We start from the raw sequence: 57,671 nt of genomic DNA, 5'->3' as shown, positions 1-57,671 counted from the left end.
TTCGGGATCTCAAAATTCACATATTGTGCATCGATCTTTTCCGCCTCAAACTTCTGGTTGAAATAAGTTTTGGAAAACGAGTGCCCGAGTGGATATCCCAATAAACCATATTTCTGCATAACCTTTTCTAGTATTTGTTTATTCTTTAGTTCCTGTGTATAACGAGCAAATTCCAAAGGTGAAGGTACGAACCCGTGCCTCGGAAAATCCCAGGCGGGTGAGTAGTCCGGTCATAACCTTTCCTTGCGGAACCACCTTGATAGAAGCCGGCAGGTAACTGTAAGCTGTTTTTTCTTTCGATAGCAGCCGGCCGATAAATGGAATAACTGTCTTTGAATAGATGGAGTAGAGTTGTTTCATCGGGAAATGTTCCGGTGTGGAGAACTCCAGGATCATTACATGTCCGCCGGGTTTCAGCACCCTGTACATCTCTGAGATACCCTGTTCTATATTTTCAAAGTTGCGTACTCCGAATGCAGCAGTTACGGCGTCGAACGAATTGTCGGGGTAGGTGAGCGCCGTACAGTCTTGTTGTTCGAATGATATATATTCCGAGTAACCGGCCCGGGCCACTTTTTCGCGTCCCACCTGCATCATGCCTTCGGAGATATCGGCTCCGATAATCTGCCGGGCTTTCAGCTTGCGGTGCATGGAAATGGCGAGGTCGCCTGTTCCGGTCGCGATATCCAGTATGGATTGTGGAGAAAAAGGACGCAGGGAAGCAATCGCCTTCCTGCGCCATATTTTATCAATTCCGAACGAGAGCGTATGGTTCAGCAGATCATACGTGCCTGCAATCGAGTCGAACATACGTCTGACTTGTGTGCTCTTCTGTTCTTCTCCGTTGTAAGGTAATATCTGTTCTGAACCGTATTTCATCTTCTCTTATTTATTTTTCAAATATTCTGTTACGTTCTTTTCGATGCGGGCCAACAGGTTGTCTGTATCGCCTTTCTCGAATTTCTCACCGGTGATGTGCTCGAACAGCTCGATGTAACGTTCGCTGATACCTTCCACGATAGCCGGAGTCATTTCCGGAACCACCTGTCCTGCTTTACCCTGGAAACCGTTTTCCATCAACCATTCGCGAACGAACTCTTTTGAAAGTTGTTTCTGCGGTTCACCTTTGGCGAAACGTTCTTCGTAACCTTCAGAATAGAAATAACGGGAAGAGTCGGGGGTATGGATTTCGTCGATCAGGTAGATCTTACCGTCACGGTGTCCGAATTCGTATTTGGTATCGACCAGGATCAGGCCGCGTTTTGCTGCGATTTCAGTTCCGCGCATGAACAGATCCATTGTATATTTTTCCAGAACGGCGTAGTCTGCTTCAGAAACGAGTCCTTGTTTCAGGATTTCTTCTTTAGAGATATCTTCGTCGTGTGCACCGATAGCCGCTTTTGTTGTCGGAGTGATGATCGGTTCCGGGAAACGCTGGTTTTCGCGCATTCCTTCCGGCAGTTTCACACCGCAGATCTCACGAACACCGCTCTTATAAGCACGCCATGCGCTACCGCAAAGGTAACCGCGTACGATCATTTCAACAGGGAAACCTTCGCACTGTACACCAACGGTAACCATTGGGTCGGGTGAAGCCATTTTCCAGTTCGGGCAGATATCGGTGGTTGCGTCAAGGAATTTGGCGGCAATCTGGTTCAACATCTGGCCTTTGTAAGGAATACCTTCCGGCAGAACAACGTCGAAAGCGGAGATACGGTCGGTTGCAACCATAACCAATACTTCATCGTTGATATTATACACGTCGCGTACTTTTCCATGATAAACACTCTTCTGTCCCGGGAAATTGAAATCTGTTCTAACTAACGCCTTCTTCATGACCAATTTATTTTTAATTGTTTTCTGATAGTTTATTGTTCTTTTCTATTGTTTTAGGCGAGTGGGCCTTAGTCTCACTGCGTCGTTTTTCGTCGAATTTGTCATACGCTTCAACGATGCGCTGCACCAGTTTGTGGCGGACAATATCTTTTTTATCGAATTCGATTTTGCCGATCCCTTTCACTCCTTTCAATATCTGCATCGCCTGTATCAGTCCGGAGGTGGCAGTAGGAGGAAGGTCGATCTGGGTGACGTCACCTGTGATGATCATCTTGGCGTTCATGCCCAGGCGGGTCAGGAACATTTTGATCTGGTGGGTCGTTGTATTCTGTGCTTCGTCGAGGATAATAACGGCATCATTCAATGTACGGCCGCGCATAAAGGCGAGCGGTGCAATCTGGATCACGTTATTTTCCATATACTCTTTGAGTTTCGCTCCCGGTATCATATCCTGCAAGGCATCGTATAATGGTTGCAGATACGGGTCGAGCTTGTCTTTCATCTCTCCCGGCAGGAATCCCAGCTTTTCTCCGGCTTCAACGGCGGGACGACTCAGGATGATCTTTCTGATCTCTTTGTTCTTCAGAGCCTTGACAGCAAGGGCGATGGCGACGAATGTCTTACCTGTTCCGGCGGGGCCGGTGGCGAATACGAGGTCGTTTTCCTCGAATGCTTTTACAAGTAATTGCTGGTTTTCGGTGCGGGCAACGATCGCTTTGCCGTTCATTCCATGAATGATCAGGTTTTCCTGTTTAACGACCGTCGGAGCTTTACCTTTGATAATATCGAGGATCACATCTTCTGTCAGGGAATTGAACTCCTCGCAGTACTTTTCAACTTCTCGGATCTTTTTCAGGAATAGTTCGGATTCATCCTCGTCTCCGATTACTTTCATCACATTTCCGCGGGCCACAATGCGAAGTTTCGGGAACAACGTTTTAATCAGTTGCATATTCGCATTATTCACACCGTAAAAAATAACCGGGTCTACACTTTCAAGAATATATATTCGTTCTATCATCCGTTCTTTTCCTTTTTCCTTATAATTTTTATGTTTTATCCTACCTTTTTATTCAGGTACGCAAAATTAGTAATATTCTTAATCCGTTGGTACGTACTTACGTTTTTTATTTACTATTGTAGGAATACATTTGAATAATTGTCCTATTTTTGTATTCATAATATAGTAAAAAGATGATGAAAAAAATACTTGGTTTAGCGTTGATCCTGTTTGCAGCCCTATCAGTAACAGCGCTTCCTTCCTGTAAAGAAAAACGTGGTGAGTTGAAAACCATTTGGTATAACGGTAGTTATAATCGCGATTTTAATGATCTGAACGATGTGCAGCTGGCGGTTGCGCAAAAAATAGGTATCGAACCGATCAGTAACCGGGAAGAAGCGGAACACGCATCTAAAAAGATGGAAGAGATCAAGACCTGCGACTACTATGAGGTAGAAGAGTTAAAACATTCCATCCCGTACCTTATCCCCGAAGCAGCTACTTTGCTGGAAGATATCGGACGCAACTTCCAGGATTCTTTATATAATCTGAATGCTTCTATCTATAAACTGAAAGTAACAAGCGTTACCCGCACCGTGGATGATGTAAAGAAACTGGGGAAACGTAATTATAATGCCTCCATGAACTCGGCTCACCGCTATGGGACTACTTTCGATATTTCATGGGTGCGTTATACGAAGATCGATGAAAAAGATACGCTGAATATCGATAACGACCGTCTGAAAATGGTACTTGCGTCGGTGCTTCGTGATCAGAGAAAAGCTGACCGTTGTTATATAAAGCACGAACGCAAGCAGGGATGTTTTCACATTACTGTACGGAAATAAGGTTGTCGATCACCTTTTTAAGCTCATGTTTGGGAAGAGTACCCAGCATGAGTTCTTTTGTTCCGTCCATTTTACATAGAAGAAGCGTCGGGATCGTACGTATGTTGAATGCCGTTTCCAGTTCTTCTTCGTTATCCACATTTACTTTGTAGATGTATAACTGTCCTTCATAAGTTTGTGCAAACTCTTCCAGTATCGGGTCGAGCCGTTTGCAGTAACCGCACCAGGGAGCCTGGAAATCTACGATACAAGGTTTGTCTTCTATATATTTCCAGTCTTTCGGATCCGCTTCAAAGTTACCTACTTTCTGAATAAAATCTGCTTTTGTCAATTCAATGGGTTTCATATACTCCTTGTTTTAATTTGATGATGCAAAGTTACATCAGACAGGCGGGTAATGAGATAGCAATATCACTTATATTATTGTCTATTTTCCCCGAGTAATTCTTATTGCATTATTTTGTCGTTCATGGCCGCTTCCGACAGAAAAGACAATACTGTTTGTTTATGCGGGCTATCCAGTAATATATAGATCAGTTCGGCAAACTTGATCGGTATCATTTCATCCTTCACCTCTTTTTTCAGTTTGTGATATATTTGAATGGAATCGAAAAAGTTGTGGAAGATATTTTCCTTAGGAATGATATGTATTTCCTTACAGGAGGTTAACTTGCATTGCTCGTTTAGAATATCGGTTATCCCCGGCAATCTGAGAATGCACTGTGCCGTCCACTGGTTAAAAAAGAGGGCGAACATGGAATACTTATTGTTGCAGGTCAACTCTGAAGAGAAATAGACTCCGGGGGAGAAGAGGCATAATTCACCTTCCCTTATGAGTAACTCGGAGTCATTATCCATCAGATAAATCGAACCTGATGCTACGTATACAATAGAATGATGTGTCAGGAAAGTACGGATGTTTTCCTGATCAGATGCCGTTGAGTGTTGTAATACTTTAAAATTTTCTACTTCTCCGTTGAAAATACGCATGTCTTGATTATACTAAATGAATAGTCAGAAAACGGATATTCATAATCAATAAAATCCTATTAGAACAGGAGTAAAGATAATTCTTTTCCTTCTAAAACGATAATAATGTGAGTGTTAGAATCTCTCTTTTTTTGATTATTAAGTATGTTTATTACAATTAGAATAGCTGGATAAGAAGTAAACCAAGCATTACAGAAACGCCGGTTGCGATCAGTCCGGGGATCATAAATGAGTGATTTAATATATATTTTCCGATATGCGTAGTTCCCGTACGGTCAAAATTGATAGCGGCAACTACGGTCGGATAGTTCGGTATGAAAAAGTAACCGTTCACGGCCGGGAAAAGGGCAATCAGCATATAAGGAGATATCCCTAGCGCTAAGCCTAAAGGCAGTAAAGCACGTACGGTTGCGGCCTGACTGAACAACAGGATAGACATCAGGAACAGGGCGATACCGAACAACCAGGGCATAGCCGTCACGATCTGTTCGATGGAACCTTTCAGTTCCGCCATATTTCCTCCGATAAAAGTATCACCCATCCAGGCAATACCGAAGATCGCCACGACAGCCTGCATGCCGGCAGAGAAAACGGAACCCTGTACGGCTTTGATACCGTCGGTTCTGGTAGCCAGCAGAATGATTGCCGCAGCCGACAACATCAATATTTCGATAATATAGGCCATCGACAAAGAGGTACCGTTGAATACCGGACGAATGCTTTCGATAGAACCGAACAGGATAATACCGATCGTTGCCAATATAAAGATAGCTACCGACCAACCGGCCGCTTTCTGGTTCTTTACGTCTTTCAGTACATATTTCTGGGTAGTAAATTCGCCTTCCGCAATACGTCTTTTAAATTCGGGATCATCTTCCAGTTCCTTTCCGACACGCAACGAGTAGAAAGCCCCGGCTAATACACCGGCCAACGTACAGGGTACGGAAATCATCAGGATATCGAATAAGGAGATATTGAACCCCTGTCCGGTCAGCATACTGAGTAATGCTACCGTGGCAGCGGAGATCGGACTGGCGGTGATAGCCTGCTGTGAAGCGATCACGGCAATACCCAGCGGACGTTCGGGACGTATTTTTGTTTCGGTCGCCACTTCGGCGATAACAGGTAATACGGAATAAGCCACGTGCCCTGTCCCCGCAATGAATGTAAAAATATAGGTGACCAGCGGGCTTAATATTGTAATTTTCGAAGGATTCTTCCGGAGGAGTTTCTCAGCCCATTTAACCATCAGATCAAGCCCCCCTGCAGCTTGCATACAGCTGGCGGCCGCGATGACAGCAACGATCATCAGCATCACATCGATAGGCGGGGAAGTCGGCTCGAGCCCGAAAACGAAAGTCAGCACAGCTAACCCAAGGCCTCCCAGCACACCGAGACCGATACCGCCCAAACGGGCACCAATAATAATAGCAATTAATACGAATGCAAGTTGAATCAACATACTCTATGACTTCTTAATGTAGATTTAGTTTGTAAAGGCCACAAATTTAGTTATTTTTGCTGCGCTAAGAACTACAAATACATTTAAAATGCGCATGAAAAGATTCAATTCCCTTATTTTAGTCGCGTTATTTGGACTGGTAACTAACTTATCCGCCCAGGTTCGCAGTGAATTCCTGTTAGAGAAAAACTGGAAGTTTACCCGCGAAGATAACCCCGACTTTATCAAACCCGCTTTCGACGACAGTAAGTGGCAATCGGTGACGGTTCCGCACGACTGGGCTATCTACGGCCCGTTCAGCTCCCAGAACGACAAGCAGGAAGTGGCTATTTCGCAAGACGGCCAAAAAGAGGCGTTGGAACATGCCGGTCGTACAGGCGGTCTGCCTTTTGTCGGCGTGGGATGGTACCGTACCCAGTTTGAAGTACCTCAGTTTGCTGAGGGAAAGAAGGCTACTATCCTGTTCGACGGGGCTATGAGCCATGCTAAAGTGTATATCAACGGACAGGAAGTAGGTTATTGGCCGTATGGATATAACTCCTTCCATTTCGATATTACAAAGTACCTGAAACCGGGACAGAAGAATACACTGGCTGTCCGCCTGGAAAACTTGCCCGAGTCTTCCCGTTGGTATCCCGGTGCCGGTTTGTACCGTAACGTACATGTGATCGTAACGGAAGATGCCCATATCCCGGTTTGGGGAACATTCGTGACAACTCCTACTGTCAGCAAGGAGTTTGCCAAGGTGAATGTAAATACGAAGGTCGATCTGCCGGAAGGTGCCGATCCCAAGCAATACGCTGTCAAGACCAGCCTGGTGAATCCGAACGGGGAAAAGCTGGTCGAGTCTACAATGCCGTTGACGGATATCAAGTATAATAACGGTACGGTCGACCAGGAATTTATTGTTCATACACCGACACTCTGGTCGCCGGATATGCCCGCCCTTTATGTGGCTGAAAGCCGTCTGTATAAGAACGGGACAGAACTGAAAGATACCTATTCGACTCCGTTCGGTATCCGTTCGATCGAGATCATTCCGGGTAAAGGCTTCTTCCTGAATGGTGAAAAGACCGTGTTCAAAGGCGTATGCAACCACCATGACCTGGGGCCGTTGGGCGCAGCTGTCAATGACGCAGCTATCCGCCGTCAGATCCGTATCCTGAAAGAAATGGGATGTAATGCGATCCGTACGTCGCACAACATGCCGGCTCCCGACCTGGTGAAAGCCTGCGACGAAATGGGTATGATGTTGATGGCCGAAAGCTTCGACGAATGGAACGTGGCTAAATGTAAGAACGGTTACAACCTGTTCTTCGACGAATGGGCTGAAAAAGATATGGTCAACCTGCTCCATAACTTCCGCAACAATCCGAGTATCGTAATGTGGTGTATCGGTAACGAAGTGCCGAACCAGTGGATCGAAGGCGATGCCAAGATCGCCCGCTTCCTGCAGGACATCTGCCATCGTGAAGACCCGACACGTCCGGTGACCCAGGGGATGGATGCTCCGGATGCAGTGGTAAACAACAATTTTGCCGCCGTGATGGAAGTGGCCGGATTCAACTACCGTCCGTTCAAATACCAGGTGAATTATAAGAAACTGCCGCAGGAGATCATCCTGGGAAGCGAAACGGCTTCGACGGTAAGTTCGCGCGGCGTGTATAAGTTCCCTGTTGAACGCAAGGCGATGGCCGTGTACGACGATCACCAGAGCTCTTCCTACGACGTGGAGCATTGCGGCTGGTCGAATCTGCCGGAAGACGATTTCATCCAGCATGAAGACCTGCCTTACTGTATCGGCGAATTTGTATGGACAGGTTTCGACTATCTGGGCGAACCGACTCCGTATTACACCAACTGGCCGAGCCATAGCTCCCTGTTCGGTATCATCGACCTGGCCGGTATTCCCAAGGATCGCTACTACCTGTACCGCAGCCATTGGAACAAGGCGGAAAAGACCTTGCATGTCCTGCCGCATTGGACGTGGCCGGGACGTGAAGGCGAAGTCACTCCGGTATTCGTTTACACCAACTATCCTTCTGCCGAGCTTTTCATCAACGGAAAGAGCCAGGGCAAACGTACGAAAGACCTGAGTATCGGTATCGACAGCAGCTATACCGAAGCCGCCCAGAAGAGCTTCGAGCGCCAGAAACGCTATCGTCTGATGTGGATGGATACCAAATACGAACCGGGTACCCTGAAAGTCGTAGCTTACGATAAAGACGGCAACGCCGTGGCCGAAGAAGAAGTGCATACAGCCGGTAAACCTCATCACATCGAACTGAGTGCCGACCGTACCAACCTGACAGCCGACGGCAAAGACCTTTCATTTATCAACGTACGGGTAGTGGATAAGAATGGCAACCTTTGTCCGGATGCCACCAACCAGATCAAGTTCAACGTGCGTGGAGCCGGAACATACAAGGCGGCAGCCAATGGTAACCCTGCCAGCCTCGAGTCTTTCCAGGCACCGCAGATGAAACTGTTCAGCGGACAGCTGACAGCGATCGTCCAGACTGAAGAAACTCCGGGAACGATTTATTTTGAAGCATCTTCTCCGGGAGTTAAGAGTGCACGGATCGAGTTGATAAGCAGATAAGCATTGTTGATTGATAAGAATAGGAATCCCCCTGGCATCTTCATTGTGAATGATGTGCCAGGGGGATTTTGTTATTTATTCATTGTACGATATTCCCAATCGCATCGAACGTAACATCCGTGCTTTGGCCATTGTGATCGACGGTGAAGGTGTAGAAAGTGCCGGCGGCTTCGATCTTTACGATGATCGACTGGATCGTATCGCTGGCATAGCCGGTAGACTGGAAGCTATTCATTATGATAGCCGGTACATCCTGTTCTGCAATCTGGTACGACGTGCTTTGCCATCTGTAATCCTTATTCAACTGCGCGATCTTATACACTTTCCCATCCAGCATATTCAGGACATACCCATCCGCATTCGCCTGTATATCCAGCAGGGTGCAGGTCGCGAAGGTCAGGTTCATCAGCATGTGTACGGCATCGGGAATGACGATCGGGGCGTCTTCGTTGCCTTTGTCGGGAACTGCTTTGATCAGGTTGCCGTACCTGGAATAATACAGATCCATATCACTGTCCGCTTTCTCGGCTTCTATTTTGTAGACAACCGCCATGCTGTCGCGGTGGATGGTATACGTATCGTCTACTTTCCAACCGGCGTAAAGACCGTTGTCGAAAGCTGTCGTCACGTCCTGGGGCAGCTGGTTGAAAGGCGTATCGGCCTTGTCCATCATCCACTTGCCCTGGTCGGTGAGCCATGCTTCGGTGGAGACGCCGTTGTTGGTGAATTCGGCTACGTAATAGTTGCCCTCGATGGTGAAGAGGGTGTTTGTTGCATCCGGGTATTTGTCGTTGAAGGCCTGCAGAACAGGCTCGGTCGGTTCGATGGCGTTCTTGTGGTCGTTGTCTGTCTTGTCACAGCCGGCCATTAACAAGGCGACTCCCGCAATCAGGGAGAATAAGATTGATCTTGTGTTCATACGTTTATTATTTAGCGATTAATACTGTCTGTCGATGTTGCATAATAACAACACTGCCCCGTGGAATGTTCTGCGTAAAACCGAACACACTGTCCGATATTGAACACTGTTTCCGTAGTGATAAATGCACATATTCAACCGATTAGCTTTTTGGCACGGAGTTTGCCCCTACCGGGACAGAACATAAAAACAATACTAAATATGGACAGAGAGATATCGAAAGCGGAACAAAGGAAAGAACAACGCAAGCAATTTATAAAGATCGGTGCCGGTGTGGGAATAGGCATCGCCCTGATCGCCGTTGTCTTATCCTTTCTGCAAACCAGCCTGAACCGTAAGGACTTGACTATATCGACCGTAGATAAGGGAGTGATAGAAGTATCCGTCAGCGCTTCCGGCAAGGTGATCCCGGCCTTTGAGGAAATAATCAACTCACCGATCAACTCCCGCATCGTCGAGATATACAAAAAAGGTGGCGACTCCGTCGATATAGGAACGCCTATCCTCAAACTGGATCTACAGAGCGCGGAAACAGACTATAACAAACTACTCGACGAAGAACAAATGAAACGCCTCGAACTCGAAAAGCTGCGTGTCACCAACCACAGCAAACTCTCCGAAATGGAAATGAAGCTGAAGGTCTCCCGCATGGAACTCGACCGTAAAGCCGTGGAACTCCGCAACGAACGCTACCTCGACAGCCTCGGCGCCGGCACCACCGACAAAGTACGCCAGGTGGAACTCGACTACAACGTCAGCCAGCTCAAACTGAAAGAGGATGAACAGAAATACATCAACGAACAAGCCCTCACCGATGCCGACCTGAAGGTAAAGGAGCTCGAACTCAATATCTTCCGCAAAGGCCTGGCCGAAACCAAGCGCACCCTCGACGATGCGCAGATCCGTTCCCCCCGTAAGGCCATCCTTACGTATGTGAACAACGAGATCGGCTCGCAGGTAGGGCAGGGCACGAAGGTTGCCATTGTCTCCGACCTCTCGCATTTCAAGATCGAGGGCGAGATAGCCGACACCTACGGCGACCGTATCGCGGCAGGCAGCAAAGCCGTCGTCAAGATCGGCAGCGATAAACTGGATGGAACCGTGAGCGACGTAACGCCGCTATCGAAAAACGGCGTGATCTCCTTCACCGTGCAACTGGAAGAAGACAGCCACCGCCGTCTACGCTCCGGCCTGAAGACAGACGTCTACGTGATGAACGCCGTAAAGGATGACGTATTGCGCATCGCCAACGCTTCCTATTATATAGGCAAGGGCGAATACGAGCTCTTCGTCGTTAACGGCGACCAACTGCTGAAACGCAAAGTGCAGCTCGGCGACAGCAACTACGAATACGTGGAAGTGATAAGCGGCCTCGAACCCGGCGACCAGGTAGTCGTCTCCGACATGGCCAGCTACAAAGACAAGAACAAACTCAAAGTAAAATAAGCCATGCTCAAACAATACCTCAAACAAGCCCTGAACATGCTGCGTGAGAACCCGCTCATCAGTGTGATTTCCATACTCGGTACGGCGCTGTCCATTGCCATGATCATGATCGTTATCCTGGTCTTCCAGGTGCAGCTGACCAGCTTTGTGCCCGAGGTGAACCGCGACCGGATGCTCTATGTGGAGCAAGGAACCGAGGTAAAGACTCGGAACAGCTGGAGCAGGGGTAACATGTCCGTCGAAGCCGTCCGCGAATGCTTCTATTCGTTAAAGACGCCCGAAGCCGTGTCCGCCTGGTTCACGATGTCATACCCCTTGTCGCTACCCGGCAAGCAGATGTTTAAGACATACCATATCTTCTACACCGACCCGGGATTCTGGAAAGTCTACGCCTTCTCTTTCCTGGAAGGCAAGCCGTTTACGGAAGCCGACTTCACTTCCGGCATTCCCCAGGCCGTTGTCTGTGAGAGTGTAGCGAGGGGACTGTATGGCACGACCCAGGTAGTTGGAAAGCCGGTCATCATCGACCGCCAGCCCTTTACGATCTGCGGGGTGGTGAAAGACGTCAGCCGCGCCGCCGACTCATCCTACGGACAAGTCTGGACACCTTATACGACCAATCCGATGGTACTTAATATGGCCTACCTCGAGAACATGTCGGGTGCTTTCAACACCTGCCTGCTGGCTCGTGACGCCGCCGACTTCGATGCCATCCGCCAGGAACTGAAAGGGCAGATCGCTCGTTATAACGCAACCAAGCAGGAAGCGGAGATCCATTTCTTCCACAACCCGATTACCCGTTTCGACAAGGCGATCGGTACGATCGGGCAGGTCAAAGTCGAGCTGAAGGACTACCTCGCGGAGGTGGGGGGCCTGCTGCTTTTCCTGCTGCTCGTCCCGGCACTCAACCTGATGGGCGTGACGCAATCCGCCGTGCAGAAACGCCGTGGAGAGATGGGCGTCCGCAAGGCATTCGGGGCCACCTCCGGTGTACTCGTCCGCCAGGTTCTTTATGAGAACAGCGTGACGACCCTGTTGGGCGGTGCGATCGGTTTGATCCTCTCGTTCCTGCTGCTGCCGGTCTGCCGCGACTTCCTGCTGGCCAATGCCGATACGACGTTGCAAGGCGATATGCTGTTCAAGCCCGGTATTTTCCTTGCCGCCCTGTTGTTTTGCCTGTTGCTCAACCTACTTTCCGCCGGGATACCCGCCCTGCGTATCGCCCGTGAACAGATAGCCGGATCGTTGAAAGGCGAAGGTCCGGCAGATAATTAACCCTATAAAAGACGAAACGAAGATGATAAAGCATATACTGAAGATTATCTGGAACCAGCGACGCAGCAACGGCTGGATCTTTGCCGAGCTCCTGGTCGTTGTCGGCATCCTATGGGTCATGATGGACTCGCTGCTGGTGGATAAGTACACTTACTACCAACCGCTGGGTTTCAACATCGACAACGTTTACAAGGTGCAGTTGGGAGTCATTATGCCGGGTACTCCGGGGCATGTGGAAGACTCGCTGGTCACCAGCCGGAAAGGGGAGGACGTACTACGGCTGGTCGGTAACATCCGCCAGGAAGAGAAGGTGGAAGAAGCCTCCCTGTCCCTCGTCGGCTGTGTCTATACGGAGAGTCGCGCCTGGTCGACACTCTACCGCGCCGATGCCGATACGTTCATCAAGGCCGGGTTCCGGCAGTCTACCGTCACTCCGGAGTATTTTACCGTACTGCGGATGAGGGACAAAGAGGGCAAGGAACTTGCCCCGCTCGTCGGGCAACAGGCCGGGTGTGTTATTTCCGCAGACCTGGAGCGTGAGTTCTACGGGGAGAAGGGGTCGGCCCGCGGGCAAGCAATCAAATTCCATCCCAAGAATACGGATGAGATGCCCGTCCTGGCGGTGTCCGGTTCCGTCCGCGAGTCGGAGTATAAGGAGAGGTTGCCTTTCTTTTATCTGATACCTACGCGGGACGAACTGTTCAGGGAGATTGAAGAGAACCAGCCACAGTCTGTCGATTGCCTGGTACGCATGAAACCCGGTTTCCGGGCGGAAGACATGGAAGCCTTCCTGCAAGGGATGGGCGACCGGCTGAGGGTGAACAACGTCTACGTCTCGAGCGTCGTCCCCCTCAGTGAGATGCGAAGCCAGATCCTCAAGAGCCGTGAGGACAATATGAAGAAGAAGACCGCCCTTGTCGGCTTCATGCTTATCAACGTATTCTTCGGCATCATCGGAACCTTCTGGTTGCGTACGCAAGCACGGCAGGGGGAGATGGGATTACGCATCGCCCTGGGATCGAACCGCAGCCAACTAAGCCGGCTGATGAACCTGGAAGGACTGGTCTTGCTCGGCCTCACCATCCCGTTCCTGCTGGTCTTCATCCTCAATATGCTTTACTTCGAACTGCCTGATACCGTCCGCCTGCCGTATACCTGGTGGCGTTTCGCAGCTACCTTCGGGGGAGCCTACCTGCTGATGGGCGGCATGATCTGCCTCGGTATCTGGTTCCCGATACGCAAGACACGGCAGATGGAACCGGCCGAAGCGTTGCATTATGAATAAGAATACGATAAAGAACGAATTAATCAATAACAAATTAAATATCAAACAGTATGATCAAGTTAACAAACCTCGAAAAGATCTATCGCACGAAGGAAATCGAAACAGTTGCCTTAGAGAACGTGAATCTGGAAGTACAGAAAGGAGAGTTCCTGAGCATCATGGGCCCTTCCGGTTGTGGAAAATCCACCCTGCTTAACATCATGGGATTGCTTGACGCCCCGACATCGGGCGACATCGAGATAGACGGTACCGACACCATCCGTATGAGCGACAAACAACTGGCTGCCTTCCGTAACCAGAAACTCGGTTTCGTCTTCCAGTCCTTCCACCTGATCAACTCTCTGAATGTATTGGATAACGTGGAACTCCCGTTGCTCTACCGCAAGGTATCCGCTTCGGAACGTCGCAAGGCAGCCGAAGCCGTTCTCGAGAAGGTAGGCCTCAGCCACCGTATGCGTCACTTCCCGACCCAGTTGTCAGGCGGTCAGTGCCAGCGTGTAGCCATCGCCCGCGCCATCGTGGGTAACCCCGATATTATTCTGGCGGATGAGCCGACCGGTAACCTGGACTCGAAGATGGGTATCGAGGTCATGGAGATCCTTCACAAACTGAACAAGGAGGACGGCCGCACCATCGTCATGGTAACCCACAACGAGGCACAGGCGCAGCAAACTTCTCGCACGATACGGTTCTTCGATGGACGCCAAGTTCAGTAGTTACTTTTCTCTTGATAGAAAAGTAACCAAAAGATCAAGGCTGCACCCGCTTCGCTACTCCGGTGAAAGACTACGCTGTCGCCTGCGAACTCGCTTCGCTCAAACAGCGCATGCTCCGGACGCTCCGTCTTTCACCTTCGCTTAACGCTCATCGGCTGAGGCCTTTCATAGAACGCCTTGCGTTCTGTGGGGATGGCCGATACCGTCTGTTTCAATGGATGGAGTAACTTTTCCCCTCTCGAGAGGGGGCAGGGGGTGTGTTACAGGCAGAGCAGACAGAGGCTGTGTACTAACCCGCTCCCCGTTTGCCGGGGCTACCGGTAGCCTAAGCCTTGGAGGTGCATCATATGGATGAGGTGGCATACCTCACCCCGATGAGGTAGTTGACATCATCCGGATGAGGTAGACTGCATCACCCTGGTGAGGTGAGTAGCATCATCCTGGTGAGGTAGTATCCAATACGGTAAAGGTGACAACCCCGACTCTAGGCTTCTTGTACAGATGGTAAGTAGGTGTGTACTGGCTATGCACTTCCGCCACCCACTTCCCCGGCGTCAGTGGCTCGGGGACTTGGAAAGCCAGATGCGCAGCTTCATTGATGAAGACGAACCGGGGTTCGATAAAGTAACGTTTGTCGCCTTCCTCTTCCTGGCGGATCACGATACCGACTTCCGGATGGTCGCCCATCACCTTCACGCGTCGTCCGTGGATGAAGAGCGGGAGGGTATAGTCGGGAGGGATACAGCAGAACTCGTAAGCCATCCCGTCGTTGTGGCGTTCGTTGTAGATGCTCACTTCGTTCGGGCTGGGGGCGTTCTCGTAGAAGTTGCTCACCTCTGCCGGAAACCAGTCGGTCAGTTGGTTTAGCCGCGGAGAGGGGCGGAAGTTGGCACGGATGGCATGGCGCTCGCGGTCGAACTTATCGTTAGGAGAGTTGAAACGTCCGGTCACGGTCAGTTCCGTGCGTCCCAGGCCGAAGTCGACGTTGAAGCCGTCTTCGATGGCGTTGTACATCTCGTCGATCATCGTGCGGAACACTTCGACGAACGTTCCGTGGCGGTAGGAGGAGCGGGCTTTGACAGCCCGGGTGGCGATATCTTCGATCGTAAGTGTCGGATGGTTGGGCAGGGTTCCTTTAAAGAACGGCTCCTGGCCGGGCAACTGGCTTTTGCTTAACTTGATGAACAGCTTGCCGGGCTTGACCAGCATCTGCGATTTAGGGAGTTCCTTATCCATGACTAGTGTGTTTAGTTATAACGAAACAAAGATAACAATCCGGTGAAACATTGCGTACATCTGGTGTCGGTATTTCATAAAGTTCGCGTAATAGCGAACTTTTACTGTTATCTCTTGCGATTATTCCGTACATTTGTTCCTGTCAATCAATAAACACAGTCAGTTATGGAAGCAAAAAATATACCCTACGGGTTGACAGACTTCGCCCGCATTCGTAAAGATAATTATTACTATGTGGATAAGACGCAGTATATCCCCCTGATAGAGCGGGCAGCGCCTTACTTCTTCCTGATCCGTCCGCGCCGTTTCGGGAAGTCGTTGCTGATTAATGTGCTTACCTGGTATTATGATATCAACCGGAAAGACCGTTTCGAAGAAGTATTCGGCGGATGCCGCATTGCGGATACCCCGACAGCTGAGCAGGGGAAATACCTGATCCTGAGTTTTAACTTCTCGGATGTGAACCCGATGCCTGATAAGGTGTTCGAATCGTTCGAGCAGCATTGTAGTTTCCGCTTTATGGAGTTTGCCGGCAACTACGAACGTTTCTTTGAACCTGGTTTTCGCGATGAACTGATGGCAAAACCTACGGCCGATGCCAAGTTTTCCTATCTGGTATCGAGGGCTACCCAGTGCGGACTTCCCATCTATCTTTTCATTGATGAATACGACAACTTTGCCAACTCCATCCTGGCACGTGAAGGACACGAACGTTACCATGCACTGACCCACAGCGAAGGCTTCTTCCGCTACTTCTTCAATAAGATCAAGGCGGGAGCGACGGGTGACGGGCCTATCAAACGTATGTTTATCACCGGCGTGTCTCCCGTCACGATGGATGATGTGACGAGCGGTTTCAATATCGGTGCCAATATGAGTGCCGACTCACGCTTCAACGGGCTGGTCGGTTTTAGCGAAGAGGAGTTGCGGGAGATGCTGACCTATTACGATTCGCAGGGTATGCTTGCCAATAGCGTGGATGATCTTATCGGGGTGATGAAGCCGTGGTATGATAACTATTGCTTCTCTAAGCGGTCGCTTAAAGAGCCGATGTACAATTCGGATATGGTGCTTTACTTCCTCAACAATTATCTCCCCCACCAGGAAGCACCCGACCAGATGATCGACAATAATATCCGTACCGACTATAACAAGTTGCGCCACTTGATCCGTGTTGATAAGACTTTTGGAGTGAATGCTTCAATTATTCAGGATGTGGTAGCCAATGGAAGTATCATGGCTGAGATAAACTCATCTTTTCCTGCCGAGGCAATTGTGTTACCGGAGAATTTCAAGAGTCTGCTTTACTATTTCGGTCTTCTCTCCATTCGGGAAGTATCTATGGGGCGTACTATCCTGGGAATCCCTAACCTGACTGTCCGTGAGCAACTCTATACCTATCTGATTGAAGCCTATCGCGAAGCTTATATCTTTAACCTCGATTTTCATGAACTGGAAGATCTGGTCTGGAAGATGGCTTACCAAGGCGAATGGGAATCTGTCTTCCGCTACTTTGCCGGCGAACTGGACCGACAGAGCCGGGTGCGCGAGTTTATCGAAGGGGAAGCGCATGTGAAAGGCTTCTTGCTGGCTTACCTCGGGATGGTGGGCGGTTATATCATTCAGCCGGAATATGAATCGGCCAAAGGGTATGCCGATTTCTATATGATGCCCGACCTGCTCCATCAGCCGGACATTGCTTACAGCTATATTGTGGAAGTGAAGTACGCCCACCGTGACGCTACGGAAGCCAATATAGAAGCACTGCGCCGTGAAGCTGCCGTACAACTGCAACGCTATGCCGCCGATCCGCTGGTGGCGCAAACCAAAGGGAATACCTGTCTGGGTCTTATCACCCTGGTCTTTAAAGGGTGGGAACTGGTGGTCTGCGAGAAAGACTAGCCGCTCCTTTCCTCTTACTGTCCGTTCTTTTCTCCCGATAGTGTTCGATACCGTGACGACTGTTCAGTATCGAACACTCTTGTTGTTGTGCTATCTATTTATTATCAGCATATTACGATTGTGGCACGCCATTTGCATATCCGAAAACAAAACTATAATCTACTTAGGAATGTACAAACAATACCTCACACAAGCCTGGAACCTGATGAAGCAGAACCGCTTCTACAGCGGCGTCTATATCATCGGAACGGGACTGGCTATCTCGATGGTGATGGTGATGGCCATCGCCTACCATATCCGTACGGCCAATATGGCACCGGAGGTGAACCGTGACCGCACGCTTTACCTCAACAGCCTGCAATACACAAGGGGGCAGGGCACCAGCGACTTCTTCTTCGGAACCCGCACCGTCCGCGAATGTCTTTACCCGCTGACTTCGGCTGAGGTCGTCGCCGTTGCCACCGACCCGACGATCGCTGCCATGCTGCTTGGCGACAACTATATCGATCTCCTGGGGGGAGGCAATCCTTTGAAGGTGTCGATGATGGCTACCAACGACGGTTTCTGGCAACTCTTCCGCTTCCGTTTCCTCGAGGGGAAGGGATACGATAAGGCCGATTTCACGTCGGGGATCAGCAAGGCGGTAATCTCCGTCACGACGGCCAAGAAGCTGTTCAGCGAAACGAATGTAACAGGCCGTTCCTTCCTGCTCAACGATACGGAATACACCGTGAGCGGCGTTGTGGACGATGTGTCGGGTATCACTCCTTCGGTCTGTGCCGATATCTGGATACCGTATACAACGTTCGCAGCCTTCAATGAGACGGGGAAGGACGAGCGGGATGTTTCCATCGGTTTCCTTTGCGCTTATATCCTGCCCCGCGATGGTGTCACCCAAAAAGAGGTGGCCGGTGAGCTGGATGAGAATATACGCCGCTATAACTCCACCCTGAGCGACGGGAAGATCGTGCTGACCGGCCCGCTCGACTCTCACGGCGAGCATATCGTTCGCCAGTTTGTCATGGGGGGCATCGGGACGAATGTGGACAGTGGAGGCGAGGTGCGCTTCATTTACACCGTACTCGGCCTGCTGATCTTCCTCTTCCTGCTTATCCCGGCCCTTAACCTGTCGGGGTTGAATGCCTCACACATGCACGACCGCATCCCCGAATTGGGTGTACGGCAGGCTTTCGGGGCACGCAAGGCGGGGCTTTTCCTGCAAGTCCTGGTAGAGAATATGGTGTTGATGCTGCCCGGTGGCGTGATGGGGCTCGTCTTCTCTTATATCCTGGTGATGCTTTTCCGGAAACTGCTGCTCGCCTCGGGGCTCGTCTCCCTCTTGATGGGTAACACAGATATGGTGTTGACACCGGGGGTGATGATCAACCTGCCGGTCTTCTTCTATGCCTTCCTGGTCTGCCTGGTACTGAATATCCTCTCGTCGATGATACCCGTCTGGCGTGCCGTTCGTGTGAATATAACAGATGCCCTGAACAGTTAATAAATGAATGCTATGCTGAAACATATCCTTAAACTTATCTGGACTCAACGCCGTAACAACGTGTGGGTCTTTATCGAACTGCTGCTCGTCTTCGTTCTCCTCTGGCGTTCGCTCGACAGCTTGCTGATGCAGGGCATCACGGCTTTCCAGCCTGAAGGCATCTCTGTGGAAAATGTCTATAAGGTAACACTGGCCTTGCGCCCTTCTACCAGCTCATCCTATATTACCTATGAGCAGGGAAGCAACGAGCCGGGTACCAACCTGATGCGTATAGTGGATCGCTTGCGCGAACATCCCGATGTCGAGTCGGTCGCCCTCAGCGATACCTATTCCTTACCTTTTACTCATTCGAACAACAACCGTTCGCTTTTCAACGATTCGATCGGTAAACAAGCGCTGATCTATACCATTACGCCCGATTACTTCCGGGTGTTCGATATCCATACCGCCGACGGGCAAAGCCCCGAACGCCTGGCGAAGCAGCTTCCCGAAGGCCTCATTATCACCCAAACACTGGCTACCAATATTTTTGGTGATGAAGAAGCCGTTGGCCGGAAGGTAACCTATGAGAAGGGCGACTCCACCTTCCGGTATGTCTCTGCCGTCACCGCTCCCCTGAAGAAGAAGGGAGTCGACCAACCAAAGAACGCAATGTTCGAGTACCTGAAAGAGTCGAGCATATACCGGTCGGACGAACAGAGGGTGATGTCCTTCGCGATCTGCTTCCGTACCCGCCCCGGCGTGGAAGGATCTGCGGACTATGCCGACCGCTTCAAGAAGCAGATGAAGCAGCCGCTCTCGGCAGGCAACTTCTGGCTGGCTGATGTGCAGTACTACAGCGACATCCGCACCGGCTTCCTCGACAACTCGATGGAGATGAACGGCCGGCGCCTGACGTTGGCGATCAACCTCTTCTTCCTTGTCAACGTCTTCCTGGCTGTGATCGGTACCTTCTGGTTCCGTATCAGTCGCCGCCGTGGAGAGCTGGGCTTGCGTATGGCCGTAGGCTCCACCCGCCGCGAACTGCACCGCCTGGTGATCGGCGAGGGATTGCTGATCCTTACCCTCGTCGTTTTCCCGGCCTTGCTGCTCTGCTTCAACCTGGCTTACCTCGACTTCCTGAGCACGGACGTGATGCCGGTAACGGTGCTCCGCCTTCTCGTTGTCAGCCTGCTGACCTGGGGCATCCTGGCGGCTACCATCATGCTCGCCGTCTGGTATCCCGCCCGCAAAGCAGCCCGTCTCGAACCGGCCGAAGCTCTCCATTATGAATAACCCATCCCCCCGTACGGGCGGTTCGCAAACCGCCCTTCCCGGATGGCCTGACAAATAGAATATCATCGAATATAAACAATGACAACGAATATGTATAAACAGTATCTCAAACAAGCCCTGGCCATGCTGAAGGAGAACAAGCTCCTAAGCCTGATCTCCATCCTTGGAACAGCCCTGGCCATCTGTATGATCATGGTAATGGTCATCACGTACCAGATGCGGGTGAAGAACTATTCCCCCGAGGACAACCGCGACCGCACGATGTATGTGCGTTGGGGCGGCCGTACCTTCAATGATAAAAATTACGGAAATGGTTACCTCTCGCTCCGTACCGTCAAGGAATGCCTGCTTCCGATGAAAACACCCGAGGCTGTCTCCTTCTTCTCTCCCTGCCGCAGCCAGCTGGCTTCTTTGCCGGGCGGAAAGGAGAAGAAAGACTGCCTGATGCTGTTTACCGACGACGTATTCTGGAAGGTCTTCAACTTCGACTTCATTTCCGGTAGCCCCTATACGCATGAGGAAGTGGCTTCGGGTATCAAAAAGGCAGTCATCACCGAGACGATGGCACGCCGCCTGTATGGTACGACCGATGCCGCAGGCAAGACCGTCATGATCAGCTATAAGCCCTATACCGTTAGCGGCGTAGTGAAAGACGTCTCTGTTATCGCCCGGACAGCCTATGCCGAGGCCTGGCTACCATACTCTTCCGTCGACGGGGATATGCTGGCAGATGATATCTGGGCGGAAAGTATCACCGGCTGGTTCCATGCCGTGATCCTGGCCCGTTCGCCTGCCGACTTCGATGCGATCCGTACGGAGATGAACAACCTGCTGGCGGGTTACAACAGCTCGTTGAAAGAGTATAAACTGTCTCTCTATAACCAACCCGATACCCAGCTGGAACTGGTGATAAAAGGAGTGGGTGCCATCGGCCCCGACAAGACGAAAACGATCTTGCAGTATGTGCTTGTGATCGTTATCCTGCTGCTGGTTCCTGCTATCAACCTATCCGGTATGACTCTCTCGCAGATGCGCAACCGTCTTTCCGAGATCGGTATCCGCAAAGCGTTCGGGGCGACGAAAGGAAGGCTGCTCGTGCAGATCCTCTCGGAGAATATGTTCCTAACCCTACTGGGGGGAGTGGGCGGACTGTTGCTGTCTTATGTCGCCATCTTCCTGATGCGCACCTGGCTGCTGAGTGGCAGCTTCGGGTCGATCTCTTCCGTGTTCGGGGGGACGCCGCAGCTATCGGTGTCTGAATTGCTGAACCCGGTGATCTTCCTCTATGCTTTCCTGTTCTGTCTGGTGCTCAACCTGCTGTCGGCAGGCATACCGGCTTACCGGATGTCGCGGAAGAATGTTATAGATGCGTTGAATGAATACTAACCCTTAAAACACGAAGAAGATGATTAAACATATACTTAAACTGATATGGAACCAGCGGAAAAGCAATAGCTGGTTGTTGGGGGAGTTGCTGTTGGTGTTTGTCTGCCTGTGGTATATCGTCGACTACTTCCTGGTCGTCCTCTACACCTTCAATGCCCCGGTAGGCTTCGAGCTCGATCATACCTACAATTTCCAGTTCAACGCCCGTGAAGAAGGAGCGGAGGGGTATCTCACAACAGCCGAACATCCGTCTTCCGTCGGGGAAGATTTGTGGGAGGCTATGGACAGGATCCGTCGTATGCCCGGGGTGGAGGCTGTCTCTTTCTCCCGGTTCGGCACTCCGTATAATACGATGGACAACTATATGGCTTTACGTTCCGATACCACCGGTTCCGAAGCGGTGTCCTGTCGCCTTTATTTCGTATCGCCCGACTATTTCGATGTATACCGCATCCTGCCTACAGCGGGAAGTAAAGCCGCTTTGAAAGAGGGGATTACCACCCGTACCGCCGTCATTACGGAAGATGTGGCCGAACGCCTGTTCCCCGGCCAGGATGCCGTCGGGAAGACCGTCTATACCGGCAACGATAACCAGACACTGACGATCGGAGCTGTGAGCCGGACAGGCCGTGGCTCGGAATTCAATAAGGTAAGGCCGCAGGTCTTTCTCTATCAGGGTGAAGCGAATGTGAAAGCTTTTGGTGCGAATATGTTACCGTGGGCGGAAGTCTCCGTCCGCGTAAAGCCGGATGCCGACAAGGACTTTGCGGAGACCTTCATGGCACAGAAAAGCGACCAGGTGGAACTGGGTAACCTGTATCTTCAGAATATAACCCCTTTGTCGAATATCAGGGAGGATGCCTTGCGGGAGGGTAAAAGCGATATGAAGACCCGCACGTTCATCCTGTTCTTTCTCCTGCTGAATATCTTCCTGGGGATAGTCGGTACCTTCTGGTTCCGTACCCGTCAGCGGCAGGGGGAGATGGGGCTGCGTATGGCTTTGGGGTCTACCCGCAGTCAGTTGCGCATGGCTGTATTGGGTGAAGGGGTGATGCTCCTGACCCTTGTGCTTATCCCGGCTTCGCTGATCTGCCTGAATATCGCGTTGACAGACCTGACAAGCACCGGACTTCTGGGAAATACGGCAGGACGTTTCATCGTCGGGATCCTTCTTTCCTATCTGCTGATTGTCGGGATGATCGTTGCCGGTATTTGGTATCCGGCCAACGAAGCGGCCAGCCTCGAACCGGCGGAAGCTTTACATTATGAATAGTGGTAGTTCACACATATAGATTTAAAAATAGTAAGACCCGGATCTGTAGTGATACACGTCCGGGTCGCCAGTTTTAATCCAGTCTATCTCCTGTCAGAAGTTCATCGAAGCATAAATACCGAAATGCTTGTCGCTGGCTACCGGGCTGATCGTCAGGTTATGCTTTTTAGCGAACGGACGGGTGAAGATATAAGCACTTCCGGCACCCAGTGCGGCTCCGGCAGCCACATCCCACCAGTCATGCTTCTTGGCATACGTGCGGCTCCATCCTACATAGGTGGCTACGGCATAGGCCGGTATACCCCATTTCCAACCATAACGGCGTTGTATAAAGGCTGCTCCGGTAAAGGAGACGGAGGTGTGCATGGAAGGGAACGAATGATTATCGCTGCCGTCGGGACGTTCTTTCTTGACGATATACTTCAACGCATAGGTCATACCCAGGGTCGTTACGCCCGCAAATACTCCCTGTTTCAATCCCTGCCAGTCCTGCAAGGCCAGTATGGTTGCCAGGCTGGCGGCCGGTGTTACAAAGGCCAGCACATCGCCGGAGGTACGTACCGCCTTGCGGCTTCCACTGATCTTTATTTCCTGTGCACCTGCGGTGAGGCAGGCGGCAAAGGCCAGAAAGACGATAAGAATGTGTCTGATAGGTTTCATGTCTCTTTTATTACTGATGTTGTTGATAGGAACGGCGTTTACCAGAACTTATTGTTCTCGGCGCTGTATTCAAATCCGGCAACAGACAGTTTATGGACAAGCATATCCTTGTCTACATCCATTTTACGGCAAAGTTCATCAAGGGATGCGTATTTGTCACGTAGTTTCATGTTGACTACGCTGAAAAGCATCATCGGGTCTTCGGGAAGTTTCATTGTTGTGAATAATTAATGATTAATAATGAATAATGAGTTATCGAAATAACTATGTTTGATCCTGTTTTGTTTAAAACGTTCCTAATATCAGAATAAAGCGGCTAGCTTGGGAAAGAAGATGATCCCGCCTACGATGGCGGCTGCGATCGCCATCAGCAGGACGGCTCCGGCGGCCAGGTCTTTGGTGCGTTTGATGGCTTCGCTGTATTCGGGCGACACGAAATCGGCCAGCGCCTCGAGTGCCGAGTTGACTGCTTCGGCTGCCAGCACGGCGCCGATCACGATCACTACGGCGATCCATTCCAGTTGCGAGATATCCAGCAGGAAGCCTGCTGCGATCACACAGACGGCGGCAAAGCAATGTATCCAAGCATTATGCTCTTTCGTGACCAGCAAGCGTATGCCGTTGAAAGCATACCGGAAACTACGCAGCCGTTTGCGGAAAGTAAAACCATCATTCTTCATATTCCAATCGGTTGAAGCCACAAAGATAGGTAAATTAATTAAAACCCGTTCATCGGAACCAGTACGGTCGGTATCAACAGCAGGAATCCGACGATCACCATCACCAGGATAAACTTCCAGGCCCAGCCGAACCATTTGTCGTAAGGGATGCGGCTGACTCCGAGTACTGCGATCAGTACGCCGGAGGTGGGTGTGATCAGGTTCGTGAAGCCGTCGCCGAACTGGAAAGCCATGACCGTTGCCTGCTTGGACAATCCGATCAGGTCGGAGAAAGGTGCCATGATGGGCATCGTAAGGGCGGCTTTGGCACTGCCCGAAGGGATCACCAGGTTGATCAGTGTCTGGATAACATACATCATGCCGACGGTAGCTACCTGCCCAAGCCCTTCCATTCCTTTAGCCAGGTTGAACAGGATGGTGTCGATCACCTTCCCGTCCTGCAGGATTACGATGATACCGCCTGCCAGTCCGACAACCAAGGCGGCACTCATAATGTCTTTGCATCCGTCGAGGAAGAGTTTTACCAGTTCGTTCGGCGTGCGGTTGTTGGCTATCCCTGCCGCTATTCCCAGTACGAAGAACAGGGTGGCTATCTCCATGATATACCAACCATAACCCATCACACCGGTGATCAGGTAGAAGATCGTAAAGAACAGCAGGTTCAGTATATACAGGTGAACCGTTTTCCTCAGGGCAACGACCGAGGTCAGGATGAAAGCAACGGTGAGGATCGGCATTAAGGGCAGTCCTTCGATCACGCTGTTCCCGATCCGTAACGTGTTAAGCGGATAGTAAACGGCAAAGATGACCTGTGCCACGGTCAGCAGGGCGAAACTTACCCAGGCAGCTTTCGGCGTATGGTAGGTAACGTCCAGTGACGTGTTGCTATGCAGGTCGCGCCAGTATTGGTCTTCCTCGTAAACGGGGGAGAGCTTCGGGTTCTTCTTCACTTTGGCAGCATAACGCAGTATCCAGGTGAAGCCGATGATATTGATCACGAACCAGCAGAAGATACGGTATTCTATCCCCGAGAAAAGCGGAATACCCGCCAACCCTTGTGCTATGCCGATCGTGAACGGGTTGAGTATCGCCCCGGCAAAGCCCAGTCCGGCGGCAACGAACACCATACAGACCCCGGTGATCGAGTCGTATCCCATCGAGATCGCCATCGGTACCAATACCAGGCAGAAGGCGATCGTCTCTTCACTCATGCCGAACACGGCACCGAATATACTGAACAGCAACATAATGGAGGTGAGCAGGAAATTCTCTACCCCGATCTTCCGTATCAGCGGGTTCGTTTCCATCTTCCGGGCTTTCCGCAGGAAGCTGACAGTGCCGATATCGAAAGCCTTGCTGTCGTTTACGATCCAGAATGCACCACCGATAATCAGGATGAAGACGATAATATCCGCTTTGTCCACAAAGCCTTTGTAGAATGCGGAGAACACTTGCCAGGTCTGCGGAACCCTGTCTACAGCTTCGTAGATCACGGTTTTCTGTCCCGCGTCGTTGATACTTTCAATATACTGTCCGCCGGGGATTACCCAGGTCAGGGCGGCACAAAAGAGGATGATGTAAAATATAATAACGTAAGTGTGGGGTATCTGTCTTTTCTTCATGATTATTCTGTATCTGTTTCTTCTTCAATATCTGTCAGGGGGCCTAGTTCGGGGATGATGGCGCGGGCTTCGCGGTCGCTCAGGGTGTCGACATCTTTCAGTTTCCGTTGGATGGCGCGGGTACGGGTACCCAGCACCTCTTCGATCTGGCCGCTGGCCGTTTGCAGGTTCTTCTGTGCTTTTTCCAGCATGCCGCCCACCTTCTCGAACTCCTTCTTTACGGCACCGAGTATCGTCCATACCTCACCCGAATGCTTTTGTATGGCCAGGGTACGGAAGCCCATTTGCAGGCTGTTCAGTATGGCGGCCAGCGTTGTAGGCCCCGTTACAACCACTTTGTATGTCCGTTGCAGTTCTTCCATCAGGGTGGAGCGGCGTACCACTTCCGCATAGATGCCCTCGAACGGGAGGAACATGATACCGAAGTCGGTGGTGGCGGGAGGAGCCAGGTATTTGTCGGAGATATCTTTGGCCATCTTCTTGATGGTCGTTTCCAGTAACTTCCCGGCGGCTTCGATTGCCTGCGGGTCGGCATTGTCGTAGGCATCCAGCAGTTGTTCGTAGACATCCTTCGGGAACTTGGCATCGATCGGGAGGTAGACATATTCGCGTACATCGTCGCGTCCGGGGAGCTTGACGGCAAACTCCACGACGGCATCCGACCCTTTGCGGGTATGGACGTTCGCTTCATATTGTTCCGGGGCGAGTATCTGTTCGAGCAGCATACTCAGCTGTATTTCTCCGATATTCCCCCGTGTCTTGACGTTGCTCAATACCCGTTTCAGCCCGCCTACATCCTGTGCCAGTGTTTGCATTTCGCCGAGGCCTTTCTGCACGCTCTCCAGTTGTTCGGTGACCAGGCGGAACGACTGTCCGATACGGTCGTTCAGGGTCTTTTGTAGTTTCTCGTCGACGGTGACGCGGATATCTTCCAGTCGCTTTTCCGTGTTGGCAACCAGTAGCCGCTGCTGCTCGTCGAGGTTGGCGAACTTTTCCCGTTGCAGGTTGTTGAAAGAAGCGATACCCCGGTCGAAAGCCTCGCGGAACTCGCTCATGGAGCGGGTCAGTTCTTCCCGGTTGTCGCGGGCAACGATACGACCCTCTTCCCGGTTCAGCCTGAAATCTTCGCGGAAGTTTTTCTCGATGCGTTCGAATGAACGTTGCATTTCGTCAAGCAAGCGTTTCAGTTCGTTTTGTGTATCGGAAGTGTCCTTTTTCGGACGGAATAACAGTTGTAAAATGATGATGGCGAGCAGTCCGCCGATAATTAACCAATCCATGTTTTTTTAATTTGCGTCAAAGATAGAAAAACTGTTCTCTCGCTAAGTAATTAAAAAGAGTTAAAAGGAAAAACATTATTCTTTAACTTTTGTTTTAGTCATACAAAGCGACTTATATTTGTGAGCCGCTTGTAACGTAAAACATAAAATACTACAAAGATGGCAAAGATAACATTTAAAGGTAACGCCGTAAATACAAATGGTTCATTACCGGCAGTAGGAGCAGAGGCTCCGGATTTCAAAGGAGTAAAAAGTGACTTGTCTGAATTGTCTCTGAAAGAACTGAAAGGGAAGAATGTTGTGATCAATGTATTCCCCAGTCTGGATACAGCCGTATGTGCCGCATCAGTGAGACGCTTTAATAAAGAAGCTGCTTCTTTACCCAACACTGTGGTTTTAGCCGTATCGAAAGATTTACCTTTTGCACATGGACGCTTCTGTACTACGGAAGGTATCGATAAAGTGATTACACTTTCTGCATTCCGCTGTTCATGTTTTGAAGATAAGTACGGGATGCTGATGGTTGACGGTCCGTTGAAAGGCTTATTGGCCCGTGGCGTGATAGTTGTCGATCAATCAGGAAAGGTCGTTTATGAGGAACTTGTTTCCGAGATTACGAACGAACCGAATTATGAAGCAGCAATCGCTTCATTAAAAAACTAAGTAGATTATTGTTTTTCATTGGTTAAAGTTAAGGGTTAGTGTAGAAGGCTGTCGGATGTGAATCCCGCAGCCTTCGTTTTTTAAACAGTTTGGTAATTCAGATTTTATTCGTATACTTGCAACAAATTAATTCATCTTTATGTGTTCAATAACTTCTAAATCAGGCTTCGCTTACTTTGTGTAACGGAAGATAAGAGCTTTCTTATCTTTTGAGCCTTCGTTTTTTACTTCCGGCAGTCTGTCGGGGATCGACTTTCTATACATATTTTATTTTAATTAAAAGAAGTTATGAATAACTGGAAAAGAGTATTCGCTATTATATGGACCGGTCAGTTCTTCTCTATCCTGACCAGCTCGATCGTTAATTTTGCAATCATCCTATGGCTTAGTTTCGAAACAAAGTCGGCTGAGGTATTGGCTTTTGCCGCTATTGCCGCCATGCTTCCGCAGTCGGTGCTCGGTTTGTTTGCGGGTATCTATATCGACCGTTGGAAGAGGAAGCGGGTTATGATCATGGCGGATAGCTTTATCGCTTTCTGCACCTTGATACTTGCCGTCCTGTTCTACCTGGATGTGGCGAAGATCGGCCATATCTATATCCTGCTGGCTTTGCGTTCGGTCGGTTCGGCATTCCACATGCCGGCTATGCAGGCCTCTGTCCCTTTGCTGGCGCCCAAATCGGAGTTGATCCGTATAGCCGGTATCAACCAGATCATCCAATCGGCCTGTAATATTGCCGGGCCGGCATTGGCTGCTCTTTTTATCTCTTTTATGGAGATGACGAATATCCTGTTGCTGGACGTGATCGGGGCGGCGTTGGCCTGTACGTCTCTTTTGTTTGTGAAGATACCCGATCCGGACAATACGGAGCGGACGCAGAAGGTTCATTTGCTGAAGGAGGCAAGGGAGGCCTTGACGGAAGTGCGTGCACAAAGCGGATTGTCGTGGTTGTTCGTTCTGTCTATCATCGCCACCTTCTTTATTATGCCGGTCAGCGTTTTATTTCCGTTGATGACGTTGGATCATTATTCCGGTAATGCTTTTCAGATCAGTCTGGTGGAAGCGGCCTGGGGAATAGGGGCCTTGCTGGGTGGTGCTTTCCTGGGCATGAAGAAGTTTAAGCTGAATGAGATCTCTTTGATTAATTGGATGTATATTCTCTTGGGGCTGACCTTCGGCTTGTCCGGTATCTTGCCTGTTTCGGGATATCCTCTGTTCGTCGGACTGACTGCGATCGGCGGTATCTCCGGTTCCCTTTATATGGCTTCCTTTACCACGGTGGTACAGACGCGTATCAATCCGGTCGTGATGGGACGGGTATTTTCTTTCTATATGAGTGTCAGTCTGTTGCCTTCGATGATCGGGTTGCTGAGTACCGGGTTTCTGGCGGATAACATAGGGATAGGGAATACATTTATAATCGGCGGGGCATTGGTCGGTATAATCGGCGTGGTTTCGTTTTTTATACCATCGATAGGAAAGCTGAAGGATAGTTTTATGAAATGAACCGGGTATGGCCGCACAGTCTCTCTGTAAGAATGGCGGCCATTTTTTTGAATGTTATAGATTTAATGAATCGTAAAGCCACCGTCTACCAATAAAGCATGGCCATGCACAAAACTGGAGGCTGGACTGCAGAGCCACAACACTGCATTTGCTATTTCTTCAGGCTTGCCTAAACGCCCGGCCGGTATGTCACGGATCAGTTCTTTCTCTAATTGCGGATTTCTACGCATTAACTCTTCTGCCATCGGAGTAAGTATTACACCTGGACAAACGGCATTGATACGAATTCCTTTTGCAGCGTAGTCCATAGCTGCTGTGCGTGTCATGCCAATAACACCATGTTTGCAGGAAATATAGGCGGCTTGTCCGGCAAAAGCCGTTACTCCTCCTTGCGAAGAGGTATTGACAATAGCTCCACCTCCTTGTTTTAGCATCTGTTCGATCTCGAATTTCATACAGTTCCATACCCCTTTGAGGTCGACTGCAACAGTACGGTCAAACTCATCGTCTGTAATTTCCGCCATCGGGCGTTGCGGTGTTTGAATGCCTGCATTATTAAGTGCTGCATCCAGGCGTCCGTATGTCGAGACTATCCAATCGATCATAGCCTTCACTGCCTGCACATCTGATACGTCACATTGATAAGCTACAGCATCATATCCGGCATCAACCAGTTTTTGTGCCTGTTCGTCCGGCTTTTGAATATCCGACATTATAACGGTAGCACCTTCACGGGCAAATGCTTCGGCACAAGCAAGTCCAATCCCCATTCCGGAACCTGTGATCATGACAATTTTTCTTTCCATTGTTTTTCTGTTTAATCTATGTTTAAAGAATCATTTAATTTTACACAGGCAAAGGTAAGAGCTTATATTACTTCGTTTTGTAGATAAATTACGGATGTTATAACCTTGATTACTGATTCAAAGTATTCCATCCAACTCATTGACAATTTGTCCGTCGAAAAGATTGATGATGTAGTTGGCGTATGTGGCATCGTGCTGCGAGTGTGTCACCATGACGATAGTCGTTCCTCCGGCGTTCAATTGGCTGAGCAGTTTCATTATTTCGAGGCTGTTTTTGGAGTCGAGGTTGCCGGTCGGCTCGTCGGCCAAAATCAATTTAGGTTTGCCTACCACGGCGCGGGCGATGGCTACTCGTTGCTGTTGACCTCCGGATAGTTGTTGCGGGTAATGTTTGGCGCGTTGGCTGAGGCGTACTTTGCGCAGGATGTCAAGTACCTGCTGCTTGCGTTCGGCTTTGGGTACGCCAAGGTATTTCAGTTGGAGGTCTATGTTTTCTTCCACCGTCAGCTCGTCGATGAGGTTGAAACTCTGGAAGACGAACCCGATACGTCCTTTGCGGTAACGGGTACGGTCTTTCTCTTTCAAGTGTCCCATTTCTTCCCCATCCAACAGGTAGCTGCCTTCGTCCGGGTTGTCCAGCAGGCCGAGAATATGCAGCAAGGTCGATTTGCCGCATCCGCTTGGACCCATGATGGCGACGAACTCGCCCTTTTTCACTTCCATGCTTACGCCGTTGAGTGCGATGGTTTCTATTTCTTCCGTTCGGAAGCTTTTGCTGAGATTCTTTATTTTAATCATGACTTGTTTCGTTTTTTATAATGATGTTACCTGTTATATACTGTTGTATTTATTCTGTCCGGATGTTTTCGATAGGGTTGCGGCGGGCGACTTTCAAAGTTTGACTGATGATTGACACGAAAGCGATGACTATGGTTGCCAAAACAGCCGCGGCTATGAGATGCCACGGAAAGGCGATGCGGTTATAGAATGACTCCAAACTGATTTGAACCGCTTTCAAACTGATGGGCAGGGCAAAGCAGGCGGCAAGCAACGAGAGCGTCATGAACCGTTTGGAAAGTTCCCATACCGCACCGCTTGTTTCGGCTCCCATCACTTTGCACAAGGCAATCCGCTTGCTTTGCTGTTCGGTGTAGCTTATCGACATGGCAAACAGTCCCATGGCAGAGATGAGGATGGAGATGGCCATGAAGCATAGGACGAGCGTCACGATGTTCTTTTCGTGTGTCAAATCTTTGTCCAGATAATCATCTATATAATCGGATTCCAGGTCTTTCGGTATCCCGATCACCTCTTTGGACACTTCCCGGCAGGTATGGCGGATGGCTGCCAGGGCTTCCGACCGGTCACCTCGGGTCCGGATTACCTGGTTGATCACATAGCCTTGCGGGTCCATCACCCTGACCGCTCCATGCGAATCGGGTGTCGGAGTGCTTAACGCCATGAGTGAACGGTAATCACGGATAACTCCACAGACGTTATACCGGTAGCCGCTCTCGTCGCCGTTCTTCCCGAAATGGGGGTTGTCGGCCGAAAGGTTGTAACGGCGGCAGGTCTCTTCCGTTACCCAAACCATGCCGGGTAGCGGGTCTGACCAGCGTTCTGCTACTTCGAAGCCCAACATCAGGAATGCTGTGCTGTCCACATCCGAGAGGTGGAGCCATGACATTCCCTCTTCGTCCGGCTGGCGTACGCCATCGTGGCCGCTGACGAAAGGCAGTTTCCGTGCCAACGCCACTTCTGCCACCTGGGGCAATGCCTGCAAACGTTTCTGGAGGATGGCTTGTTTGTCGTAGGTCGCTCCTAAATCCCAGGCCCGTACAAAGACCAGATCGGTATTATAACCGGTCGGCAGGGTAGCAAGGTAATGTATTTGGACGGCCATTGTCAGCCCCAACGCAATGAGGAACGTGCTGATCACGTTCTGCACGATGATGAACAGGCGGCTGAATAGTTGCTTGTTCTGCAAGCGGAAGTTCCCCTTTACAATATCTATCGGGCTGTATTTACGGATGATGAGAGCCGGTAGTAATCCTGATATGCCGGTGATTCCGGCCAACAACAACAGGGTGTAGGCGACCGTTGCGGGAGAAAGCGATATGGCGATTTGGGTAGAGAGCAAGTATTCGAAATAGGGTTTGGCAATGACGGCAATGAGGCATCCGCCGATGAAGCACCCGGTTGTGAAGATTGCCGACTCGGCGAGATAGCGCAACACGATTTGCCCGGCAGAATCGCCCATCAATCGTCGAGTTGCCATCTCATGTGCCCGCTTGCCGGTTTGCGACACGGTCAGGTTGATGTAGTTGAAGACGGCCGAAAGGAGCAAGATCATCGCGATGGCCAATAAGATTTGAACCTGTTTCCGTGTCCCGTTGCGGAAAGGAGTGTTATGGTTCATGGGTGAAAAGTATATTTCGTCCATGCGTGTGAGTGATGAACCCCACGCAAAGGAGTTCGTGCTGTTGTCTTCTTCCCAATAATTCCAATAACTTTTATAACTGTCGAGCAGTTTTCGGGTGACGTTGGCGGGTGTTGCCCCTTCCGCTAACGTGACGAACGTTTGGGTCGGACCGAAGTTATCCATCCAGGCATAAGTCTTTTCCTCCAATTTGATAGAGACCAGGAGGTCGACCGGTTTCAACAGTTCTGTCGGATCGAAGGCCGGGAGAATCCCGATGACCCGTAGCGGTGTTTGGTTCAGGTACATGATTGTGCGTCCGATAGGATCTTCATTACCGAATACTTTACGGGCGAACGGTTCGGAGATGACGGCCTCGTCTGTTCCACTTAGCGCCTTGTCGCGGTTGCATCCGATGAGCGAATAGCCCAGCATCCGGAAAAAGTTGGAATCGACGGCAAGGCTGTTTGCCTGGTAGTAGTTGTTGTCTATGGTCAAGTCTGTCAACTCGTTGTTGATGAAGCGTGTCCATTCTTTTATTTCCGGAATGGAAGGGAATAATTCCGGGGCGGTACCGACTGTCATACCGATGTCATCGCCGTAGCCGATGGCATACAATTGCTGGGAGTATGGCTGTCTGTTACCGATATTGAATTCGGTTTTAGCATATAGTGTTAAAAGGAGGACGACTCCCAATGCGATGGCCAGTCCGAAGAACTGGATAGCCGTGTAGAGCTTGTTGCGACTGAGAAAAGTGAAGTACGATTTCATCTTTGTTCATTGTTTTATTTGTTGCAAATGTATAAGGTTGCCGTCATTCGGCAATGGATGGAAAGCGCGGTTAGAGCAGTTTGTATGAAAATCATACACCTGTTTGTATGATATTCATACAGCCTTTTTCCGTACCTTTATCCCCGATAAATGAAGGTAATTTAAACGAATCGGATATGGCGAATTACAGGACGATATTGGTGGTGGATGATAATCCGGCGATTCTTACGGCAGTCAGGATCTGTTTGGCCGGTGAGTTTGATAAAGTATTGACGCTTGTTTCTCCCGATACGCTTCTTACGGTATTGGCACAAGAGGAGGTGGATGTGATTTTGCTCGACATGAACTTCACGCAAGGGGGAAACTCCGGACAAGACGGCTTGCTTTGGCTTCGGGCAATCCATAAGAAGCATCCGGCCATTCCGGTGGTGCTGGTGACGGCATACGCTGATATCAAATTGGCGGTGCGCGGGTTGAAGATGGGAGCGGCAGACTTTGTTACCAAGCCTTGGGACAACCAGGAGTTGATCCGTGTCTTGAAAGATGCGATTGATGCCGGCCGGAAAGTGGTTTCGTTGGAACAAGTCGAGGCGGAACATGTGCATAAGGTCGTGGAGCGTTGCCACGGCAACATCAGCCGGGCTGCCGAACTGTTGGGGATTACCCGGCAGACGTTGTATGCTAAAATGAAAAAACTATGATTCTGATAGTCTCTTTTTTAGTGGTCGTTGTTGTCTTCTTCGGATGGTTCTATCGTCATCAGGTGTTGTTGAGAGACCGGGCGCATCTGATGCGTGAGGCGATTCGCAACGAAGAGTTCACGTTTCGTCTTCCAGTGAAAGGTCTGTTCTTCGGAGAACGGGCGTTGCAGGAAGCCCTTAACGAAACAGGTAAGGATATAGGTGTGCTGCTTGCCCGCAACGAAGTGGAATCGTGGCAGCGGCTGACTCGTGTGCTCACCCATGAAATCATGAATGCCACGACACCGATAGCCAGCATCAGCCAGGCCTATTTGGATAACCCAGCGATTGCGGGGACGGTTTACGAGGAGGGAGTCCGTGCCATTCATGACACCAGCCGGGGGCTTGCCTTGTTTGTGGACAGTTACCGGAAACTGGCAGAGTTGCAGGAGCCGGTTCTTGTGGAGATTCCATTGGCTGCTTTCGTGGAAAGAATTCGGACGCTTTATCCGGATTTGGAGTGGCATATTTCCATCCCTTTGTCTGCCACGATGTTTACGGATGAGAATATGTTGCGTCAGGTGTTGATCAATCTGGTCAAGAATGCCTGCGAAGCCGGGGCGACGGCTATGGATGTGCGTTGGAATAAGGAGTTGTGGATCAGCAACAACGGTATGCCTATTCCGGCAGATGTCGAGCGGGAGATTTTTGTTCCGTTCTTTACAACCAAAAAGAATGGCTCGGGTATCGGCTTGTCACTTTCCCGGCAGATGATGGTTCGGCAAGGCAGGGACCTTTGTTTGGCTGAACGGCCTGTGCCCGGTTTCCAGGTGACGTTTATTGTGTCTTAGTTTGAAAAATCGAAGTGTTGTTATTAACATGAACAGCAATAGAAGATAAAAATATAGGATAAACTATTGTATGTCTCCTTATATTTTATACCTTTAGTCCTGACTTAGTAATATCATCCTGTACACCCTGGCTGATTATCCTGTATACCCTGGTCGGCCAGCCTGTACACCTTATTCGATTATCCTGTACAGCCTGGTTTTACTAACTAGTAATCAATGATATAAAAGGTAGTAACCTTTGAAATAACTAGTAGTAATATTAAATCTAACAGAAAGGGAACCGCATGGCAGTAAGGTACAAACTCACAAAAATCAATGATAATATTACCGGCAAAGAGCAGGTAAAGTATTCGGTTACCACCGTAAGTTATGGTAATGTAAACCTCGATATGCTGGCAGAACAAATGGCCGATGCCAGCACCTTCACGTATGGGGATGTTAAAGGGATGATCGAAAATCTGACTCTTTTGATATCGGAAGCCTTGAAAGAAGGCAATACGGTGACGATCGACGGTCTGGGCACCTTCTCTGTGACCGCCCAGCCGAACCGCGATGTGGAAGAACCGTCTAAAATCCGCGCTGAATCCATTAAACTGAAAGGGATAGGCTTCAAACCCAGTCCGAAGCTGAAAGACCGGCTGAGCGATATTGAGTTTACGAGGCTGAAATAAGGTTGTACATAAAGTTTCAGGAAAGTATTTGCCATTTGCAATATTGTCCTGCAATATATTGTATAATAGAAATTTAAACCATTGCAAATACCTTTTTTATTTGCAATGGCGTTTGCCATTTGTCATATCATAAGAGGGGTGAAAATAAAATATACTATGTACATTACACAAACAAAGAATGGGGGTAAAACCTTTAAAAATATGGCGTTGCACGTTGTTTTATGCGGTATGCGTAGCGGCGAGTATCGTAAGGTGGTGAATGAATACAGGGAGCTCCTGGCTTGTTCGATGCCTGGTGATAAAAGCATACATGCAACAGATCTTCCGGCGTTGTGTTTTTCCGCATTATTCGGGAAAAGAGATAAAAAGGTCGAGTTTCGGTCGTATAACGGACTGGTTCTGGTGGAGGTCGGAAATCTGGCGAATAAGGAAGAGGTGGCGAGAATAAGAGAATTAGCTTCACAAGCCCCTCAGACACTAGCTGCTTTTATCGGTTCCAGCGGAAAGAGTGTAAAAATATTGGTACCGTTTGTTTTGCCTGACAGAACATTGCCACGGGACAGGGAGCAGGCGGAATTGTTTCATGCGGTAGCCTATCGGCGTGCCGTTGCCTATTATCAGGCTCAGCTGCAATGCGATATAGAGATAAAGGCTCCCTCTTTGGAGCGGGGATGCCGCTATTCCTTCGATCCTGATTTATATTATAATTTTTCGGCTGTTGCGTTGGTTCAGGAACAACCGACACAGATGCCGGACGAACCGACATACCGGGAAATCGTATCGAAAGAAGAAGATCCGCTTTTACGTATGATGCCCGGATTCGACCGCAGCCGTATCATTTCCCGTTTTTATAATGCCTGTATGCTGGATGCATTGGAGAAAACGGGAGGTTTGGATGACGGAAAAGAGGTCAGGCCTTTCCTGACAAAGCTGGCTGAAAATTGTTTCCAGTCCGGGATACCGGAGGAGGATGCGGTTCGCTGGACAAGGATATACCAGCATCTGGAACTGTTTGAAGAGGAGATCCGGGAGACCATTCATACGGTGTACCAGCTTTCGAAGAATTTTGGAAAGAAACCGGTGATGCCTCCCGAGCAATTATTGTCTGTAAAGACGGATGAGTTTATGAAACGGCGTTATGAGTTCAGGCGGAATATGCTGGCCGGCGAAGTGGAGTTTCGGGCAAGAGGTTCATATTATATCTGTTTTGCTCCTGTGACGGAGACGGTTCTGAACAGTATCGGACTGAATGCACAGGCTGAAGGATTGGCACTTTGGGATCGTGATGTGAAGCGGTATGTGTATTCCGACAGGGTACCGGTTTTCTATCCGTTGGAAGATTATCTGGAAAATTTGCCGGCATGGGACGGGGAAGACCATATCCGTACGTTGGCCGATACGTTGCCAACAGATAATACTGCCTGGCGCGATTTGTTTTATATCTGGTTCCTGAGCATGGTCGCTCATTGGTACCGGCGGGATCATTTGCATGCCAATAGTTCGTTGCCTTTGCTGGTCGGCCCTCAGGGATGCGGCAAATCGACCTGGTGCCGGAATCTGCTGCCCCCTTCGCTACGTATGTATTATACGGATAGTATCGATTTCAGCAATAAACGGGATGCAGAATTGCTGCTTACCCGTTTTGCGTTGATCAATATCGATGAGTTCGATTCGGTAAGTGCCGCGTATCAGAGTTTTTTAAAGAATGTCCTTCAAAAGCCGGTAGTCAATGCCCGCCAACCTTATAAACGGAGCATTCAGGCGTTGCACCGGTATGCTTCTTTCATTGCCACTTGTAATAATTATGACTTGCTGACCGATCCGACCGGTAGCCGCCGTTTTATATGTATCGGGATAACCGGGACAGCAGATAATTCTGTATCGGTTAATTATGAACAGCTTTATGCGCAGGCAGTATCGGCTTTAAAGGCAGGCGAACGCTATTGGTTTACGTCCGAAGAAGAATCTTCTACCACTCGTAACAATGATGTGTTCCAGCAGATACCGATAGAGGAACAATTATTCCTGCAAAACTTCCGCGCACCATTGCCGGGCGAGGAATATGAGGAACTTTTTGCTCTCGAAATACTTCAATATCTGCAAGATGAAAGTGGTATAAGGTTGGGAACTAAACGGTTGACATACTTCGGGCGCTTGCTTCAAAAGAATAAGATCCCGTCGCGCCGTACGATGAGAGGTACGTGTTATTTGGTTGTCAGGAATAAATGATGTATGGCAAATGGCAAACGGCATTGCAAATGAAAATAGTGTTTGCAATGCTGTAAGATGTTGTAATATAGCTTTGTAAGGTTTAATATTGCAAATGGCAAATAAAATAAGAAAACTTTGTGTATGAAAGAACTGGTAGATAGAAATATCTTTATAGCTCATGTCCGGAAGGATGAAGAAGCTTTCAAAATTCAAACATAGCATGAGCATTTGACAGGGGCATCCGTATTAAGTGAATCCTTTGCATCTGTATTTGGTGCTTCCGGCTAGGGTAAACAGGCAGGGGTATGGCATGATTAGGGAAAGTATACTACAGATGAATTTCAGCCGTATATTTGTAATGCCTCCGGAATGACCGGAGAGAGTAAGAAGCCAATGAATAAGCCGGATCATTCGACAGCGGGAGTCTCATTGTTATCCTCCGTTGCCCCGTTATCGGGAGAAGGATAAAGATGTCCTAGGCTTTTTCAGTCTGACGGTGCCCATGGGGGGAGACATAGGTTTCGATGGCTTGAGCTTTAGATCATGCGGTTAGGGAACGATACAAAGTCTATTTTAGATTTTTGGCGGTATTATAGAGAAAGATAAATTTGCATAGAGATATTAACCAAATTTGAATTTTAAAATTGTTAAGTATACTCTATTTTCTTTTAAAATTTCTGGCCTAGTCAAATAAGGTACTACTTTTCTTTCAAGTATCGCGTTCAATAGATTTTCTATGCAATATATTTGAGGAGTGGTATCTAATTCAAATATTCTATATAATTGGTATTCTTGTTGATGTAATAGGAAATAGTTCCATTCGTTAGCTGTCATGTAAAATGTAGGTTTGCATTTTGGAGTACCTTTGCATTCTATAATTTTAACGATGTCTCCAAAATCATCGTGTATTTCAAAGTCATGATGTAGATATGATTCTTGATGATGATTTAACCATATAACGGAATCCTTACCATATTGTTTGCAAAGGTGTTCATATAATATAGTCTCACTCTTGATTTTTATATCTTCGGAATAATCATCGTCGATAGTTAGAGTTGTTGAGTCAACTCCACTACTTAATAATTGTTTTATCCGAAGTTGTTCTTTTATGACTTCTAATTCAGATAAGATAGCTTTGGTTTTATCTATTTGGGTTTGAATATTATCAATCAGTTCAGTTGTAGATGCATCATTCTCTGTAATCGTCTTTGCTATCTTGGTGTCTATTATTTGGATGTTTTCTTTAGTTAATCTATCATCTGATTGTTGCAATATTTCCTTACTGTCCTGTAAGAGAGATAGTTTTAACGTTACCAAAAAGTCTTGCAGTATTTTGTTCTCAAAATATTGAGATTTGATATTGAAATATCCACCCGTAGCGATACTTTTGGCTTTACGTTCCATCTCTTCATTTTGGTCAAGACCTATTACATATATTTTGCATGGGGTACCAGGCAGTTGAGCAATTGATTGAGCTTCAGTGATATAACTGGAGTCGTCAGTTTCTTCACCATCAGTAATTAAAAGAATTTTTCTGTCATAATTTGAAAATTTAGTCAAATTCTGTTTAGCTTCATTTAATGCGGCAGAAATAGGAGTACCACCAGGTGAAGGATTGTCTATTTTAGAGATAAGAGAGCATAACTTACCGAAATTAAGCTCTCCTTCGTAGATTGTATTGATTTCTATTTTATTTGTTGCTCCACGAAACAAACGAATTACAATTTTTTCCACATAATCAATAGTTGGAAATATATGCTTCTGTATCATTTGTTCTGCAAGATAAAAGCGAGTTTTTCCATCTATTAAAAACTTATTTTCATGCTCTGTACCTTCCATGTATCCCATGCTCCCGGAATAATCAATGAGAATTTCAATAATACTCTTAGTCATACATGTTATTATTAAAAAACTGCTTTTGTAGCGAGTTTAAGGTTAATTTCTATTTGTCGATGCAATATATAAAATATTTTACAGAATAAGAAGATAGTATCTGTTTTAATATCAAAAAGTTTATAGGACGTTTTTTTATAGCCTAGTCTTGTCCATACACTCGACTTCATCCAGAAATAGGCTGATATGGTTGTCGCTACTATTGATACTTTTCTCCAATTTCAAAAAACTGTATGGTAACCTCAGCAGTTTTATATGGGTATATGCTTTGATTCCGGCAACATGTTCTTTCACATAGTCGGCGAAAGGAGAGGAGAAGGCGCAGGTATTATCTGGTAGATATTTTCCTCCTGTTCATGAAACTTATCCACACTCGATTCAGTTCTTACATAAAAGGAGAGTAAGAGGATAAAGGTAAAGGAGATCGCTAGTCCTCCAACATGAATAAATGTGATCCATTTATTGTGTAATAAACTTCAGATGAGAGCTTTCAGGAACATGGTAATCGGGTTTATTTTATGATTAACGATGTCTTAGCTGCTAAAATTGTGCAAGACTGTAAAATAAGGCTATTTTTGCAGGTAAAATAAAATAGAATGAATAAAAAGATACTTCAATTAGCAATACCTTCTATCGTTTCAAATATAACCGTTCCTTTATTGGGGCTGATCGATGTCGCTATTGTAGGTCATTTAGGATCGGCGGCTTATATCGGGGCGATCGCGGTAGGGGGAATGTTGTTCAATATCATTTACTGGCTGTTCGGATTCCTGCGGATGGGGACGAGTGGTATGACTTCGCAGGCTTTCGGGCGGCGTGACCTGGAAGAAGTGACGCGGGTTTTGTTGCGGGCGGTGGCGGTAGGGGGCTTTGTTGCTTTCTGTCTGCTGTTGCTGCAATATCCGATCCGGGCGGTCGCTTTCCATCTGATCGATGCAACACCGGAGGTACGGCAGTTGGCTACGGTTTATTTCAATATTTGTGTCTGGGGGGCTCCCGCTGTGTTAGGACTGTATGGGTTTGCCGGCTGGTTTATCGGGATGCAGAATTCCCGTTTCCCGATGTTTATAGCGATCACGCAGAATGTGGTGAATATCGTGGCGAGTCTGGCGTTTGTGTTCCTGTTGGACATGAAGATTACAGGGGTGGCTCTAGGGACGTTGATTGCCCAGTATGCAGGATTGTTCATGGCTTTATTGCTTTGGTTACGATATTATGGCAGGTTGAAGATTGCTTTCCGGTGGAGTGAGATCGTGGGGAGGACGGCTATGCGCAGGTTCTTCGAGGTGAACAGCGATATCTTTTTCCGTACTTTGTGCTTGGTGGCTGTCACTACCTTTTTTACGTCGACGGGTGCCCGACAGGGGGATGTGGTGCTGGCAGTCAATACCTTATTGATGCAGTTATTCACTTTGTTCTCTTATATCATGGACGGCTTTGCCTATGCCGGTGAAGCAATGACGGGACGTTATGTCGGAGCCCAGAACCGGAACGGATTGCAAAGGATGATCCGCCTGTTGTTCCGTTGGGGCTGGGGATTGTCGTTAGCATTTACCATCCTATACATGATGGGAGGACAGGGCTTCCTGGGATTGCTGACGAATGACACGATTGTTATCGAGGCGGCGGGAACCTATTATTATTGGGTATTGGCCGTTCCCCTGGCTGGATTTGCCGCTTTCCTCTGGGACGGCATCTTGATCGGTGCCACCGCAACCCGTTTGATGCTTTATTCTATGCTGGTGGCTTCAGGAATGTTCTTCCTGATCTATTATATCTTTTATGCCTCAATGGGGAACCATGCCTTATGGATGGCATTTCTGGTATATTTATCATTAAGAGGTCTTATGCAATGGGCGTTATGGCATCGTCGATAATAAAATAAAAGCCGAATATCAAAGGATATCCGGCTTTTTTATGGAGAGGCAATACTTATTATTGTCTGTAGTTTGCTAATTCGTCAGCGTTGAACTTGTTGATGAAGCTGTTGTGTTTTTCTACTTCGGCTTCTGCATAGTTCAAGTATACAACGGCTGATTTGCTGAATAATTCGGGTGCTTTGGTTGCATCCTGGATCAACAGGTGAGCCATGATACAGTCTGCTGCTATTTCCATCAGGCGGCGGGCAACGAAGTCAAGTAATTCCTGATTTTGTGCTTCCTTCACCTTATTCATGCAAGCTTCCAGCTTGTTAGCCATTTCTACCAGTCTTGCTTTCAGCGGTTCCATTTCGGCAGAACAGGGGATAGCTTCAAATTCGCGGATCATCGCCAGGTAAGAACCGTTTGTTACATAACGGATAGCGGCAACTGTCTGCAACTGTGTCGTACCTTCATAGATGGATGTGATACGGGCATCACGATAGATACGCTGGCAAGCATATTCCAACATGAAACCTGATCCGCCGTGAATCTGGATACAGTCGTATGCATTCTGGTTGGCATATTCCGAGTTCATACCCTTTGCCAACGGAGTGAGTGCATCGGCCAATTTAGCATATTTCTTCTGTTCCTGACGTTCTTCCGGAGTCAGTTTACGCTCGTGTGAAATATCATCCAGCGCTTTGTAAATATCCACATAGCGTGAAGTCTGATACAATAGTGCACGACCGGCATCCAGTTTCGCTTTCATGATAGACAGCATATCGTAAACTGCCGGGAAGTCAATGATCGCTTTGCCGAACTGTTTACGTTCTTTGGCATAAGCTATTCCTTCATTGTAGGCAGCCTGGCTCAAACCGACAGACTGTGCAGCGATACCCAGGCGGGCACCGTTCATCAACGCCATTACATATTTGATCAAGCCTAATTTACGGTCGCCGCAAAGTTCTGCTTTTGCATTCTTGTAAACTAATTCGCAAGTAGGAGACCCGTGGATACCCAACTTGTTTTCAATGCGGCGAACATCTACACCACCCTGTCTCTTGTCATAGATGAACATAGACAAACCACGTCCGTCTTTCGTCCCCTCTTCCGAACGGGCCAGTACCAGGTGAAGGTCTGCATCCCCATTGGTGATAAATCGTTTTACACCGTTCAGGAGCCAGCAGTTTTCTTTTTCGTCGAAAGTCGCTTTCAGCATAACGGACTGCAAGTCAGAACCGGCATCCGGCTCAGTCAAGTCCATAGACATGGTTTCTCCGGCGCAGATACGCGGGATGAAACGGTTGTGCTGGTCTTCGTTACCGAATTCATATAATGTTTCAATACAATCCTGAAGCGACCAGATGTTACCGAATCCGGCATCGGCGGCAGAAACGATTTCGGCACACATGGTGTACGGAGTGATCGGGAAGTTTAAACCACCGAAACGACGCGGCATGGTCATACCGTTCAGGCCGGCTTTCACCATGGCATCCAGGTTCTGTTTTGTTCCGGAAGCATATTCCACACGTCCGTTAGCGCAGTGAGGGCCTTCTTCGTCAACACCTTCGGCGTTGGGGGCGATGATCTCTCCGGTGATCTCTCCGGTGATTTCAAGCACTTTATCGAATGAATCCATTGCATCGGCATAATCCTGCGGTGCATAGTCGAACTCTTCTTTATCTCTGTAATTGCGTTCTTTCAGTTCGCAAATACGTTCCATCATCGGATTGTTCAAGTGATACTTGAGTTCCGGTATGTCTGTATAATAATTTGCCATCTCTTTACTTGCTGTTCTGTTTGTAATATTTAATCATCTTCGGGATCACTTCTTCAACTGTGCCGTTGATAACATAGTCGGCGATCGTGTTGATCGGAGCGTTCTCGTCGTTGTTGATAGAGATGATGATACCTGCATCCTGCATACCTGCAATGTGCTGTATCTGTCCGGAGATACCGCAAGCGATATATAATTTCGGACGAACTGTTACACCTGTCTGGCCGATCTGACGGTCGTGATCGCAGAAACCGGCATCGACGGCTGCACGGCTGGCACCTACTTCGGCGTGAAGTTCTTTAGCCAGTTCGAACAATTTGTCGAATCCTTCCCTCGAACCCATTCCGTAACCGCCGGCTATGACGATCGGAGAGCCTTTCAGGTTGTGTTTTGCCTTTTCTACGTGACGGTCGATCACCTTTACTACATAATCCGTTTCAGGAACAAATTTAGCAACGTCGTGTTTGATCACTTCGCCTTTATAATTGGCGTCCAGGATCTCTTTCTTCATCACACCTTCGCGAACGGTAGCCATCTGGGGACGGTGTTCGGGGTTGATGATGGTGGCAACGATGTTACCGCCGAATGCCGGACGGATCTGATACAACAGGTTTTCGTAAGTGATACCTGCCCGTTTATCTTCGTGAGGGCCGATTTCTAGGGAAGTACAGTCGGCTGTCAGACCGCTGGTCAGTGCAGATGATACACGAGGACCCAGGTCGCGACCGATAACGGTAGCACCCATCAGGCAGATCTGGGGTTTTTCTTCCTTGAACAGGTTGATCAGTACGGAAGAGTGGGGCAGGGATGTGTAAGGGAACAAGCCCGGTGCATCGAACACATGCAGTTTGTCGACACCGTAAGGCAACACCTGGCTTTCTATACCTTCGAGGCCGCTACCGGCAACAATTGCTTCCAGCTGGCAGCCTAACTGATTCGCTAACTTGCGACCTTTGGTCAGAAGTTCGAGACTTACATCGGCAACGGTTGTGCCTTCAATCTCACAATATACAAATACGTTATTCATAATCTTATCCGATGGTGTGGTTAGCTAACAGTTCAACAATCATATCTTCTATATCTTTGTCCGAACCGGTCAGCGTTTTACTTTCCTTAGCCTGGAACACGATATTCTGTATAGTCTTTACCTTTGTAGGTGAGCCGGATAATCCGCATTGAGGCAAGTCGCCGTTTACGTCTGCCACACTCCATTCGGGGATGTTCAGATACGGGCGTGTTTCGTATAGTTCTGGATACTGAATTGCTTCCGGGCCGTTAGGATGGCAGGCAGTCGGTTGAGCAGCCTTTTCCTGTGCACCCAGAGCGCGTTTGTATTTCTGTACCAGTTTGGCGTTACGTGGACGACAGGGAGCTGCCGAGCCGTTTACTGTGATTACGATAGGCAGCGGGCCTTCTACAGTTTCCACGCCTCCGTCGATATGACGTTTTACGGTGATACGGCGTGCTGCTTCATCCACATTCAGGATTTCTTCAGCATAGGTGATCTGTGTCAATCCCAGCTTTTCAGCTACCTGGGGACCTACCTGTGCAGTATCTCCGTCGATAGCCTGACGACCACCGATGATAATATCGTACTCGTTAATTTTTTTGATAGCCGTAGCCAGGGCGTATGATGTTGCCAGTGTATCGGCTCCTGCAAAGGCACGGTCGGTTAACAAAAAGCCGCCGTCTGCTCCGCGGTATAAACCTTCACGGATGATTTCGGCGGCACGTCCCGGTCCCATAGTCAGCAATGTAACAGTCGATCCGGGGTAGGCATCTTTCAGGCGCAGTGCCTGCTCCAATGCGTTCAGGTCTTCCGGGTTAAAGATGGCGGGAAGGGCGGCACGGTTTACCGTTCCGTCTTCTTTCATCGCATCCTTTCCCACGTTGCGTGTGTCCGGAACCTGCTTCGCTAAAACAATAATTCTTAAACTCATATTAATAGGAATATTAGATTTCTATTTTTCCTGAAAATTATTCGGCAATTAGTAAAAAAATTACCGATTGCAAAAGTAGTCAAACATTCTTTATATCAAAGAACTTTAACCTGAAATATGCACACTTTAGGTTTTTTTGAGCAGTAAATGGCTGGTATTTATTTGTTACCGGAGCCAATCTCACAATCAGCTCCGGCCTTAAAATGTGTGTCCTTTATCTTTATGTCCGATAAAGAAAGGTTTTGGCGTTATTCGTTAAAGGATGGTCTCTTATTTATTATCGGAAACATCCCACCAAACGCGTGTGTTCAGGTCGTCTGCACCTTGCGCAGCAATGGCTGCGTCGTAATTAGCCTTATTTGTGTTATAATCGTCCGGATAATATACGCGACGATATGGAATATGTGTAATGGTAGCCGACGGCCCCGGTTTGATATTCGGTACATTCAGGCGACGCCAGTCAGACCATGCTTCAACGCCGTCCTGCATAAAGTTTGCCAGCCAGCGTTGCATGCCGATCTTTTCGATCTTTTCGGCATCGCTTCCTGTCAGCTTGATAGCATCCTGTGCTACGTATTTATCGACTTCGGATGCATTTATCCCGTATTGTTCGAAAGAGGCTTTAATACCTGCTTTATATAACTCCTCCGCATTGGCACTGATCCAACCGCGTATAGCGGCTTCTGCTTCGATCAGTAAAATATGGGATGGAGAGATAACAACGATAGGCGCATCCTGCTGGTAATATCTTTCGTTGAAAAAGGCCATATCCGTATATTGGGTGATCTCGGACTGGGTTAGACCAAAAGGTACACCGTTGTATTCTCCTTCAGAATTGGGAACAGCATATTCCATCAAACGGGGATCATTATAGGCAATTAATTGATCCAGGATCGTTTTGGATGGGGCAAAGTCTTTACGTCCTCCTTCTATGATATTGGTGTACAATGGATTCTGGTTAGCTGTTTCCGCCAGGTATTTGTATTGCAGCAATTCGCTGTTATCTGTCATACCTCCATCCGCATACGCTTTGGCAAAGCGGGCTTTTCCGGTTTCCGGATTTACATCCGACAGTTTGATAGCCATCATCATCCGTAAAGAAGCGTTCAGTTTCTTCCATTTGGTAATGTCTCCGTTGTAAAGGATATCGTAAGTCTTGTCGAGCGTACCCGATTCGTCGAACTGGGCATATGCTTCGGTCAATTCTTTATCCAGATCTTCGTAGATAGATTCCTGCGTGTCGTATTTGGGATTGAAGTTGCCGTCATCCCCTTTTAAAGCTTCACTATAGGGGAGCATACCCATGATATCGGTCAGGTGCATATAGTAGAATGCACGTAGTGTACGGCAGCTGGCTACTTGGTTTTCCGTGCTTCCCAATTGAATGACCGTCGATAAACTTTTAGTCTCTTCGTCCGTATTCAGCTTGATAATCGTTTCCAGGTTCCTGATATATTCATAGTAATACGGGCCTGTATTGAAATCGGTTATACCGAAGTCTGAATACTGGATGTTCTGACGTTCCGACAAATATTGTGGAAACAACTGTGTCCAGGGGTTGTAATTGGCCACATAAGAAAACAGGGAAACTTTCTTACAGGCATAGGTGAACAGGAAGCGCGTTTCCGGGTTCGAAGGATTGTTCGGATCTATATTGTCGTCACCGTAATCCCCGCAACTATTAAAGGATAATAGTCCGATCAATGCTAATGCAAATAGTTTTATCTTTTTCATAATTTAATCCGTTTCTTTAAAAATATTAGAAGGTAAGATTTACAGTAAAACCGAATGTGCGTACAGAGGCCGCCTGACCGCCTTCCACATAGTTATAACTTGCCGCACCCATTTCCGACGGATCGATATTAGGTACTGCTGAATAAATTAACCAGGGGTTTTGGGCAACGAACGATACGCTTGCCTTCTTTATGCCGCAGTTCGCTTTTTGCAGGAAGCTGCGCGGAACATCGTAACCGATCGACAATTCACGCATTTTCAGGTAGCTGGCTTTATAAACATAATCTTCCCAAATGGTTCCTTTACGGCTTTGATAGTAGTAATTGGCATCCACATAGGCTGTTACCGGAGTGTAGGTACCGTCCTGGTTTTCCACTACACCGTCTATACGTACACCGCCGCCGTCCGCTACGCTGGCACGAACCGGATTACCTTTGTCGTTATTGCCTGTCGTGGATTTCAGCAAACCGGAATTTTCTCCGAACATATTGGTGGCGGAAGCAATAGCTCCTCCGACCTGAAAGTCGAACGACATGCCTAAATGAAAATCCTTATAGCGCAAAGAGGTGGAAAAACCTCCGGTCAGATCCGGCTGGATGTTGCCTAATTCTTCCTGTGCTGTTGTTTCCAGAAGGGGAGCATACGGGCCGTATTGGTGGTTAGGATCGCTTCTTGCTTGCAGGATAGTACGTCCTTCCGGATCTTTTTTCCAGGTCGAACCTCTGATCACACCGATCGGTTTTCCTACCTCTGCATACGAATAAACACGTGTAGACCAACTTCTCCAATAAATCTGGTAAGTGTCTTGTCCGTCGATCAGTTCTTCCAGCGTATTGCGGTTGCGGGAAATGTTGGCATTCAGTTCCCATGTCCAGTCTTTGGTCTGGATGACTTGGCCTCCCAAAGAAAATTCGATACCCCGGTTACGGATCAAGCCCGCATTCATTTTACGTGTCCTGTAACCGCTGGCAGGTGTAGTGTTTACGTTGATGATCTGGTCTTTTGAATCGCGGTTATAGAAGTTGAAATCTCCCCATAAGCGATCGTTGAACAGACGGAATTCCGTACCGACCTCATAGGATGTGGAGATTGTCGGTTTGATGTACAGATCTTTCAGGTTTGTGCTGTTCCACATGTTGGATAGTTGCCCGTATTTGATCAGATTACCGTCACTGTCTTTCAATACATAAGTAGGATAGATATTATAAGGGTTCATCGTCGAACCTACCTGCGCCATAGATGCTCTCAGTTTCCAGAATGACAACCATTCTGCATTTTTGATCCAGTTGCTGGCGATTGCGGCAACAGATACGCCACCATAGAGGAAGCTGTTCTTATCCGGGTGCAGTGTGGAAGTCCAGTCGTTACGCAAAGAGAAATCCAGGTAATAGGTATTGTCCCAACCGATGGTAGCCGTACCGTAAACACTTTGGTCATGTTGTTTGGTCTTTTTGCTGCTACCGCCCGGTAAACCGGAAGAAGCGGCTGTACTGAAGAAACCGTCCATGAAAAGGCCGTCGCGGGTAAAAGCCCCTAATTCGTCGAGGTTATAGACACGGTCTTCAAAGAACAAAGCGGCATCGAATGAGAGTTTGCTGTCTACGAAATGATCGCTCCAGGTTAAACGTCCCTGTGTCTGGATATCTGACAACTGACTCTGGTCTTGTGTGTATTCTGAAACTTCACCATGTATGTTTTGGGGTAAACGTACTTCTTTTTTGTAACTGCGGATATTTCCGTTTACGCGGATACCGGCTTTCAGGTTCTTGATAAGTTCCAGTTCTGCATCGCCGCTGAATACGTTCCACTGATACGTTTCGTTCTGGTTGATCTCATTGAACAAGGCGAACGGGTTTTCGTGGAATGCCGCGGTCAGATTGGTCGGACTTGTAATGTTCCATGTGCGGAACGTCCCGTCCGGACGTTTGTAATCCTTGAGGTCTTTCAGATTTACGTTTGTATGCCCCCATTGTTCGTAAGAGTAGAGGGCGTTTCCTAACTCCTGATATCCTTCGGCCGCAGCATTGTGGTTGTTGCGGTAAGTATATTTGTAATCCAGCGATACTTTTAAACGGTCGATCGGTTTAAAGTAGGTCTTTATCGAAAGGAAACGGCGTGATGCATCACTGTTCGGGGTAACGCCGTTACGTGATACGTTGGAAAAAGAGATACGGCTCATATAGTCTTTACCTGACTTGGTAAATGCAATGTTCGTCGTATTGCTGATACCTGTCCTGAACAGGTCGTTCAGATTCATTTGTGGTGTCCATTGGGTTGTCTGCCCGAACCGAGGGTCTGTCGGATCCCATGAATACCAAGGAGCATATTCGCGACCGTCCAGTTTCGGCCCCCAGCTGGCATCGTTGTTGTAGTCGTAATAACGTACGCCGTCCATCTTTTCTAAATAAGAGGGGTGTTTGTTCGGATCGTATTTGAATACAGGCATTTCTGCATCAGCTCCCAGATAACCACCGCCATATTCATTCTGCAGATCGTAGCGGATATTGGCTTTGTCCCAGGCCAGGGTATGGCTTACTGTTATTTCGCTATGTTCTCCGGTTCCGCCTTTGGATGTAATGATGATGGCGCCGTTACCTCCACGGGCTCCGTACAGTGCTGTTGCTGCCGGCCCTTTTAGCACGTTGACTGAAGCCACATCATCCATGTTGATGGACATATTGCTGGTAATCACACCGTCGACAACGTAAATAGGTTCGTTACCTCCGGCATTCGTCAACGACGAAGTACCGCGTAATACGATTTTACCGGCATCGAATGTAGCACCGGATGAACCCAGGAAGCGGACTCCGGATACTTTGCCGACCAGCGCATTGTTCAGGTCTGTTTGCCGTGCCTGGATCAATTCGTCTGCCTTTAATTGCTGAGTGGCATAGCCCAGTGATTTCTGTTTGCGGGTAAGCCCTTGTGCAGTAATAACAATCTCCTCCAGGTCTTGTGTGTCGGATTGGAGAACAACGGTGACTTTGGGTTTTACTGCTACATCCTGCGAGTTCATTCCGACGAAAGAAATATGCAGGATTTTTCCTCCTTCCGGAACGTCCAGGCTGAACATACCTTCTACGTCTGTTACTGTTCCAACTGTTGTTCCCTTGACAATGATGGATGCGCCGATGATAGGTAATCCGTCATCTGCAGAAGTAACGGTACCTGTTACTTTCGTTGTCTGGCTAAATGCTATTCCCGTACATAAGATGAAGGATAGCAAACTAAAAAATAATTTTCTTACCATACTGTTAACTATTAGATTTATTTGGTTCTTATAAACGACCTTGTTTTCATATCGAATTTGGGTCGTTTATTTGCTGTAGTTCTTGCAGAACTTAGTGTGTGAGAAATGAGTGTAGTCGGTATGCATACATGTTTTCGACCAGTTAAAATGAAAAACATGTTTTGAGTTTTAAACTTTATTTAGGCTAAGTAGAAAATGAGTAGCTTTTTATAGTTCGGATAAGATTATTAGCAGGAATAAACAGGTATTATTACTGGTCTGTAACGAAGAAGTAATATTATAACACAATTATACTTTTCCTGCACAAAAAGACAACTGTATCTCCTTTGTGATATTTATTTTAAAATATTGATTGATTTTTTATTGTAATAATTGTATTATTTAAAAAATAAATTCATAAATTGCGCCATGTCCAAATAGGCTGGCGATAGTTGATTTCAAAATGTGTTTATGTAATGAGAATTTTATAAAGGCTATAATTGACTGGGGCTTAAAGCGATATGTTGAATTATTGTTGTAAATGTACTAAGTTCTGCAAGAACTCAGATAATCTTGTTGGTAAGTGTAATTTATTTAATAATAAAAATCGTATTTATATCCGTGAATTTGGGAGAATAATGTAAGATTTAAGGTCGGTTTTGAACGATTATTATGATCATTTTATTGTGATGATAAGTAAATACCGGATGATATGGAAAGTAGCGCAAGAGGTGAAAAAACAAGAGCAGAAGAAAATGAATGCTATCGTTCTTCTGCTCTTGTTTTGTTTTTATTTATTGGATGCATCCAGCTTCTTCACTACTTTGCCGTAAATGATCAAGGCAAACGCAGATACCAGCGCGATTACTCCGAAATAATACCATATATAATGTGCATGTGCACTGGCGGCTACCCATTCCTCATGAGTCGCAAATAAGGTCGGCTCCGGGCAATATTTGCTTAGCAGGAAACCGGATAAACCGAATCCGAGAATGGATGACAGAAAAGAATGCAGATGGCTAAAACCAAGATATAGACCTTCTTCCCCTTTGGGAGCCTGTAATGAGAAATATTCAAGAAAACGGGGAGATATAAATGTTTCTGCCAGTCCCTGGAAGACAATACCGACTACCATCATAAAAGCTACCGGATGCATACCCAGAATAGTTGTACTTCCGTCCAGCATATTCCCATAAGCCATACAGAGGGCCGATACCGGCATGATGAACATACCGAGCGTCATAGAAGTTAGCGCTGTTTTCTTACGCATTAACTGAGTAACCAGGTTTACGGTCAATACGACTACTAGTGGATTGACATTGGCATACCAGGATGGAGAAGCTCCTTCACCGGCCAGGCGTAATACATATTTAGGCATAGTTGCATATAATTGATGTTGCACCATCCAGAAACCGGTGATAATGATTATCAGGGTGATCAGTCGTCCGTTTGTGCAGACTTTGATTAATGCTGTCCATATCTGACCGAATGTCTTACCTTCACCCGAATGCTGGGCGCTTTTATAGAAGAACCAGATGGCTATCAAAGCAATGAAGGTCATCGATGCCGAAAAATAGTTGAGGGTAATAAGCCCTTCGTTTCCTAATGCTTCGCGTAACGGCTTTACAATGGTCTTGCCGGAAAAGGCTCCGATATTAACCATCGCGTAGAAGATGGAGAAACCTTTGGCACGGGTTTCAGGCGTTGTTTCTCTGGCTACTGTACCGGTGATCACACTTTTGATGAATGAGCCCCCGAGAACGATCAGCGCCATAATGGGGATGATACCATATCGAAGGTTACTCTCCAGTAATCCTTTGAATGTGGTGGTGGTTCCATACTCGACAAGACCGGCCGATTCTAGCCAGGTAGGATAAAGACCTAGTCCGGTATAACCGATGGTGAGCAGGGAAAAGGCTAACAACATGGAGTTACGGAATCCTATTTTATCGGCTAGTGCTCCGGCAAATGTGGGAAGCAGATAAAGAAAAGCGGAGAATGTTCCGGCGATAGTAGCCGCCTGGATGTCGTTGAATCCGAGGATACGGCTGAGGTAGAGGGTTATTACGATAAATACGCCGTAATAGGCTGCACGTTCAAAAAGTTCGACGGTATTGGCTACCCAAAACGCTTTACTAAATTTGATTTTCTCTTTCTTTGTCGTTGTGTTCATGTGATAGTTATTTGTTTTTAGAATTTAGAATAGAAATGTAAAACGCAGGTATATGCAGATGAGAAAATTAGAGCTGCGTATACCTGCGTTGTTACATATCGTGTAAGTCATTTATTTTTTCGTATATGACTGGTGAATAGCCTTGTCGAACGCTTTCCAATGTTCGTCGGTCATATTACCGGGCGTAAACAGGGCGATACCTGCCGCACCGCTTTCCATCGAACCGCGTACAGCTTCTTCCATCTCAGAAGGAATCAGGCCGTGGCCTTCCGGATCTTTGATGTTGGCCTTATTCTGCCAATCCTGACAGATAAACAGGCCGCTGTAAACCGGCTTTTTGCCATTAACGGAGTTCACTTCTTCTTTCGTTACTTCGCCTACCCAGGCTGCATCTTCCAGATAGAAATCGTTGTAGTTCATCGGGAAGAATGCATCGATGTTCCATTTGTTCCATTCTTGGCGAACCATCCATTTCGCATGAGAATCGGGGCCGGGGAAAACGGCTGCGCTGACTTTCTTGCCTTTGGCGTGCACTGTATCGGCAATGCGATCGACCAGCTTGGTGATCAGGTCGCAGCGGAACTGTGCCCATTCTTCACATTTGGAAGGATCTTCAACCGATTTGATGTCGATACCGGTAGCAGCCTTAAAGTCGGCCACACATTTATCGCAATAGCAATAATCGGCAGTCGGATATTCTTCGTTCATGACCAGGCCGTATTTTTCCCAGAGACCTTTAGCCAGGATCACGTCTACATAACGGATATAGTCCAGATGAACGTAATCCACTTCGGGGATATCAGCTACTTTACCGTACAGGTCGGTCAGGAATTCGGCTGTACCTTCGTGGTTCGGGCATAAGCTTTTGTAATAAGGAACGTATGCCTGTACGTTGTAGGCCGATTCGCCTTTACGGTTTACCGTATACAATGTAGAATCCATATTTCCTTGCAGCATGGCTGGTATCCAGGCATGATATTCCATACCGTTGGCATGAGCCACTTTGGCTGCGCGCTGGATTTTCTGCAGGTCGTGTCCGGCATTATAGCACATGCCGTCCAGTCCATGCGATTTCCATTTGCTGAAATCAGCTTGCAGGGTTTCTTCGGTTGTGTTGCCGCCTTCGCCTTGCCAACCGTACACTTTCACTTTTGTTTCCGGAGCTTTGGTGCAAGCCGTTGCCAGTAAAGCAACAGCTGCCAAAGCGATAAATACTTTCTTCATTAATTAGTTGTTGTCGTTATTAAATTTCACAAGCACAGAGAGTAGGGATCAGGTTACGGTCGCCGTAAGCATTATCTACGCGGGCTACGTTGATCCAGAATTTACTTTCGTGCAACCATTCCAGCGGGAAGGCTGCCTTACTACGGGGATATTCATGCTTCCATTCATCGGCCGTTACTTCATATTCCGGATGAGGAGCATTTTTGAGCACGTTGTCTTCTTTGGATGCTTTTCCTTCTTCTACTTCTTTGATCTCTTTCCAGATGCAGTCCATTACTTCGGCAAAACGATCCAGCTCGGCTTTGCTTTCGCTTTCGGTCGGTTCGACCATCAAGGTGCCGTGTACCGGGAATGACAGCGTAGGAGCATGGTAACCGAAGTCCATCAGACGTTTGGCGATATCGCCTTCGTCGATACCGGATGCTTCTTTCACACCACGGCATTCGAGGATCAGTTCGTGGCCTACACGTCCGGTTGCACCTGTATAAACGATACCGTAAGTATCTTTGAATTTGGAAGCCAGATAGTTGGCGTTCAGGATAGCCGTTTTTGTTACTGTTTCCAGTCCTTCCGTACCCAGCATGCGGATGTAAGCATATGTAATAGGAAGAACACCGGCACTACCGTAAGGAGCGGCGGAAACCGTATTCTGATCAGACCCCCACAGAACAGGGTGAGACGGCAGGAACGGAACCAGGTGTTCGGCTACGCAGATCGGGCCTACGCCGGGGCCACCGCCACCGTGAGGAATGGCAAATGTTTTATGCAGGTTCAGGTGACAAACATCGGCACCGATCGTACCGGGGTTGGTCAGCCCTACCTGTGCATTCATATTGGCACCGTCCATATAAACCTGTGCGCCACATGCATGGATGATGTCGCACATTTCTTTGATGTCGACTTCAAAGATACCGTGTGTAGAAGGATAAGTGATCATGGTTGCAGCCAGGTTATCCTTGTTCTCTTCTGCTTTGGCACGGAAATCTTCCAGGTCGATGTTACCGTTGTCGTCACATTTTACCGTAACAGTCGTGTAACCGCACTGAATTGCGCTGGCCGGGTTTGTACCGTGGGCGGAAGCGGGCAGAAGAACGATATTTCTGTGTCCCTGTCCGATGCTTTCCAGGTAAGCGCGGATCACGCGAAGTCCTGTATATTCACCGGCAGCACCGGAGTTCGGTTGCAGGGTGGCACCCTTGAATCCTGTTATCTCGGTCAGGTAATTGCAAAGGTTCTCTATCAGTTCCTTGTACCCTTCTACCTGTTCTTCGGGAGCGTACGGGTGGATATTCTGGAATTCAGGACGACCCAGTGGTAACATGCTTGATGCTGAATTCAGCTTCATCGTACAGGAACCCAGGGAGATCATGGATTGTGCCAACGATACGTCTTTACGTCCCAAGCGGGTAATGTAACGCATCAATTCTGTTTCCGTATGATATTTCTTGAATACATCTTCCACCAGGATGTCGGATGTACGGGCAAATTTCTTGTCGAAATAAGTCTTTTCGGGAATGGCTTCTTCCAGCATATAATCTTTTCCGGCTGCTCCGGCGAAGATATAAAGCAGTACGCCGATATCGGTCGGTTGCGTTGTTTCGTCGATACTGATGCCCACCTGTCCGGCTTCGAAGTAACGCAGGTTCACTTTACATTCCAGCGCGATCTCACGGAGGACATTCACGGAAACGTGAGCCGGCAATTCGATTTTCAGCGTATCGAAATAATCTTTGTTCAGTTGTCTGTAACCCAGTTTTTCAAGTTCGGCAGCTAGGAAGCCGGCAGAAGCATGGATGCGTCCTGCAATGTTGCGCAGACCTTCTGCTCCGTGATATACGGCATAGAAGCCGGCCATTGTTGCCAGCAGAGCCTGTGCGGTACAGATATTGGAAGTCGCTTTTTCGCGTTTGATATGCTGTTCGCGTGTCTGGAGAGCCAGACGGAAAGCCGGATGTCCGTAAGCATCTTTGGAGATACCGATGATACGTCCCGGAATGGCACGTTTGTATTCGTCTTTTGTTGCAAAGAAAGCAGCTGAAGGACCGCCGTAGAACATCGGGATACCGAAACGCTGGCTGCTACCGAATACTACATCCGCACCCCATTCGCCCGGAGGTGTCAGCAATACCAGGCTCATCAGGTCGGCTGCAACAGCTACACGGGTTTCGTTCGCATTTGCTTTGGCAACGAATTCTTTATAGTCTTCGATGGAACCACTCGCATTTGGATATTGAACGATCGCACCGAATACATCGGGAGTAAATTCGAATGTTTTGTAATCGCCTGTCACTACCTTGATACCCTGCGGGATCATACGGGTGTTGATGACAGCCTGGGTGGAAGCAAATACATTTTCATCTACAAATAACGTATTGGCACCCGCTTTAGCCTGTGCACGGCTGCGGCTTCCGTAGAACATGCTGGCAGCTTCGGCTGCGGCAGTCGCTTCGTCCAGCAACGAGCAGTTGGTCAACGGCAATGCGGTCAGTTCGCTGATCACGGTCTGGAAATTAAGTAAGGCTTCCAGACGTCCCTGCGATACTTCTGCCTGATACGGCGTATAGGAAGTGTACCATGCCGGATTCTCAAACACATTTCGCAGGATAGGGGCAGGGCAGATGGTATCGTACCAACCCATGCCGATATAGGAGGTGAATACTTCGTTCTTGGATGCCAGTTCGGAAATATGTTCGGCATATTCCCTTTCCGTCATGGGTTCCGGAAGATTCAAAGGTTCTTTCAGACGGATATTGGCCGGAATGGTCTGGTCAATCAATTCGTTGACCGATTTAACACCGATAGCTTCAAGCATTGCCGGAATATCTTCCTCTGCAATACCGACATGACGGTTTACAAATTTATTTGTGTCCATAGTATTTAATGTGTTTATAAATAAGGATTGTTTAATTTCTCGTCGATAATTCTTGTTTCCGGGCCGTGGCCGGGATAAACGACCGTTTCGTCCGGAAGGGATAATAGTTTGTCGTTGATGGCTGCGATCAGTACCTCCTGGTTTCCGCCCCACAGGTCTGTACGACCGATACTGCCGGCAAATAAGGCATCTCCCACAATGACAAAACCGTTTTTCTTATTATAGAAAGCAATGCTGCCGGGTGAGTGGCCGGGTACGGTCAGCACCAGTAGTTCGGAATGTCCGAATTTAACCACTTCGTTTCCTACCAGGTATTTCTCCACCGGAATATTTACCATTTTACCCGGTACGCCGAAAAGCTTGGCCTGTTCTTTGGGTGACGGTAGATGTTCTACGTCCGCTTTGTGTGCTTCCGGTTTTAAGCCGTACGTCTGGTAAGCAAACGGGTTGCCGAATATGTGATCCAGATGAAGATGCGTACAGAGCAGGTGTTTCACCGTCAGTTTATTCTCGGTGATATAGTCGCTCAATAGTTTTTCTTCTTCTTTACGGCAACATCCGCAGTCGATAATGACTGCTTCTTTCGTATCGTCATGCAATACGAAGGTATTCTCTTGGAAGTAATTAAATTGAAATGCTTGTATTGTAATCATAGCGGTACGTAAACTACTTTTTTAGTTTTGAAAAATTCTTCTTTGAAATGGTCACCCAGCTCGATCGTGATCGCTTGCTTCTGGAATGCATGTATCTCATGCTGAAGTTCGCCCCCCTTCAGGCAAATCAAACCATTCGGCAACGCATTCTGTTGTTCTTTTTTTACGTTCTTGCGGGATATTTTGACCAGGTCGGCTAATGGCATGACCGCCCGGCTGACAACGAAGTCGAAAAGTTGTTTTTCTTCTTCGGCGCGGCAATGGCGGAATGTAACGTTCTTCAAACCGATCGCCTCGGCAACGGCCTGTCCTACCTTGATCTTTTTCCCGATGCTGTCGACCAAGTGGAACTGCACCTCCGGAAAGAAGATAGCCAGGGGAATACCCGGAAATCCCCCGCCCGTACCGATATCCATAACGGTAGAACCGTCTTTGAACTTCATCATTTTGGTGATCCCCAATGAATGGAGTACATGGTGCGGATACAGGTTCTCTATATCTTTGCGGGAAATGACATTGATTTTTGAGTTCCAGTCAGTATA

46 protein-coding genes (2 of these 46 only partly in view) are annotated in these 57,671 nt (G+C 48.1%); 18 read left to right on the top strand and 28 right to left on the bottom strand.

Annotation, left to right across the window (positions count from 1 at the left end; all coding sequences use genetic code 11):
- The 4 genes in view from HMPREF1536_RS02955 to HMPREF1536_RS02940 are tightly spaced (at most 19 nt apart) and all read right to left on the bottom strand, a layout consistent with a single transcriptional unit that may run on beyond the window.
- Positions 1–119, bottom strand: the start of a protein-coding gene (locus tag HMPREF1536_RS02955) for a shikimate dehydrogenase family protein (protein ID WP_028727892.1). Its footprint begins 622 nt before the window's first position; 119 of the gene's 741 nt are visible here — the first part of the coding sequence; the start codon lies at positions 117–119; its stop codon lies off the left edge, out of view.
- 19 nt (positions 120–138) lie between these two features.
- Positions 139–879 (bottom strand): bifunctional demethylmenaquinone methyltransferase/2-methoxy-6-polyprenyl-1,4-benzoquinol methylase UbiE, encoded by a 741-nt coding sequence (gene ubiE, locus HMPREF1536_RS02950; RefSeq protein WP_028727891.1) that lies wholly within the window; start codon positions 877–879, stop codon positions 139–141.
- A 6-nt stretch (positions 880–885) separates the two neighbouring features.
- A complete protein-coding gene (locus HMPREF1536_RS02945) occupies positions 886–1,836 on the bottom strand; it encodes a phosphoribosylaminoimidazolesuccinocarboxamide synthase (protein ID WP_028727890.1) in 951 nt (316 codons plus the stop codon).
- Between the two features lie 13 nt (positions 1,837–1,849).
- Positions 1,850–2,857 (bottom strand): PhoH family protein, encoded by a 1,008-nt coding sequence (locus HMPREF1536_RS02940; protein ID WP_028727889.1) that lies wholly within the window; start codon positions 2,855–2,857, stop codon positions 1,850–1,852.
- 173 nt (positions 2,858–3,030) lie between these two features.
- Here HMPREF1536_RS02940 and HMPREF1536_RS02935 point away from each other — a divergent pair, with 173 nt between their 5' ends.
- Positions 3,031–3,684: a DUF5715 family protein gene (locus tag HMPREF1536_RS02935; RefSeq protein WP_374938067.1), complete on the top strand. Its 654-nt coding sequence runs from the start codon at positions 3,031–3,033 to the stop codon at positions 3,682–3,684.
- Here the strand turns inward: HMPREF1536_RS02935 and HMPREF1536_RS02930 are convergent.
- From HMPREF1536_RS02930 to HMPREF1536_RS02920, 3 genes are all read right to left on the bottom strand, one after another.
- The gene (locus tag HMPREF1536_RS02930) at positions 3,668–4,030 is read right to left on the bottom strand and encodes a thioredoxin family protein (protein ID WP_028727887.1); all 363 of its coding nucleotides are present in this window, start codon (positions 4,028–4,030) and stop codon (positions 3,668–3,670) included. The genes HMPREF1536_RS02935 and HMPREF1536_RS02930 overlap by 17 nt on opposite strands.
- 101 nt (positions 4,031–4,131) lie before the next feature.
- Positions 4,132–4,674 carry an AraC family ligand binding domain-containing protein gene (locus HMPREF1536_RS02925; RefSeq protein ID WP_028727886.1) on the bottom strand — a complete coding sequence of 181 codons (543 nt, stop codon included), beginning with the start codon at positions 4,672–4,674 and terminating at the stop codon, positions 4,132–4,134.
- A gap of 157 nt (positions 4,675–4,831) precedes the next feature.
- Positions 4,832–6,136, bottom strand: coding sequence for an anaerobic C4-dicarboxylate transporter family protein (locus HMPREF1536_RS02920; protein WP_028727885.1), 1,305 nt, complete (start codon positions 6,134–6,136; stop codon positions 4,832–4,834).
- 94 nt (positions 6,137–6,230) lie between these two features.
- Between HMPREF1536_RS02920 and galB the strand changes: the two genes are divergently transcribed.
- Positions 6,231–8,738, top strand: coding sequence for a beta-galactosidase GalB (gene galB, locus HMPREF1536_RS02915; protein ID WP_028727884.1), 2,508 nt, complete (start codon positions 6,231–6,233; stop codon positions 8,736–8,738).
- Between the two features lie 79 nt (positions 8,739–8,817).
- Here the strand turns inward: galB and HMPREF1536_RS02910 are convergent, their stop codons facing one another.
- Entirely contained in the window at positions 8,818–9,657 is an 840-nt protein-coding gene (locus HMPREF1536_RS02910; protein WP_028727883.1) for a PepSY-like domain-containing protein, read from the bottom strand.
- Positions 9,658–9,858: 201 nt separating this feature from the next.
- Between HMPREF1536_RS02910 and HMPREF1536_RS02905 the strand changes: the two genes are divergently transcribed.
- From HMPREF1536_RS02905 to HMPREF1536_RS02890, 4 genes are read left to right on the top strand one after another with little or no spacing between them, the layout of a single operon-like run.
- The gene (locus HMPREF1536_RS02905; RefSeq protein ID WP_028727882.1) at positions 9,859–11,103 is read left to right on the top strand and encodes an efflux RND transporter periplasmic adaptor subunit; all 1,245 of its coding nucleotides are present in this window, start codon (positions 9,859–9,861) and stop codon (positions 11,101–11,103) included.
- A 3-nt stretch (positions 11,104–11,106) separates the two neighbouring features.
- On the top strand, positions 11,107–12,378 hold the full coding sequence (locus HMPREF1536_RS02900; RefSeq protein ID WP_028727881.1) for an ABC transporter permease: 1,272 nt from the start codon (positions 11,107–11,109) through the stop codon (positions 12,376–12,378).
- A 22-nt stretch (positions 12,379–12,400) separates the two neighbouring features.
- Positions 12,401–13,663 (top strand): ABC transporter permease, encoded by a 1,263-nt coding sequence (locus HMPREF1536_RS02895; RefSeq protein ID WP_028727880.1) that lies wholly within the window; start codon positions 12,401–12,403, stop codon positions 13,661–13,663.
- A gap of 50 nt (positions 13,664–13,713) precedes the next feature.
- The gene (locus HMPREF1536_RS02890) at positions 13,714–14,379 is read left to right on the top strand and encodes an ABC transporter ATP-binding protein (RefSeq protein WP_028727879.1); all 666 of its coding nucleotides are present in this window, start codon (positions 13,714–13,716) and stop codon (positions 14,377–14,379) included.
- Between the two features lie 435 nt (positions 14,380–14,814).
- On the opposite strand, the gene HMPREF1536_RS02885 is transcribed toward HMPREF1536_RS02890, so the two are convergent.
- Positions 14,815–15,615 (bottom strand): DNA-binding domain-containing protein, encoded by an 801-nt coding sequence (locus HMPREF1536_RS02885; protein WP_028727878.1) that lies wholly within the window; start codon positions 15,613–15,615, stop codon positions 14,815–14,817.
- Positions 15,616–15,780: 165 nt separating this feature from the next.
- On the opposite strand from HMPREF1536_RS02885, the gene HMPREF1536_RS02880 reads away from it, so the two are divergent.
- The 5 genes from HMPREF1536_RS02880 (at position 15,781) to HMPREF1536_RS02860 (ending at position 22,952) form a co-directional block, all read left to right on the top strand.
- A complete protein-coding gene (locus HMPREF1536_RS02880; RefSeq protein ID WP_028727877.1) occupies positions 15,781–17,517 on the top strand; it encodes an ATP-binding protein in 1,737 nt (578 codons plus the stop codon).
- Between the two features lie 169 nt (positions 17,518–17,686).
- Positions 17,687–19,018, top strand: a complete 1,332-nt coding sequence (locus HMPREF1536_RS02875; protein WP_028727876.1) for an ABC transporter permease — start codon at positions 17,687–17,689, stop codon at positions 19,016–19,018.
- Positions 19,019–19,030: 12 nt separating this feature from the next.
- Positions 19,031–20,293, top strand: a complete 1,263-nt coding sequence (locus HMPREF1536_RS02870) for an ABC transporter permease (protein ID WP_028727875.1) — start codon at positions 19,031–19,033, stop codon at positions 20,291–20,293.
- 78 nt (positions 20,294–20,371) lie between these two features.
- Positions 20,372–21,679, top strand: a complete 1,308-nt coding sequence (locus HMPREF1536_RS02865; RefSeq protein ID WP_233426392.1) for an ABC transporter permease — start codon at positions 20,372–20,374, stop codon at positions 21,677–21,679.
- A 19-nt stretch (positions 21,680–21,698) separates the two neighbouring features.
- A complete protein-coding gene (locus HMPREF1536_RS02860) occupies positions 21,699–22,952 on the top strand; it encodes an ABC transporter permease (protein WP_028727873.1) in 1,254 nt (417 codons plus the stop codon).
- Positions 22,953–23,045: 93 nt separating this feature from the next.
- On the opposite strand, the gene HMPREF1536_RS02855 is transcribed toward HMPREF1536_RS02860, so the two are convergent.
- The 5 genes from HMPREF1536_RS02855 to HMPREF1536_RS02835 all read right to left on the bottom strand — a co-directional run bounded on the left by HMPREF1536_RS02855 (position 23,046) and on the right by HMPREF1536_RS02835 (position 27,194).
- Entirely contained in the window at positions 23,046–23,612 is a 567-nt protein-coding gene (locus HMPREF1536_RS02855; RefSeq protein ID WP_044192197.1) for a phosphatase PAP2 family protein, read from the bottom strand.
- Positions 23,613–23,650: 38 nt separating this feature from the next.
- Entirely contained in the window at positions 23,651–23,827 is a 177-nt protein-coding gene (locus HMPREF1536_RS02850) for a DUF4250 domain-containing protein (protein WP_028727871.1), read from the bottom strand.
- An 87-nt stretch (positions 23,828–23,914) separates the two neighbouring features.
- Positions 23,915–24,292 (bottom strand): diacylglycerol kinase family protein, encoded by a 378-nt coding sequence (locus HMPREF1536_RS02845; protein WP_028727870.1) that lies wholly within the window; start codon positions 24,290–24,292, stop codon positions 23,915–23,917.
- Between the two features lie 38 nt (positions 24,293–24,330).
- Entirely contained in the window at positions 24,331–25,914 is a 1,584-nt protein-coding gene (locus HMPREF1536_RS02840; protein WP_028727869.1) for a YfcC family protein, read from the bottom strand.
- 2 nt (positions 25,915–25,916) lie between these two features.
- On the bottom strand, positions 25,917–27,194 hold the full coding sequence (locus HMPREF1536_RS02835; RefSeq protein WP_028727868.1) for a DNA recombination protein RmuC: 1,278 nt from the start codon (positions 27,192–27,194) through the stop codon (positions 25,917–25,919).
- A gap of 159 nt (positions 27,195–27,353) precedes the next feature.
- Here HMPREF1536_RS02835 and tpx point away from each other — a divergent pair, with 159 nt between their 5' ends.
- Together tpx and HMPREF1536_RS02825 are read left to right on the top strand one after the other, a co-directional pair.
- Positions 27,354–27,857, top strand: coding sequence for a thiol peroxidase (tpx, locus tag HMPREF1536_RS02830; protein WP_028727867.1), 504 nt, complete (start codon positions 27,354–27,356; stop codon positions 27,855–27,857).
- 288 nt (positions 27,858–28,145) lie between these two features.
- Entirely contained in the window at positions 28,146–29,363 is a 1,218-nt protein-coding gene (locus HMPREF1536_RS02825; protein WP_028727866.1) for an MFS transporter, read from the top strand.
- Between the two features lie 62 nt (positions 29,364–29,425).
- Here HMPREF1536_RS02825 and HMPREF1536_RS02820 read toward each other — a convergent pair whose 3' ends face one another.
- The 3 genes from HMPREF1536_RS02820 to HMPREF1536_RS02810 all read right to left on the bottom strand — a co-directional run bounded on the left by HMPREF1536_RS02820 (position 29,426) and on the right by HMPREF1536_RS02810 (position 33,359).
- On the bottom strand, positions 29,426–30,169 hold the full coding sequence (locus HMPREF1536_RS02820) for an SDR family NAD(P)-dependent oxidoreductase (RefSeq protein WP_028727865.1): 744 nt from the start codon (positions 30,167–30,169) through the stop codon (positions 29,426–29,428).
- A gap of 117 nt (positions 30,170–30,286) precedes the next feature.
- Positions 30,287–30,967, bottom strand: coding sequence for an ABC transporter ATP-binding protein (locus HMPREF1536_RS02815; protein ID WP_028727864.1), 681 nt, complete (start codon positions 30,965–30,967; stop codon positions 30,287–30,289).
- 49 nt (positions 30,968–31,016) lie between these two features.
- Positions 31,017–33,359: an ABC transporter permease gene (locus HMPREF1536_RS02810; protein WP_028727863.1), complete on the bottom strand. Its 2,343-nt coding sequence runs from the start codon at positions 33,357–33,359 to the stop codon at positions 31,017–31,019.
- Positions 33,360–33,535: 176 nt separating this feature from the next.
- Here HMPREF1536_RS02810 and HMPREF1536_RS02805 point away from each other — a divergent pair, with 176 nt between their 5' ends.
- The 4 genes from HMPREF1536_RS02805 to HMPREF1536_RS02790 all read left to right on the top strand — a co-directional run bounded on the left by HMPREF1536_RS02805 (position 33,536) and on the right by HMPREF1536_RS02790 (position 37,790).
- A complete protein-coding gene (locus tag HMPREF1536_RS02805) occupies positions 33,536–34,060 on the top strand; it encodes a response regulator (RefSeq protein ID WP_007653607.1) in 525 nt (174 codons plus the stop codon).
- A complete protein-coding gene (locus HMPREF1536_RS02800) occupies positions 34,057–34,890 on the top strand; it encodes a sensor histidine kinase (protein ID WP_028727862.1) in 834 nt (277 codons plus the stop codon). Before HMPREF1536_RS02805 ends, HMPREF1536_RS02800 begins: the two co-directional genes overlap by 4 nt.
- Before the next feature lie 284 nt (positions 34,891–35,174).
- Positions 35,175–35,561, top strand: coding sequence for an HU family DNA-binding protein (locus HMPREF1536_RS02795; RefSeq protein WP_010800245.1), 387 nt, complete (start codon positions 35,175–35,177; stop codon positions 35,559–35,561).
- 201 nt (positions 35,562–35,762) lie between these two features.
- Positions 35,763–37,790 carry a BT4734/BF3469 family protein gene (locus HMPREF1536_RS02790; protein WP_225607992.1) on the top strand — a complete coding sequence of 676 codons (2,028 nt, stop codon included), beginning with the start codon at positions 35,763–35,765 and terminating at the stop codon, positions 37,788–37,790.
- 603 nt (positions 37,791–38,393) lie between these two features.
- Here the strand turns inward: HMPREF1536_RS02790 and HMPREF1536_RS02785 are convergent.
- A complete protein-coding gene (locus HMPREF1536_RS02785; protein ID WP_028727860.1) occupies positions 38,394–39,665 on the bottom strand; it encodes a protein NO VEIN domain-containing protein in 1,272 nt (423 codons plus the stop codon).
- Positions 39,666–40,261: 596 nt separating this feature from the next.
- Between HMPREF1536_RS02785 and HMPREF1536_RS02780 the strand changes: the two genes are divergently transcribed.
- On the top strand, positions 40,262–41,542 hold the full coding sequence (locus HMPREF1536_RS02780) for an MATE family efflux transporter (protein ID WP_028727859.1): 1,281 nt from the start codon (positions 40,262–40,264) through the stop codon (positions 41,540–41,542).
- 58 nt (positions 41,543–41,600) lie between these two features.
- On the opposite strand, the gene HMPREF1536_RS02775 is transcribed toward HMPREF1536_RS02780, so the two are convergent.
- The 10 genes from HMPREF1536_RS02775 to rsmG all read right to left on the bottom strand — a co-directional run.
- Positions 41,601–43,307 carry an acyl-CoA dehydrogenase family protein gene (locus HMPREF1536_RS02775; RefSeq protein ID WP_028727858.1) on the bottom strand — a complete coding sequence of 569 codons (1,707 nt, stop codon included), beginning with the start codon at positions 43,305–43,307 and terminating at the stop codon, positions 41,601–41,603.
- 4 nt (positions 43,308–43,311) lie between these two features.
- Positions 43,312–44,331: an electron transfer flavoprotein subunit alpha/FixB family protein gene (locus HMPREF1536_RS02770; protein WP_028727857.1), complete on the bottom strand. Its 1,020-nt coding sequence runs from the start codon at positions 44,329–44,331 to the stop codon at positions 43,312–43,314.
- A gap of 4 nt (positions 44,332–44,335) precedes the next feature.
- Positions 44,336–45,244 carry an electron transfer flavoprotein subunit beta/FixA family protein gene (locus tag HMPREF1536_RS02765; RefSeq protein WP_028727856.1) on the bottom strand — a complete coding sequence of 303 codons (909 nt, stop codon included), beginning with the start codon at positions 45,242–45,244 and terminating at the stop codon, positions 44,336–44,338.
- Positions 45,245–45,514: 270 nt separating this feature from the next.
- Complete coding sequence (locus tag HMPREF1536_RS02760) at positions 45,515–46,978, bottom strand: SusD/RagB family nutrient-binding outer membrane lipoprotein (RefSeq protein ID WP_028727855.1); 1,464 nt, start codon at positions 46,976–46,978, stop codon at positions 45,515–45,517.
- A 25-nt stretch (positions 46,979–47,003) separates the two neighbouring features.
- Positions 47,004–50,228, bottom strand: coding sequence for a SusC/RagA family TonB-linked outer membrane protein (locus HMPREF1536_RS02755; protein ID WP_028727854.1), 3,225 nt, complete (start codon positions 50,226–50,228; stop codon positions 47,004–47,006).
- 769 nt (positions 50,229–50,997) lie between these two features.
- Positions 50,998–52,380 carry an MFS transporter gene (locus tag HMPREF1536_RS02750; protein ID WP_028727853.1) on the bottom strand — a complete coding sequence of 461 codons (1,383 nt, stop codon included), beginning with the start codon at positions 52,378–52,380 and terminating at the stop codon, positions 50,998–51,000.
- A 111-nt stretch (positions 52,381–52,491) separates the two neighbouring features.
- Positions 52,492–53,604, bottom strand: coding sequence for a glycoside hydrolase family protein (locus HMPREF1536_RS02745; RefSeq protein ID WP_028727852.1), 1,113 nt, complete (start codon positions 53,602–53,604; stop codon positions 52,492–52,494).
- 19 nt (positions 53,605–53,623) lie between these two features.
- Positions 53,624–56,476, bottom strand: coding sequence for an aminomethyl-transferring glycine dehydrogenase (gcvP, locus tag HMPREF1536_RS02740; RefSeq protein WP_028727851.1), 2,853 nt, complete (start codon positions 56,474–56,476; stop codon positions 53,624–53,626).
- A gap of 14 nt (positions 56,477–56,490) precedes the next feature.
- Positions 56,491–57,129 carry an MBL fold metallo-hydrolase gene (locus HMPREF1536_RS02735; protein WP_044192194.1) on the bottom strand — a complete coding sequence of 213 codons (639 nt, stop codon included), beginning with the start codon at positions 57,127–57,129 and terminating at the stop codon, positions 56,491–56,493.
- Positions 57,126–57,671 carry the 3' portion of a 16S rRNA (guanine(527)-N(7))-methyltransferase RsmG gene (gene rsmG, locus HMPREF1536_RS02730; protein WP_028727849.1) on the bottom strand. 75 nt of this gene lie beyond the right edge of the window, so the window shows 546 of its 621 coding nt (coding positions 76–621); its start codon lies beyond the right edge, outside the window; the stop codon is at positions 57,126–57,128. Before rsmG ends, HMPREF1536_RS02735 begins: the two co-directional genes overlap by 4 nt.

It is taken from the genome of Parabacteroides gordonii MS-1 = DSM 23371 (assembly GCF_000969825.1).
In the GTDB taxonomy this organism is placed as follows: Bacteria; Bacteroidota; Bacteroidia; order Bacteroidales; family Tannerellaceae; genus Parabacteroides; species Parabacteroides gordonii.
This window is presented reverse-complemented; position numbering and strand designations above follow the sequence as displayed.

Coding starts and splice junctions, on each gene's coding strand:
- ubiE (WP_028727891.1), bottom strand. CDS start 879: ATGAAATACGGTTCAGAACAGATATTACCTTACAACGGAGAAGAACAG.
- HMPREF1536_RS02880 (WP_028727877.1), top strand. CDS start 15,781: ATGGAAGCAAAAAATATACCCTACGGGTTGACAGACTTCGCCCGCATT.
- HMPREF1536_RS02855 (WP_044192197.1), bottom strand. CDS start 23,612: ATGAAACCTATCAGACACATTCTTATCGTCTTTCTGGCCTTTGCCGCC.
- HMPREF1536_RS02785 (WP_028727860.1), bottom strand. CDS start 39,665: ATGACTAAGAGTATTATTGAAATTCTCATTGATTATTCCGGGAGCATG.
- HMPREF1536_RS02935 (WP_374938067.1), top strand. CDS start 3,031: ATGATGAAAAAAATACTTGGTTTAGCGTTGATCCTGTTTGCAGCCCTA.
- HMPREF1536_RS02795 (WP_010800245.1), top strand. CDS start 35,175: ATGGCAGTAAGGTACAAACTCACAAAAATCAATGATAATATTACCGGC.
- HMPREF1536_RS02905 (WP_028727882.1), top strand. CDS start 9,859: ATGGACAGAGAGATATCGAAAGCGGAACAAAGGAAAGAACAACGCAAG.
- HMPREF1536_RS02760 (WP_028727855.1), bottom strand. CDS start 46,978: ATGAAAAAGATAAAACTATTTGCATTAGCATTGATCGGACTATTATCC.
- HMPREF1536_RS02755 (WP_028727854.1), bottom strand. CDS start 50,228: ATGGTAAGAAAATTATTTTTTAGTTTGCTATCCTTCATCTTATGTACG.
- galB (WP_028727884.1), top strand. CDS start 6,231: ATGAAAAGATTCAATTCCCTTATTTTAGTCGCGTTATTTGGACTGGTA.
- HMPREF1536_RS02865 (WP_233426392.1), top strand. CDS start 20,372: ATGACAACGAATATGTATAAACAGTATCTCAAACAAGCCCTGGCCATG.
- HMPREF1536_RS02825 (WP_028727866.1), top strand. CDS start 28,146: ATGAATAACTGGAAAAGAGTATTCGCTATTATATGGACCGGTCAGTTC.
- HMPREF1536_RS02735 (WP_044192194.1), bottom strand. CDS start 57,129: ATGATTACAATACAAGCATTTCAATTTAATTACTTCCAAGAGAATACC.
- HMPREF1536_RS02845 (WP_028727870.1), bottom strand. CDS start 24,292: ATGAAGAATGATGGTTTTACTTTCCGCAAACGGCTGCGTAGTTTCCGG.
- HMPREF1536_RS02840 (WP_028727869.1), bottom strand. CDS start 25,914: ATGAAGAAAAGACAGATACCCCACACTTACGTTATTATATTTTACATC.
- HMPREF1536_RS02790 (WP_225607992.1), top strand. CDS start 35,763: ATGGCGTTGCACGTTGTTTTATGCGGTATGCGTAGCGGCGAGTATCGT.
- HMPREF1536_RS02815 (WP_028727864.1), bottom strand. CDS start 30,967: ATGATTAAAATAAAGAATCTCAGCAAAAGCTTCCGAACGGAAGAAATA.
- HMPREF1536_RS02875 (WP_028727876.1), top strand. CDS start 17,687: ATGTACAAACAATACCTCACACAAGCCTGGAACCTGATGAAGCAGAAC.
- tpx (WP_028727867.1), top strand. CDS start 27,354: ATGGCAAAGATAACATTTAAAGGTAACGCCGTAAATACAAATGGTTCA.
- HMPREF1536_RS02885 (WP_028727878.1), bottom strand. CDS start 15,615: ATGGATAAGGAACTCCCTAAATCGCAGATGCTGGTCAAGCCCGGCAAG.
- HMPREF1536_RS02945 (WP_028727890.1), bottom strand. CDS start 1,836: ATGAAGAAGGCGTTAGTTAGAACAGATTTCAATTTCCCGGGACAGAAG.
- HMPREF1536_RS02860 (WP_028727873.1), top strand. CDS start 21,699: ATGATTAAACATATACTTAAACTGATATGGAACCAGCGGAAAAGCAAT.
- HMPREF1536_RS02925 (WP_028727886.1), bottom strand. CDS start 4,674: ATGCGTATTTTCAACGGAGAAGTAGAAAATTTTAAAGTATTACAACAC.
- HMPREF1536_RS02870 (WP_028727875.1), top strand. CDS start 19,031: ATGCTGAAACATATCCTTAAACTTATCTGGACTCAACGCCGTAACAAC.
- HMPREF1536_RS02745 (WP_028727852.1), bottom strand. CDS start 53,604: ATGAAGAAAGTATTTATCGCTTTGGCAGCTGTTGCTTTACTGGCAACG.
- HMPREF1536_RS02900 (WP_028727881.1), top strand. CDS start 11,107: ATGCTCAAACAATACCTCAAACAAGCCCTGAACATGCTGCGTGAGAAC.
- HMPREF1536_RS02910 (WP_028727883.1), bottom strand. CDS start 9,657: ATGAACACAAGATCAATCTTATTCTCCCTGATTGCGGGAGTCGCCTTG.
- HMPREF1536_RS02780 (WP_028727859.1), top strand. CDS start 40,262: ATGAATAAAAAGATACTTCAATTAGCAATACCTTCTATCGTTTCAAAT.
- HMPREF1536_RS02765 (WP_028727856.1), bottom strand. CDS start 45,244: ATGAGTTTAAGAATTATTGTTTTAGCGAAGCAGGTTCCGGACACACGC.
- HMPREF1536_RS02750 (WP_028727853.1), bottom strand. CDS start 52,380: ATGAACACAACGACAAAGAAAGAGAAAATCAAATTTAGTAAAGCGTTT.
- gcvP (WP_028727851.1), bottom strand. CDS start 56,476: ATGGACACAAATAAATTTGTAAACCGTCATGTCGGTATTGCAGAGGAA.
- HMPREF1536_RS02930 (WP_028727887.1), bottom strand. CDS start 4,030: ATGAAACCCATTGAATTGACAAAAGCAGATTTTATTCAGAAAGTAGGT.
- HMPREF1536_RS02850 (WP_028727871.1), bottom strand. CDS start 23,827: ATGAAACTTCCCGAAGACCCGATGATGCTTTTCAGCGTAGTCAACATG.
- HMPREF1536_RS02895 (WP_028727880.1), top strand. CDS start 12,401: ATGATAAAGCATATACTGAAGATTATCTGGAACCAGCGACGCAGCAAC.
- HMPREF1536_RS02775 (WP_028727858.1), bottom strand. CDS start 43,307: ATGGCAAATTATTATACAGACATACCGGAACTCAAGTATCACTTGAAC.
- HMPREF1536_RS02920 (WP_028727885.1), bottom strand. CDS start 6,136: ATGTTGATTCAACTTGCATTCGTATTAATTGCTATTATTATTGGTGCC.
- HMPREF1536_RS02820 (WP_028727865.1), bottom strand. CDS start 30,169: ATGGAAAGAAAAATTGTCATGATCACAGGTTCCGGAATGGGGATTGGA.
- HMPREF1536_RS02835 (WP_028727868.1), bottom strand. CDS start 27,194: ATGGATTGGTTAATTATCGGCGGACTGCTCGCCATCATCATTTTACAA.
- HMPREF1536_RS02800 (WP_028727862.1), top strand. CDS start 34,057: ATGATTCTGATAGTCTCTTTTTTAGTGGTCGTTGTTGTCTTCTTCGGA.
- HMPREF1536_RS02770 (WP_028727857.1), bottom strand. CDS start 44,331: ATGAATAACGTATTTGTATATTGTGAGATTGAAGGCACAACCGTTGCC.
- HMPREF1536_RS02810 (WP_028727863.1), bottom strand. CDS start 33,359: ATGAAATCGTACTTCACTTTTCTCAGTCGCAACAAGCTCTACACGGCT.
- HMPREF1536_RS02805 (WP_007653607.1), top strand. CDS start 33,536: ATGGCGAATTACAGGACGATATTGGTGGTGGATGATAATCCGGCGATT.
- HMPREF1536_RS02890 (WP_028727879.1), top strand. CDS start 13,714: ATGATCAAGTTAACAAACCTCGAAAAGATCTATCGCACGAAGGAAATC.
- HMPREF1536_RS02940 (WP_028727889.1), bottom strand. CDS start 2,857: ATGATAGAACGAATATATATTCTTGAAAGTGTAGACCCGGTTATTTTT.